The sequence below is a fragment of the Maritimibacter sp. genome (assembly GCF_016774595.1).
GTDB classification, from domain to species: Bacteria; Pseudomonadota; Alphaproteobacteria; order Rhodobacterales; family Rhodobacteraceae; genus Maritimibacter; species Maritimibacter alkaliphilus.
Genome location: NZ_JACBWT010000002.1, coordinates 439503 through 495285 on the forward strand (window position 1 = coordinate 439503; position 55783 = coordinate 495285).

57 protein-coding genes and 1 tRNA gene (1 of these 58 running past the window's edge) are annotated in these 55783 nt (G+C 64.3%); 45 read left to right on the top strand and 13 right to left on the bottom strand.

What is annotated here, in order from left to right:
- Positions 1-713: the 3' portion of an acyl-CoA dehydrogenase gene (locus HOY44_RS13410; protein WP_287435235.1), read on the top strand. Its footprint begins 481 nt before the window's first position; the window shows 713 of its 1194 coding nt (coding positions 482-1194); its start codon lies beyond the left edge, outside the window; the stop codon is at positions 711-713.
- On the top strand, positions 713-1861 hold the full coding sequence (locus HOY44_RS13415) for a CaiB/BaiF CoA transferase family protein (protein WP_287435237.1): 1149 nt from the start codon (positions 713-715) through the stop codon (positions 1859-1861). Before HOY44_RS13410 ends, HOY44_RS13415 begins: the two co-directional genes overlap by 1 nt.
- Before the next feature lie 241 nt (positions 1862-2102).
- Here the strand turns inward: HOY44_RS13415 and katG are convergent, their stop codons facing one another.
- Entirely contained in the window at positions 2103-4295 is a 2193-nt protein-coding gene (gene katG, locus HOY44_RS13420) for a catalase/peroxidase HPI (RefSeq protein ID WP_287435239.1), read from the bottom strand.
- A gap of 211 nt (positions 4296-4506) precedes the next feature.
- Here katG and HOY44_RS13425 point away from each other — a divergent pair, with 211 nt between their 5' ends.
- The 8 genes from HOY44_RS13425 to HOY44_RS13460 all read left to right on the top strand — a co-directional run bounded on the left by HOY44_RS13425 (position 4507) and on the right by HOY44_RS13460 (position 12251).
- Positions 4507-5418, top strand: a complete 912-nt coding sequence (locus tag HOY44_RS13425; protein WP_008331015.1) for a LysR substrate-binding domain-containing protein — start codon at positions 4507-4509, stop codon at positions 5416-5418.
- Positions 5419-5469: 51 nt separating this feature from the next.
- Positions 5470-6858 carry a phosphomannomutase gene (locus HOY44_RS13430; RefSeq protein WP_287435241.1) on the top strand — a complete coding sequence of 463 codons (1389 nt, stop codon included), beginning with the start codon at positions 5470-5472 and terminating at the stop codon, positions 6856-6858.
- A 93-nt stretch (positions 6859-6951) separates the two neighbouring features.
- Entirely contained in the window at positions 6952-7770 is an 819-nt protein-coding gene (gene phnC, locus HOY44_RS13435; protein ID WP_287435243.1) for a phosphonate ABC transporter ATP-binding protein, read from the top strand.
- 60 nt (positions 7771-7830) lie between these two features.
- Entirely contained in the window at positions 7831-8736 is a 906-nt protein-coding gene (phnD, locus tag HOY44_RS13440; RefSeq protein WP_287435245.1) for a phosphonate ABC transporter substrate-binding protein, read from the top strand.
- Positions 8737-8796: 60 nt separating this feature from the next.
- The gene (gene phnE / locus HOY44_RS13445) at positions 8797-9648 is read left to right on the top strand and encodes a phosphonate ABC transporter, permease protein PhnE (protein WP_287435247.1); all 852 of its coding nucleotides are present in this window, start codon (positions 8797-8799) and stop codon (positions 9646-9648) included.
- Complete coding sequence (gene phnE, locus HOY44_RS13450; RefSeq protein ID WP_287435249.1) at positions 9648-10994, top strand: phosphonate ABC transporter, permease protein PhnE; 1347 nt, start codon at positions 9648-9650, stop codon at positions 10992-10994. Before phnE (HOY44_RS13445) ends, phnE (HOY44_RS13450) begins: the two co-directional genes overlap by 1 nt.
- 1 nt (position 10995) lies before the next feature.
- Positions 10996-11634: an SDR family NAD(P)-dependent oxidoreductase gene (locus HOY44_RS13455; protein ID WP_287435251.1), complete on the top strand. Its 639-nt coding sequence runs from the start codon at positions 10996-10998 to the stop codon at positions 11632-11634.
- On the top strand, positions 11634-12251 hold the full coding sequence (locus HOY44_RS13460; RefSeq protein WP_287435253.1) for an LbetaH domain-containing protein: 618 nt from the start codon (positions 11634-11636) through the stop codon (positions 12249-12251). The genes HOY44_RS13455 and HOY44_RS13460 overlap by 1 nt, the downstream gene beginning before the upstream one ends.
- Here the strand turns inward: HOY44_RS13460 and phnF are convergent.
- Positions 12248-12961 (bottom strand): phosphonate metabolism transcriptional regulator PhnF, encoded by a 714-nt coding sequence (phnF, locus tag HOY44_RS13465; RefSeq protein ID WP_287435255.1) that lies wholly within the window; start codon positions 12959-12961, stop codon positions 12248-12250. The genes HOY44_RS13460 and phnF overlap by 4 nt on opposite strands.
- 92 nt (positions 12962-13053) lie before the next feature.
- On the opposite strand from phnF, the gene phnG reads away from it, so the two are divergent.
- The 8 genes from phnG to phnN are packed head-to-tail and all read left to right on the top strand — an operon-like array spanning position 13054 to position 18611.
- Positions 13054-13500: a phosphonate C-P lyase system protein PhnG gene (phnG, locus tag HOY44_RS13470; RefSeq protein ID WP_287435257.1), complete on the top strand. Its 447-nt coding sequence runs from the start codon at positions 13054-13056 to the stop codon at positions 13498-13500.
- On the top strand, positions 13500-14069 hold the full coding sequence (gene phnH / locus HOY44_RS13475) for a phosphonate C-P lyase system protein PhnH (protein WP_287435259.1): 570 nt from the start codon (positions 13500-13502) through the stop codon (positions 14067-14069). The genes phnG and phnH overlap by 1 nt, the downstream gene beginning before the upstream one ends.
- Positions 14069-15157: a carbon-phosphorus lyase complex subunit gene (locus tag HOY44_RS13480; RefSeq protein WP_287435261.1), complete on the top strand. Its 1089-nt coding sequence runs from the start codon at positions 14069-14071 to the stop codon at positions 15155-15157. Before phnH ends, HOY44_RS13480 begins: the two co-directional genes overlap by 1 nt.
- Positions 15154-15756, top strand: coding sequence for an HAD family hydrolase (locus tag HOY44_RS13485; protein ID WP_287435263.1), 603 nt, complete (start codon positions 15154-15156; stop codon positions 15754-15756). Before HOY44_RS13480 ends, HOY44_RS13485 begins: the two co-directional genes overlap by 4 nt.
- Positions 15753-16613 (top strand): alpha-D-ribose 1-methylphosphonate 5-phosphate C-P-lyase PhnJ, encoded by an 861-nt coding sequence (locus tag HOY44_RS13490; protein ID WP_287435265.1) that lies wholly within the window; start codon positions 15753-15755, stop codon positions 16611-16613. The genes HOY44_RS13485 and HOY44_RS13490 overlap by 4 nt, the downstream gene beginning before the upstream one ends.
- Positions 16613-17383: a phosphonate C-P lyase system protein PhnK gene (gene phnK / locus HOY44_RS13495; RefSeq protein WP_287435267.1), complete on the top strand. Its 771-nt coding sequence runs from the start codon at positions 16613-16615 to the stop codon at positions 17381-17383. The genes HOY44_RS13490 and phnK overlap by 1 nt, the downstream gene beginning before the upstream one ends.
- Before the next feature lie 2 nt (positions 17384-17385).
- Positions 17386-18069, top strand: a complete 684-nt coding sequence (phnL, locus tag HOY44_RS13500; RefSeq protein ID WP_287435269.1) for a phosphonate C-P lyase system protein PhnL — start codon at positions 17386-17388, stop codon at positions 18067-18069.
- On the top strand, positions 18066-18611 hold the full coding sequence (phnN, locus tag HOY44_RS13505) for a phosphonate metabolism protein/1,5-bisphosphokinase (PRPP-forming) PhnN (protein ID WP_287435271.1): 546 nt from the start codon (positions 18066-18068) through the stop codon (positions 18609-18611). Before phnL ends, phnN begins: the two co-directional genes overlap by 4 nt.
- Here the strand turns inward: phnN and HOY44_RS13510 are convergent.
- The gene (locus HOY44_RS13510) at positions 18593-19282 is read right to left on the bottom strand and encodes a DUF1045 domain-containing protein (RefSeq protein WP_287435273.1); all 690 of its coding nucleotides are present in this window, start codon (positions 19280-19282) and stop codon (positions 18593-18595) included. The genes phnN and HOY44_RS13510 overlap by 19 nt on opposite strands.
- A 77-nt stretch (positions 19283-19359) precedes the next feature.
- Between HOY44_RS13510 and HOY44_RS13515 the strand changes: the two genes are divergently transcribed.
- The 8 genes from HOY44_RS13515 to HOY44_RS13550 all read left to right on the top strand — a co-directional run bounded on the left by HOY44_RS13515 (position 19360) and on the right by HOY44_RS13550 (position 28182).
- A complete protein-coding gene (locus HOY44_RS13515) occupies positions 19360-20499 on the top strand; it encodes an alpha-D-ribose 1-methylphosphonate 5-triphosphate diphosphatase (protein ID WP_287435275.1) in 1140 nt (379 codons plus the stop codon).
- A 218-nt stretch (positions 20500-20717) separates the two neighbouring features.
- Positions 20718-21881 (top strand): polysaccharide biosynthesis/export family protein, encoded by a 1164-nt coding sequence (locus HOY44_RS13520; RefSeq protein ID WP_287435277.1) that lies wholly within the window; start codon positions 20718-20720, stop codon positions 21879-21881.
- A 272-nt stretch (positions 21882-22153) separates the two neighbouring features.
- Positions 22154-23275 carry an NAD(P)H-dependent glycerol-3-phosphate dehydrogenase gene (locus HOY44_RS13525; protein ID WP_287435280.1) on the top strand — a complete coding sequence of 374 codons (1122 nt, stop codon included), beginning with the start codon at positions 22154-22156 and terminating at the stop codon, positions 23273-23275.
- Positions 23272-24072, top strand: a complete 801-nt coding sequence (locus HOY44_RS13530) for an HAD-IIB family hydrolase (RefSeq protein WP_287435282.1) — start codon at positions 23272-23274, stop codon at positions 24070-24072. Before HOY44_RS13525 ends, HOY44_RS13530 begins: the two co-directional genes overlap by 4 nt.
- A gap of 1 nt (position 24073) precedes the next feature.
- A complete protein-coding gene (gene ggpS / locus HOY44_RS13535; RefSeq protein WP_287435284.1) occupies positions 24074-25576 on the top strand; it encodes a glucosylglycerol-phosphate synthase in 1503 nt (500 codons plus the stop codon).
- Positions 25577-25641: 65 nt separating this feature from the next.
- The gene (locus HOY44_RS13540; RefSeq protein WP_287435286.1) at positions 25642-26445 is read left to right on the top strand and encodes a purine-nucleoside phosphorylase; all 804 of its coding nucleotides are present in this window, start codon (positions 25642-25644) and stop codon (positions 26443-26445) included.
- A gap of 63 nt (positions 26446-26508) precedes the next feature.
- Entirely contained in the window at positions 26509-27417 is a 909-nt protein-coding gene (locus tag HOY44_RS13545; protein WP_040884677.1) for a sulfite exporter TauE/SafE family protein, read from the top strand.
- A 3-nt stretch (positions 27418-27420) separates the two neighbouring features.
- On the top strand, positions 27421-28182 hold the full coding sequence (locus HOY44_RS13550) for a TIGR02186 family protein (protein ID WP_287435288.1): 762 nt from the start codon (positions 27421-27423) through the stop codon (positions 28180-28182).
- A 2-nt stretch (positions 28183-28184) separates the two neighbouring features.
- Here the strand turns inward: HOY44_RS13550 and HOY44_RS13555 are convergent, their stop codons facing one another.
- On the bottom strand, positions 28185-28580 hold the full coding sequence (locus HOY44_RS13555) for a VOC family protein (protein WP_287435290.1): 396 nt from the start codon (positions 28578-28580) through the stop codon (positions 28185-28187).
- 102 nt (positions 28581-28682) lie between these two features.
- Between HOY44_RS13555 and ychF the strand changes: the two genes are divergently transcribed.
- The gene (gene ychF, locus HOY44_RS13560) at positions 28683-29780 is read left to right on the top strand and encodes a redox-regulated ATPase YchF (RefSeq protein WP_287435301.1); all 1098 of its coding nucleotides are present in this window, start codon (positions 28683-28685) and stop codon (positions 29778-29780) included.
- A gap of 32 nt (positions 29781-29812) precedes the next feature.
- Here the strand turns inward: ychF and HOY44_RS13565 are convergent, their stop codons facing one another.
- From HOY44_RS13565 to HOY44_RS13575, 3 genes are all read right to left on the bottom strand, one after another.
- Positions 29813-31132, bottom strand: a complete 1320-nt coding sequence (locus tag HOY44_RS13565) for a polysaccharide biosynthesis/export family protein (protein ID WP_008330940.1) — start codon at positions 31130-31132, stop codon at positions 29813-29815.
- Positions 31133-31219: 87 nt separating this feature from the next.
- Entirely contained in the window at positions 31220-32017 is a 798-nt protein-coding gene (locus HOY44_RS13570) for a metallophosphoesterase (protein WP_287435304.1), read from the bottom strand.
- A 189-nt stretch (positions 32018-32206) separates the two neighbouring features.
- Positions 32207-32296: transfer RNA gene (locus HOY44_RS13575), tRNA-Ser, on the bottom strand.
- Between the two features lie 499 nt (positions 32297-32795).
- Here HOY44_RS13575 and HOY44_RS13580 point away from each other — a divergent pair.
- The 10 genes from HOY44_RS13580 to HOY44_RS13625 all read left to right on the top strand — a co-directional run bounded on the left by HOY44_RS13580 (position 32796) and on the right by HOY44_RS13625 (position 44542).
- Positions 32796-33641, top strand: coding sequence for an ABC transporter permease (locus tag HOY44_RS13580; protein ID WP_287435306.1), 846 nt, complete (start codon positions 32796-32798; stop codon positions 33639-33641).
- A gap of 2 nt (positions 33642-33643) precedes the next feature.
- The gene (locus tag HOY44_RS13585) at positions 33644-34465 is read left to right on the top strand and encodes an ABC transporter ATP-binding protein (protein ID WP_138423686.1); all 822 of its coding nucleotides are present in this window, start codon (positions 33644-33646) and stop codon (positions 34463-34465) included.
- 91 nt (positions 34466-34556) lie between these two features.
- Positions 34557-36275 carry a DUF1800 domain-containing protein gene (locus tag HOY44_RS13590; protein WP_287435309.1) on the top strand — a complete coding sequence of 573 codons (1719 nt, stop codon included), beginning with the start codon at positions 34557-34559 and terminating at the stop codon, positions 36273-36275.
- 21 nt (positions 36276-36296) lie between these two features.
- Complete coding sequence (locus tag HOY44_RS13595) at positions 36297-37538, top strand: DUF1501 domain-containing protein (RefSeq protein WP_138423684.1); 1242 nt, start codon at positions 36297-36299, stop codon at positions 37536-37538.
- 56 nt (positions 37539-37594) lie between these two features.
- On the top strand, positions 37595-38641 hold the full coding sequence (locus HOY44_RS13600) for an ABC transporter substrate-binding protein (RefSeq protein ID WP_287435311.1): 1047 nt from the start codon (positions 37595-37597) through the stop codon (positions 38639-38641).
- A 395-nt stretch (positions 38642-39036) separates the two neighbouring features.
- Complete coding sequence (locus HOY44_RS13605) at positions 39037-40032, top strand: LysR family transcriptional regulator (protein WP_008330801.1); 996 nt, start codon at positions 39037-39039, stop codon at positions 40030-40032.
- A gap of 505 nt (positions 40033-40537) precedes the next feature.
- On the top strand, positions 40538-41137 hold the full coding sequence (locus HOY44_RS13610; protein ID WP_138423681.1) for a hypothetical protein: 600 nt from the start codon (positions 40538-40540) through the stop codon (positions 41135-41137).
- A 347-nt stretch (positions 41138-41484) separates the two neighbouring features.
- Entirely contained in the window at positions 41485-43212 is a 1728-nt protein-coding gene (locus HOY44_RS13615) for a pyrroloquinoline quinone-dependent dehydrogenase (protein WP_171043010.1), read from the top strand.
- 81 nt (positions 43213-43293) lie between these two features.
- Complete coding sequence (locus tag HOY44_RS13620; RefSeq protein WP_287435315.1) at positions 43294-43803, top strand: c-type cytochrome; 510 nt, start codon at positions 43294-43296, stop codon at positions 43801-43803.
- A gap of 7 nt (positions 43804-43810) precedes the next feature.
- Positions 43811-44542 (top strand): hypothetical protein, encoded by a 732-nt coding sequence (locus tag HOY44_RS13625; RefSeq protein ID WP_287435317.1) that lies wholly within the window; start codon positions 43811-43813, stop codon positions 44540-44542.
- Positions 44543-44544: 2 nt separating this feature from the next.
- Here HOY44_RS13625 and HOY44_RS13630 read toward each other — a convergent pair whose 3' ends face one another.
- On the bottom strand, positions 44545-45294 hold the full coding sequence (locus HOY44_RS13630) for a pentapeptide repeat-containing protein (protein WP_287435319.1): 750 nt from the start codon (positions 45292-45294) through the stop codon (positions 44545-44547).
- Positions 45295-45328: 34 nt separating this feature from the next.
- Here HOY44_RS13630 and HOY44_RS13635 point away from each other — a divergent pair, with 34 nt between their 5' ends.
- From HOY44_RS13635 to HOY44_RS13650, 4 genes are read left to right on the top strand one after another with little or no spacing between them, the layout of a single operon-like run.
- Positions 45329-45880 (top strand): thermonuclease family protein, encoded by a 552-nt coding sequence (locus HOY44_RS13635; protein WP_161600687.1) that lies wholly within the window; start codon positions 45329-45331, stop codon positions 45878-45880.
- Positions 45881-45888: 8 nt separating this feature from the next.
- Positions 45889-46644 carry a MotA/TolQ/ExbB proton channel family protein gene (locus HOY44_RS13640; RefSeq protein WP_008330794.1) on the top strand — a complete coding sequence of 252 codons (756 nt, stop codon included), beginning with the start codon at positions 45889-45891 and terminating at the stop codon, positions 46642-46644.
- Positions 46634-47332 carry a hypothetical protein gene (locus tag HOY44_RS13645; protein WP_008330793.1) on the top strand — a complete coding sequence of 233 codons (699 nt, stop codon included), beginning with the start codon at positions 46634-46636 and terminating at the stop codon, positions 47330-47332. Before HOY44_RS13640 ends, HOY44_RS13645 begins: the two co-directional genes overlap by 11 nt.
- A 2-nt stretch (positions 47333-47334) precedes the next feature.
- The gene (locus HOY44_RS13650) at positions 47335-47925 is read left to right on the top strand and encodes a hypothetical protein (protein WP_287435324.1); all 591 of its coding nucleotides are present in this window, start codon (positions 47335-47337) and stop codon (positions 47923-47925) included.
- Positions 47926-47975: 50 nt separating this feature from the next.
- On the opposite strand, the gene HOY44_RS13655 is transcribed toward HOY44_RS13650, so the two are convergent.
- The 5 genes from HOY44_RS13655 to HOY44_RS13675 all read right to left on the bottom strand — a co-directional run bounded on the left by HOY44_RS13655 (position 47976) and on the right by HOY44_RS13675 (position 52145).
- Entirely contained in the window at positions 47976-48782 is an 807-nt protein-coding gene (locus tag HOY44_RS13655) for a hypothetical protein (protein ID WP_287435326.1), read from the bottom strand.
- A 120-nt stretch (positions 48783-48902) separates the two neighbouring features.
- The gene (locus HOY44_RS13660; protein WP_287435328.1) at positions 48903-49652 is read right to left on the bottom strand and encodes an ATP-binding cassette domain-containing protein; all 750 of its coding nucleotides are present in this window, start codon (positions 49650-49652) and stop codon (positions 48903-48905) included.
- Positions 49649-50365 carry an ABC transporter ATP-binding protein gene (locus tag HOY44_RS13665; RefSeq protein ID WP_287435330.1) on the bottom strand — a complete coding sequence of 239 codons (717 nt, stop codon included), beginning with the start codon at positions 50363-50365 and terminating at the stop codon, positions 49649-49651. Before HOY44_RS13665 ends, HOY44_RS13660 begins: the two co-directional genes overlap by 4 nt.
- The gene (locus HOY44_RS13670; RefSeq protein ID WP_008330788.1) at positions 50344-51027 is read right to left on the bottom strand and encodes an ABC transporter permease; all 684 of its coding nucleotides are present in this window, start codon (positions 51025-51027) and stop codon (positions 50344-50346) included. The genes HOY44_RS13665 and HOY44_RS13670 overlap by 22 nt, the downstream gene beginning before the upstream one ends.
- Positions 51028-51134: 107 nt before the next feature.
- Positions 51135-52145: an ABC transporter substrate-binding protein gene (locus HOY44_RS13675; protein ID WP_287435332.1), complete on the bottom strand. Its 1011-nt coding sequence runs from the start codon at positions 52143-52145 to the stop codon at positions 51135-51137.
- 149 nt (positions 52146-52294) lie between these two features.
- On the opposite strand from HOY44_RS13675, the gene HOY44_RS13680 reads away from it, so the two are divergent.
- The 4 genes from HOY44_RS13680 to HOY44_RS13695 are packed head-to-tail and all read left to right on the top strand — an operon-like array spanning position 52295 to position 55656.
- Complete coding sequence (locus HOY44_RS13680) at positions 52295-52717, top strand: cupredoxin domain-containing protein (RefSeq protein WP_287435334.1); 423 nt, start codon at positions 52295-52297, stop codon at positions 52715-52717.
- Positions 52717-53682: a PQQ-dependent catabolism-associated beta-propeller protein gene (locus HOY44_RS13685; RefSeq protein ID WP_008330785.1), complete on the top strand. Its 966-nt coding sequence runs from the start codon at positions 52717-52719 to the stop codon at positions 53680-53682. The genes HOY44_RS13680 and HOY44_RS13685 overlap by 1 nt, the downstream gene beginning before the upstream one ends.
- A complete protein-coding gene (locus HOY44_RS13690; RefSeq protein ID WP_287435337.1) occupies positions 53679-54842 on the top strand; it encodes a type 1 periplasmic-binding domain-containing protein in 1164 nt (387 codons plus the stop codon). The genes HOY44_RS13685 and HOY44_RS13690 overlap by 4 nt, the downstream gene beginning before the upstream one ends.
- Positions 54835-55656, top strand: coding sequence for a lanthanide ABC transporter permease protein PedC (locus HOY44_RS13695; protein ID WP_138423670.1), 822 nt, complete (start codon positions 54835-54837; stop codon positions 55654-55656). The genes HOY44_RS13690 and HOY44_RS13695 overlap by 8 nt, the downstream gene beginning before the upstream one ends.
- Positions 55657-55783 lie beyond the last annotated feature (127 nt).

Sequence of the window (55783 nt, forward strand, 5' to 3'; positions counted from 1 at the left end):
ACGGCGGCTATGTGTTGAACGGGTCCAAAATGTGGATCTCGAACTCCCCGATTGCGGACGTGTTCGTGGTCTGGGCCAAGTCCGAGGCGCATGACGGCAAGGTGCGCGGTTTCGTGCTGGAGAAGGGCATGAAGGGGCTGTCGGCGCCCAAGATCGAAGGCAAGCTATCCTTGCGCGCGTCCATCACCGGCGAGATCGTCATGGAAGATGTCGAAGTGGGCGAGGATGCGCTGCTGCCCAACGTGTCGGGCATGTCCGGGCCGTTCGGTTGCCTGAACCGCGCACGTTACGGCATCTCCTGGGGCGCGATGGGGGCTGCCGAGGATTGCTGGTTCCGGGCGCATACCTACGGTATGGAGCGCAAGCAGTTCGACCGGCCGCTTGCCGCGACGCAGCTTTACCAGAAGAAGCTCGCCGACATGCAGACCGAGATTGCGCTGGGCCTGCAAGGCGCGCTGCGCGTCGGGCGGCTGATGGACGCGGGCAAGTTCGCGCCCGAGATGATCTCCATCGTCAAGCGCAACAACTGCGGCAAGGCTTTGGATATCGCCCGGCAAGCCCGCGACATGCATGGCGGCAACGGCATCTCGTCGGAATACCACGTGATGCGCCATGCCCAGAACCTCGAGACAGTGAACACCTACGAGGGCACGCATGATGTTCACGCGCTCATTCTGGGTCGTGCGCAGACGGGCCTTCAGGCGTTCTTCTGATGACCGCACCGTATGCGGGGCTGAAGGTCGTCGAACTGGCGCGGGTGCTGGCCGGTCCGTGGATTGGCCAGACGCTTGCCGATCTGGGGGCCGAGGTCATCAAGGTCGAAAGCCCCGACGGCGACGACACCCGCAAATGGGGGCCGCCCTTCATCGAACGGCCCCTGCCGGATGGCGGGACCGAGCGGGTGGCGGCTTATTTCCACTCCGCGAACCGGGGCAAAACCTCGGTCGTCTGCGATTTTCGCGACGCAGAAGATCTGGCGCGGCTGAAGGCGTTGATCGCGGAAGCCGACGTTCTGATCGAGAACTTCAAGGTCGGGGGCCTTGCGAAATACGGGCTGGATTACGCAAGCTGCGCCGCGCTGAACCCCCGGCTGGTCTATGCCTCGGTGTCGGGTTTCGGTCAGGACGGGCCGCGCGCGCATCAGCCGGGCTATGACTTCATGGCGCAAGGTCTGACCGGGATCATGGACCTGACGGGCGATCCCGACGGCGAGCCGCAGAAGATCGGGGTGGCGTGGATCGACATCCTGACCGGCCTGCACGGCGTGATCGGGGTGCAAGCGGCTTTGGCGGCGCGGGAGCGGACCGGGCGCGGGCAGCAGGTCGACGTGTCATTGATGGAGACGGGGGTCGGCGTGCTGGCCAATCAGGCGATGAACTACCTCGTGTCCGGTGCGGCGCCCACGCGGATGGGAAATGCCCATCCGAATTTGGTGCCCTATCAGGTGTTCCCGGTGGCCGATGGCCACGTCATCATCGCGACGGGGAACGACCGTCAGTTCCGGGCCTTGTGCGCGGCACTTGGGCTCGATCGGTTCCTGACCGACGAGCGGTTCGCCAACAACGCAGGCCGGGTGGCGCATCGCGGCGAGCTTTGCGACGCGATTGCCGCCGAGACGGCGGAGGTCGAGAAGGCGGCTTTGATCGAGCGGCTGACGGCCTTGGGCATTCCGGTGGGGCCGATCAACACGGTGGCCGAGGCGATCGACGATCCGCAGATGGCGGCGCGTGGGATGGTGATCCGGCCCGAGGGGATACCGGGTATTCGCACACCCATCCGGTTGTCCGACGCCGAGACGGTGTCCGGGCGCGCCTCGCCGGGTCTGGGGCAAGGGAAGTGGGCGTTTGGGGAACGGTCCTGACGCGGTGCTCCGGGTGCTGCGAAACGCGTGGCGTTAACGAATTGAGCGGTTCTGTGAGTTCAGGATATTGTAAAATAATGATATTTACGGAACCAGGATACTAGAATCCTAGTATTCCGGTATCCTGTTGGCTCGAACTCCAAGCGCACCCGCGATCCTTTCCAGCCAAGCCCGAGCCGAACCCCCAGACAAGAAAAGGGCGGCCCCCGAAAGGCCGCCCCCGAAAGTCGCTATGGTCAGGTCACTTCACGTCGAAGCGATCCGCGTCCATCACCTTGACCCAGGCCTTCACGAAGTCCGCCGCGAATTTCTCTTTCGCGTCCGACTGGCCGTAAACTTCGGCGATTGCACGCAGCTGCGAGTTCGAGCCGAACACCAGATCGCAGCGCGTCCCGGTCCACTTCGCTTCGCCCGTCTTGCGATCCCGCGCCTCGAATGTCGTTTCGGCGTCGTCCATGGCCGACCACTTGCACCCCATGTCGAGGAGATTGACGAAGAAGTCGTTGGTCAGCGTCTCCGGTTTGTCGGTCAGCACGCCATGCGCCGATCCGCCGTGGTTCGCGCCCAGCACCCGCAGGCCGCCCACGAGCACCGTCATTTCGGGTGCGGTCAGGGTCAGAAGCTGGGCCTTGTCGACCATCATCGCCTCGGCCGGCACCGCGAATTCGACCTGCTGGTAGTTGCGGAAACCATCGGCGAGGGGTTCGAGCGGCTCGAAGTTCTCGACATCCGTCTGCTCTTCCGAGGCATCCATCCGGCCCGGCGTGAAGGGCACCGAGATGTCCAGACCGGCATCCTTGGCCGCCTTCTCGATCCCTGCCGAACCGCCGAGCACGATCAGGTCGGCGAGCGAGATTTTCTTGCCGCCCGAGGCCGCGCCGTTGAAGTCGGCCATGATGCCTTCATAGACACCCAGCACGCGGGCCAGTTCTGCCGGTTCGTTCGCGTCCCAGTCCTTCTGCGGGGCAAGACGGATGCGGCCGCCGTTGGCCCCGCCACGCTTGTCGGACCCCCGGAAGGTCGAGGCCGAGGCCCAGGCGGTTTTCACCATGTCCGACACGGACAGGCCCGACGACAGGATCTTGGCTTTCAGGGCGTCGATGTCCGCGCTGTCGACCAGCGGGTGATCGCACGCCGGGATCGGGTCTTGCCAGATCAGATCCTCGGCCGGGACTTCCTCGCCCAGATAGCGCGTCTTCGGCCCCATGTCGCGGTGGGTCAGCTTGAACCACGCGCGGGCGAAGGCGTCCGCGAACTGGTCGGGGTTTTCATAGAACCGACGCGAGATCTTCTCGTATTCCGGGTCCATGCGCAGCGACAGGTCGGTCACCAGCATCGTCGGCTTGTGCTTCTTGTTCGGGTCGAACGGGTCGGGGATGATCTCCGGCGCGTCCTTGGCCACGAATTGCTTGGCGCCCGCCGGGCTTTCGGTCAGCTCGTATTCGTACTCGAACAGGTTCTCGAAGAAGTTGTTCGACCACTGCGTCGGAGTTTTGGTCCAGGTGACTTCCGGGCCACCCGTGATCGCATCGGCACCCATGCCGCTGCCGTGGGTCGAGGTCCAGCCGAAGCCCTGCTCGGCCAGCCCCGCGCCCTCGGGCTCGGCGCCCACGAGGGCGGCGTCGCCCGCGCCGTGGGTCTTGCCGAAGGTGTGGCCGCCCGCGATCAGTGCGACGGTTTCCTCGTCGTTCATCGCCATGCGGGCGAAGGTCACGCGGATGTCGTGTGCGGCTTTCACCGGGTCCGGCTCGCCCTCGGGCCCTTCGGGGTTCACGTAGATCAGGCCCATGTGCGTGGCACCCAGCGGGTTGTCGAGGTCACGCTCGCCGTGGAAGCGCTGGTCCGTGCCGAGCCATTCTTCTTCGGCGCCCCAGTTCACGTCCTCTTCCGGTTCCCACGTATCCGCGCGGCCACCGGCGAAACCAAAGGTCTTGAAGCCCATCGATTCCAGCGCGACGTTCCCCGCCAGAACCATCAGGTCGGCCCAGGAAATCGCGTTGCCGTATTTCTGTTTGATCGGCCACATCAGGCGACGAGCCTTGTCGAGGTTGGCGTTGTCCGGCCACGAATTCAGCGGCGCGAACCGCTGCTGCCCGGTGCCCGCGCCGCCGCGACCGTCACCGATCCGGTAGGTGCCGGCAGCGTGCCATGCCATGCGAACCATCAGGCCGCCGTAGTGGCCGAAATCGGCGGGCCACCAGTCCTGACTGTCGGTCATCAGCGCGGTGAGGTCCGCTTTCAGCGCCTTGAGGTCGAGCTTGGAGAACGCCTCGGCATAGTCGAAATCCTCGCCCATCGGGTCGGACAGGTCCGAATTCTGGTGCAGGATCTTGAGGTTCAGCTGGTTGGGCCACCAGTTGCGGTTCGTGCGGGTCCCTTGCGTGACCGCTGCGCCACCGGCGAAGGGGCATTTCGATGCAGCATTGCCGTCCATGAGGTACTCTCCCTTTTGAGTCAGTCTGTTATGCGCTCTCGAAGGACAGGGCATACGACCGCTTTTGCGGGGCCAACGGTCAGGTCGACCCCGCCAAAGTCCTTGATCCGACCTTGGCGGCGCATGGAATGTCCTCCTCCTAGAATCAATCTAACATTCGCGTTCGATATCTAAAAGTTGCGTTTTCTGATGGTTGTCATAATTAAGGGTTATGGCAAACCTGACGATCAAGCAGCTCCGCTATTTCGACGCCCTCGCGCAACACGGCCACTTCGGGCGTGCCGCCGATGCCTGCGCCATCTCGCAGCCGGCCCTTTCGATGCGGATCAAGGAGCTCGAAGAAGAACTCGGGACACCTCTGGTCGAACGTGGGCCGCGCCAGTTGCGGCTGACCCCGTTCGGCGAAGATTTCGTGGCGAAAGCGCGGGAGGTGCTGCGCGGTGTGGATGAACTGGGCGATCTGGCGCGCGCGGCGAAGGGGCGGCTCGCCGGGCGGCTCAGGATCGGGGTGATCCCGACCATCGCACCCTATCTGCTGCCCGCCATCATCGGTCGGCTGTCGTTGGAGCACGACGACCTCGACATTCATGTGCGGGAGTCGCTGACGTCGAAGCTTATCACCGAGTTGCACGAGGGGCGGCTGGACACGGCCATTCTCGCGCTTCCCATATCGGAACCCGCGTTCACCGAAGTCGCGCTATTCGAAGAGGACTTCGTGCTCGTGCGTCCACCCGAAGATGCCGACAAACCCGTTCCCGACCGTGAGGGCCTGCGCGAGATGCGGCTGCTCCTTCTGGAAGAGGGGCATTGCTTTCGCGATCAGGCGCTGTCGTTCTGCAACATCCAGTCCGCTTTGCCGCGCGAGACGCTGGACGGGTCGTCGCTTTCGACGCTGGTGCAGATGGTCGGGTCGGGCATCGGTGTCACGCTCATCCCCGAAATGGCCGTCCCGGTCGAGACGCGGGCGACGGACGTCTCGGTCGCCCGGTTTCCCGAACCGCAGCCGACGCGCACGATCGGGATGATCTGGCGTCGGACAAGTCCGCTGGCGGGCCAGTTGCGCGAGGTGGCCGAGGTCGTTCGCGCCGCCGCGATGGCGGGCCGCCCCGCGAATGCGGCTTGACCCACGGGCACCGGGCCGGGACAAACGGGAAAACAGGCGAAGGGCAGGGACATGGCACCGAAATTCGGAACGAGCGGGCTGAGGGGCCTCGTCACGGAACTGACGCCGGAACTGGTCGCGGATTACACTCGCGCGTTCCTCGCCGCCTGTCCGCATAACGGCACGATCTGTCTGGGATGGGATCTGCGGCCTTCGTCCCCCGACATCGCGGATGCCGTGGCCGATGGGGCGTTGGGCGAGGGAGTGAACGTGGTTCGCCTTGGCCCGGTGCCGACACCCGCACTGGCGCTGGTGTCGATGGCCGGGCAGGCGGGGGCCGTGATGGTGACGGGCAGTCACATTCCGGCGGACCGCAACGGGCTGAAATTCTATCTGCCGACGGGTGAGATTTCGAAGGACGACGAAGGGCGCATCACAGCGGCCCTCGGGCGCGCCCCGCGTGGCGGCCATGCCGAGGAAGAGCCGCGCTACGACGCGCCGGACCTTTACGTTGCGCGGTATGTGCGGGCCTTCGGGGCCGATGCGCTGGCAGGCATGAAAATCGGGGTCTACGAACATTCCTCGGTGGCGCGTGACGCGATGATCCGTGTCATGGCCGAACTGGGGGCCGAGGTCGTGCCGCTCGCCCGTTCGGACACCTTCATTCCGGTCGACACCGAAGCGGTGGACGCCGAGACGCGCGAAATGTTCGCGGGCTGGTGCGCTGAACACGGCCTGTCGGCGCTGGTGTCCACCGATGGCGATGCCGACCGCCCGATGGTGACGGACGAGACGGGGCGGATCGTGCCGGGCGACGTGCTTGGCCCGCTCACGGCGCAGGTGCTGGGCGCGCAGGTGATCTGCACGCCAGTCTCATCGAATACCATGGTGTCCGAACTGGGCTTCGACCGGGTGGACCTGACGCGCATCGGATCGCCCTTCGTGATCGCGGCGATGGAGGCGGCTCTGGACGCCGACCCCGCCGCCAAGGTCGCCGGGTACGAGGCGAACGGAGGCTTCCTGCTCGGGTTCGAGGCGCAGGGGCCAGCGGGCACGCTTGCCCCGCTCATGACCCGCGACAGCCTGTTGCCGATGATCGCGCCGCTCGCGCGGGCAAAGGCCGAGGGGCTGGACCTGTCAGGCCTCGCCTCGACCCTTCCACCGCGGTTCACCGCCGCCGACCGCCTGCAAGGCGTCGAGCCAGAGGAGGCGCGGGCGTTCATCGCGGGGCTCGAGGGCGACCGGGCCGCGCGCGCGGCGTTCTTTGGTGAGGGCCTCACCGAGACCGCGACCGACACCACGGACGGGCTGCGCGTGAGCTTTGCCGAGGGGGCCGTGGTGCATCTGCGCCCCTCCGGCAATGCGCCCGAATTCAGGTGCTATGCCGAGGCGAGCGATCCCGAAACCGCCGCGACTTTGGTCACCCTGCACATAGAAAAGCTGCGCCGCGCCCTGACCTGAGCCAATCGGGCGGCGTTACAAAAGCTTTACGCCAGCGACACATTCCGGTGACGGACTCGCCCCATACGGACCCCCGTGACAGACGGGGGCTCCATGCTGGTTGTCGAAAACCTGACCAAACGCTTTGGCCGCAACACGGCGGTCGATTCCATGAATTTCAGCGTCGATCGGCCCATGATGCTGGGCATCATCGGGCGCTCGGGGGCGGGCAAGTCCACGTTCCTGCGGATGATGAACCGGATGACGGACGCGACCCAAGGCAGCCTGACCTTCGACGGTCGCGACGTGCTGACCCTGCGCGGCCGCGACCGCCGCAATTGGCAGGCCGACTGCGCGATGATTTTTCAGCAGTTCAACCTCGTCCCGCGCATGGACGTGGTGTCGAACGTGCTGCACGGCACGCTCAATCGCCGCTCGACCTTCGCCACGATGTTCAACCTGTTCCCGCGTGAGGACATCCATCACGCCATCGACATTCTCGAACGCATGGGCATTGCCGAACATGCCGCCAAACGCGCCGAGGCGCTGTCGGGCGGGCAACAACAGCGGGTCGCCATTGCGCGGGCGCTGATGCAGGACCCCAAGGTGATCCTAGCGGACGAACCCATCGCCTCGCTCGACCCGATGAACGCTCAGATCGTGATGGAGACGCTCCGGCGCATTCACGAAGAAGACGGGCGGATGGTCATCGCCAACCTCCACACGCTCGACACCGCGCGGCGCTATTGCGACCGGGTGATCGGGATGCGTGACGGGCGGATCGTGTTCGACGGCACGCCCGCGCAACTGACCACCGGCGTGGCCCGCGACATCTACGGCGCGGACGACAGCTTTTCCGAAGACGCCACCTCGACCGAAATCCGCGACCCTGCGCGCCCGGCGCTCACCGCCCGCGCCACCGCGACCGCCTGACGACCCTTTCATCGACCGGGGCAGGACGCCCCACAATCAACCTGAAACGGAGAGAGACAGATGAAACGCATCCTCGTAGCTGCCCTTGCCACCACCGCGCTGGTGCCCCCGGCCATGGCCCAAGGCATCGAAGAGTTCAACATCGGTATTCTGGGCGGGGAAAACGCTCAGGACCGCCTGAACAACCACGAGTGCCTTAAGACTTATGCTGAAGACGCGCTGGGCGTTCCGGTCAAGCTGTTCGCCCCCGCCGACTACAACGGCGTGATCCAGGGCCTGCTCGGCGGCACGATCCACATGGCGTGGCTGGGCGCGTCCGCCTATGCCGCCACCTACCTGCAAGACCCCGAAGCGGTCGAGCCGGTGCTGGTCAAGATCAACCTCGACGGCTCCTACGGCTACCATTCCATCGGCTTCGCCCGCGTGGACAGCGGCATCACCTCGCTTGAGGACATGCAGCAAAAGGTGTTCGGTTTCGGTGACCCGAACTCGACCTCCGGCTACCTGATCCCGTCCATCGAAATCCCAATGGCAGGCGACGCGATCACGATGGAGCCGGGCGCGTATTTCGGCGACGTCGTGTTCACCGGCGGGCATGAGCAGACCATCGTCGCGGTCAACAACGGCGACATCGACGGTGGCGTGACCTGGGCCGACGGTCAGGGCGAATGGGCCGACGGCTACAACTCCGGCGCGCTGCGCAAAGCGGTGGACGCGGGCCTCGTCGACATGAACGACCTTGTGGAAATCTGGCGCTCCAAGCCGATCCCCGAAGGCCCGATCGTGCTCGCCTCGGCGCTGCCGCAGGACGTGAAGGACAAGATGACCGCGCTGGTCGACGGCATGTACGACGCCGACCCCGAGTGCACCTACAACATCTCGGCCGGTGAATCGCTGGGCTTCGACCCGATCACCCATGACGCCTATCTCTCGATCATCGAGGCCCGCAAGGCCAAGAGCGAGTAAACCAGACCACCATCGACCCCGCCGCACCCCGGCGGGGTCTTTGTATTCGAAAGGCCCGCCATGACCGACATCCCCTTCGATGCACGCGCGCACTACGTCGAGATGACCCGGCGCAAACGGATGTATGGCGGCATCATGCTGGCCGTTTTCGTGGCGCTCATGGTGTCCGGCTTCATGCTGGCCGATGCCCGGAACGCGGGCGGGTTCTGGGCCGGGCTGCCGAATATCTTCGGCTTTCCTGCCGATGTGATCGCGGACACGGCCCCCAAGGTGGACCAGTTGCCCGGCCACCTCGTGACATACTTCCCGGCGCTCATCGAAACGCTCAACATCGCGGCGGCTTCGACCATCATCGGTGCGGCGCTGGGGTTCATCCTGTCGCTCCTGTCCACGCGCGGCATGGCCCGCTGGCCGCGTCTGATCCCGGGGTTTCGCCGGATCATGGACGTGATGCGTGCGGTGCCTGAAATCGTCATCGCGCTGATCCTGATCTTCGTGCTGGGTGGCGGCCCGGTGCCCGCGATGATCGCCATCGCGTTCCACACCTCCGGCGCGTTGGGCAAGCTGTTCTCGGAAGTAAACGAGAACGCCGACCTCAAACCTATCGAGGGGCTGGCGTCGGTCGGCGCGACATGGGGTCAGCGCATGTGGCTGGGCGTCGTGCCGCAGGTCGCGCCTAACTATTTCAGCTACGCGCTGCTTCGGTTCGAGATCAACATCCGCGCCTCGGCCATCCTCGGTTTCGTGGGCGCGGGCGGCATCGGGTACGAGCTCAAGAACGCGATGTCATGGGGGCAGGGCCGGTTCGACGAGGCGGCGGCGATCTTCATCCTGCTGTTCCTGACCATCGTCGTGTTCGATCAGATTTCCAGCCACGTCCGCAACCGGCTGGCACATGAGGGGGCGCACTGATGACCGATGCGACCGCATATGCACAGGCGGACCGCCTGTTCGGGCGCAAGAGGCTCTTTTCGTGGGGGCTGCCGGCGGTTGTCCTGACCTATCTGGTCTACGTCGCCTTCGCGTTCCATATCCTGACGCCCGACATGTTCGGCATCCCTTCGAACATCCCCGACCGCGACCGGCTCAAGTTCGACGTCGCGAACGGGCGCACGCTTGTCGCGGATATGGTGAGCTACAAGACCCACGTGACCCGTGACAACCGCTCCGGCGACCTCAGCGTCGCCATCGAGGGCGAGCGCAAGGGGGCCTACCCGGACGGCATCGTGCCGGGCTGGGTGAACGCGCAGGGCGAGACCACGGTGATCGACCTTGGCGCCGGGCATGTCGTCACCTTCTTGCCGGGTAACGCGATGACCTTCGAGGTGCCCGGATACGGCACCGTTCGCGGCCAGATCGAAGGGCGCGCGGTCGTCACCAACATCCCCGAAGACGACGTGCCGGACTGGATCAACCTGTCCAGCACGCGCATGGCGATCACGACGGACGAGGGGCGGCTTTCGCTGACACGGAACAAGACCGAGGTGTTCAACTATTTTCCGGGATGGGAGCTCTTTTGGTTCACGCTCGACAGCCCCTATTCCGGCCACGGGGTCTTCGACATTCTATTTGGTGACCAGATCGACCCGGCGCGCACGAATGTCGCGGGCGCGTGGCATGATTTCTGGGAAAACCCGATGTGGCGGCATGTGGACGTGGCCTGGGCGCTGTTTGAAACCGTGCTTATGGCCTTTCTCGGCACCTTCGGCGCGGCCATCGTCGCGCTCCCCGTCGCGTTCCTCGCCGCCAAGAACTTCTCGCCGCTCATGCCCGTGCGTTTCGCGCTGCGCCGCGTCTTCGACTTCCTGCGCGGGGTGGACGCGCTGATCTGGACGATCCTGCTCAGCCGCGCCTTCGGCCCCGGCCCGATGACCGGCGCACTCGCGATCCTGTTCACCGACACCGGCAGCTTCGGCAAGATGTTCTCGGAGGCGCTGGAGAACGTGGATCAGAAACAGATCGACGGCGTGGCGTCGACCGGGGCCACGACCGTGCAGCGCTACCGCTTCGGGGTCATCCCGCAGGTGACGCCCGTGCTGTTGTCGCAGGTGCTCTATTTCCTCGAGTCGAACACCCGATCCGCCACCATCATCGGCGCGATCACGGGCGGTGGGATCGGGCTATTGCTCACGCAGGCCATGATTACCCAGAAGGACTGGGAAGAGGTCACCTATTATATCATCCTGATCGTGATCGTCGTGATGCTGATGGACAGCTTGTCCGGTTGGCTCCGACGGAAACTGATCAAGGGAGAGTGACATGCGAATTCTGGTGACAGGGGCAAACCGTGGCATTGGCGCGGCGCTGGTGGCGGCTGCGCGGCTTGAGGGGCATGACGTGGTGACGCACAGCCGGACGGGCGCGGGCACGGATATCGCCTGCGATCTGTCCGACGTGTCCGCCATCGCCGGGGCCTTCGGCGGTTTGGGCCGGATCGACGTGCTGGTGAACAATGCAGGCATCATCGGGCCGAACCGGCAGTCGACGCTCGACATGGATTTCGAAGGGTTCGCCGAGACGCTGACGATCAACACGCTCGCCCCGCTCGCGGTCGCGCAGGCCGTGCTGCCCGCGTTGCGGGCCAGCGGTCAGGGCAAGATCGTCACGGTGTCGAGCCAGATGGCGTGGATGGGCTATGCCAAGTCCGACCGCATCGCCTATCGCGCGTCCAAGGCGGCGGTGAACAAGGTGATGCAGGGGCTTGCGACCGATCTTGCCGCCGACCGTATCCCCGTCGCGCTGGTCGATCCGGGCTGGGTACAGACCGACATGGGCGGGCCCGAGGCGGATGTGACGCCCGACGAGGTGGCGACGGGCATTCTGGGTCTGATCGAACGGTTGTCGATGGCCGATACCGGCAAGTTCTTCAAGTTCACTGGCGAGGAAAGACCATTCTGATGGCACGGCTGGGCGAGGCACCGTTCATTCACCCGGATTGTCAGATCAATGAGGCGACCTTTGGCGCCTATGTCGAAATCGGGCAGGGGAGCCGTATCCACAACGCGCGGTTCGGGGACTATTCCTATTGCGACCGTTACGCCGACATCGCGAATGCCGAGATCGGCAAGTTCGCGAACATCGCCGCGTTTGCACGGATCGGGCCGACCGATCACCCGATGGATCAGCCGTCCTTGCACCACTTCCTCTACCGCTCGCCCGACTATTTCGACGATGCCGAAGCCGATGCCGGGTTCTTCGAGAAGCGTGCGGCGCGCCTCGCCCATATCGGGCATGACACATGGATCGGCCACGGGGCGGTGATCCGGCCCGAGGTCAGGATCGGGCACGGCGCCGTCGTGGCGAGCATGGCGGTGGTGACGCATGACGTGGACCCCTACCAGATCGTCGCGGGCATCCCGGCGAAACCGCTGCGCGCCCGGTTCGCCCGTCCCATCGCCGAGCGGCTGATGGCGCTCGGGTGGTGGGACTGGGAGCACGCGGTCCTGCGCGCGCGGCTGGACGATTTCCGAGCCATGCCGACCGAGGCGTTCTTGGAGAAATACGAGGGCGCCTAGCCCTCGGCCGTCACGGTCAGCGTGACCTTGTCGCCCGCGAACCATGTGGTGCCGAACTCGATGGGCAATCCACCTTCGGTCCGGTTGACACCCACCGATTTCAGCACAGCGTCGCCCGCACCGACCTTGAGGTGGAGCGCTTGCGTCGGCGACGCATGATCCACCGAAATGCGCGTCTCAGACCGCACGTAGTCGGCGATGCCGTTTCGCTTGAGCGCCTCGGTGACGGACGAGACCTCTTCCAACGTCTTGGCCAGACCGGGAACCGGGGCTGCGGGAAAGACCGAGATGAAATGCGCGATGGGCTGGCCCTCGGCGAATGACAGGCCCTCGTAGACGATGACCGGCGCGCCGGGGTCGATTTCGAGCGCCTTGGCCTCGGCCAGATCCGCGCCGCGCTCTTCGACCCTGAGCACGGTCTTTTGCGGCAGACGGCCCGAAGCGCGGATGTTCTGGTGAAAGCGCACGCGCTTGCCGATGGGATACTCGGTCGGCTCGGTCTCGACAAAGACGCCGGAACCGCGGCGCGACCGGACCACGCCGCGCCCGGCCATATCCGCAATGGCGTGGCGCACCGTGTGGCGGTTGACGCCGAACCGCGCGGCCAAGGCGGCCTCGGTCGGGAGCTTGTCGCCGGGGCGGTAATGCCCCTTGAGGATTTCATCCTCGAGTGTCGCGGCGATGGATTTCCAGACCGGGGTGCGCGCCATCCGTCACAGAACTTTCACAAGACAATGCCGACGAGTCAGCCTATGATTTGTCTAGTTGTATAGTAACGTAGACAAATCGGCAAGGTGTCTAGATGACGGAAAAGACGGACACGGCGCGGCAGGCCCGGATGGGGCTGGTGGCCAAGGCCCGGCCCGCGCGGCTGGCGGCGTTGATGGACGGGGTGGAGGCCCCCGGCTTCGACTGGCTGCGCGCGCCCGAGGTCGGCGGCGTCATGGTCCGGGGCCGGATGGGCGGCACCGGCGCGCCGTTCAATCTGGGCGAGATGACCGTGACCCGCTGTGCGCTGCGGCTGGCGACGGGCGAGGTCGGGCATGGCTATGTGCAGGGGCGCGACAAGGCCCATGCGGAACGCGCCGCTCTGGTCGATGCGCTGATGCAGACCGACCGCGCGGAAGCATTGCAGGCGCAGGTGCTCGACCCGCTGGCCGAGGTGGCCGTGACCGAAAAGGCCACGCGCGCGGCCAAGGCGGCGGCCACCAAGGTCGATTTCTTCACGATGGTCAGGGGAGAGGACTGATGCTCAACGATGCCCTTTCCGGCGATTTCGCCGATGCGCCCCGTGAGGCGGCGCGCGCCTTTCGCGCCGTGCTGGACGCGATGGCCCGGCCCGGCAAGATCGTGGACATCGTCGGCGGCGCCGCGCCCGCGCCGATCTCGCCCGCCGCCGCCACTTTGATGCTGACGCTTTGCGACGGCGAGACGCCGCTCTACCTCGCCCCTAGCTATGACGGGGCGGCGATCAGCCAGTGGATCGCGTTCCACATCGGCGCGCCTATCGTGGAGCGGGGGCAGGCGATGTTCGCGCTGGGCAGTTGGGCGGCGCTCGCCCCTCAGACCGACTTTGCCATCGGGACGCCGGAGTACCCGGACCGTAGCGCGACCCTGATCGTCGAGGTCGACGCGCTCACGACCGAAAGCGCGCGCCTGACCGGGCCGGGGATCGAGAGCGAGGCGCATCTGAGCCTGCCCGAGACCGGCTTTTTCGCCCGCAACGCCGCGCTATTTCCGCTGGGCGTGGATTGCCTGTTCACCTGTGGCAGCAGTCTTGCCGCGCTGCCCCGCTCGACCCGCGTGGAGGATCGCTGATGTATGTCGCCGTCAAAGGTGGCGAGCGTGCCATCGACAACGCCCATGCGTGGCTGGCCGAGGAGCGGCGGGGCGACACCACCGTTGCCGAGCTTGGCACGGACCAGATCCGCGAACAGATGAGCCTCGCCGTGAACCGGGTGATGGCCGAGGGCTCGCTTTACGATCCCGACCTCGCAGCCCTCGCGATCAAACAGGCGCGAGGCGATCTGATCGAGGCGATTTTCCTGATCCGCGCCTATCGCACGACGCTGCCGCGCATCGGCCATTCCGAGCCGGTCGATACCGGCGCGATGGCCTGTGATCGTCGTATCTCGGCCACGTTCAAGGATGTGCCGGGCGGGCAGGTGCTGGGGCCGACGTTCGACTACACCCACCGTCTACTCGACTTCAAACTGGCCGCCGATGGCGAGGTGCCGGAGACGCCGCAGGCCGAGGCATCAAGCGCCGACATGCCGCGCGTGACCGACTATCTGAACCGGGACGGGCTGATCCAGTCGGAACCCGACAGCAATGAAACGCCCCCGGATATGACGCGGCTACCGATGGAATACCCGGCGAACCGTGCGCTGCGCCTACAGGCGCTGACGCGGGGCGACGAAGGGTTCGTGCTGTCGATGGCTTATTCCACCCAGCGCGGCTACGCCAAGAACCACCCGTTCGTGGGCGAGCTCCGCATCGGCGCAGTGGCGGTCGAGATGGACATTCCCGAGCTGGGGTTCGCCATCGAGATCGGAGAGATCACGCTGACCGAATGCGAGACCGTGAACCAGTTCACCGGGTCGAAGTCCGAGCCGCCGCAGTTCACGCGGGGCTACGGCCTCGTCTTCGGGCAGACCGAGCGCAAGGCGATCAGCATGGCGTTGGTGGACCGGGCGCTGCGGTGGGAAGAATTGGGCGAAGACAACCTCGGCGCCCCGGCGCAGGACGAGGAATTCGTCCTGTCCCATGCCGACAACATTCAGGCGACCGGGTTTCTCGAACACATCAAGCTCCCGCATTACGTTGATTTCCAGTCCGAGCTGGAATTGGTCCGGCGCATTCGGGCTGACGTGGAAACGGCAAGCATGAAGGAGGCGGCGGAATGAAACCGACGCATATGGTGTTCGATATCGGCGGCGTGCTGGTCCATTGGGATCCGGTTGCGGCTTTTGCCGAAGCCTGCGGCGGACGCGAGGCGGCGATGGGGTTCATGGAACGCGTCGGCTTTCGCGACAAGAACGCGCGGGCCGATGCGGGCGAGAGCTTTGCCGATCTGGCGGATGAGATCGAAGACACGCGGGATCGCGAGATTTTCGCGCAGTACCTCGACGCCTATCCTCTGACCGTTCAGCGCAAGATTAAGGGGAGCTGGACGCTTCTGGATGCGATGAAGGAAAACGGCACGCCGGTTCACGCCATCACCAACTGGTCGGCGGAAACATGGCCGCGCGGGCTGACCGCGCAGCCGCGTCTGGGCAAGGTGTTCGACACGCTCATCGTGTCGGGCGAGGAACGCATGGCAAAGCCGGACCCGGCGATCTTCGCGCTCTTCTGCAACCGCGCGGGCGTCGCGCCGGAGGCGTGTTTCTTCGTCGATGACAGCATCAAGAACGTCGAAGCGGCTCGTTCGATGGGGATGCAGGCGGCGCAGTTCATCTCGCCCAAAGTGCTGCGGCTCGACCTGATCGACAGGGGGCTCCTATGAGCGACTACAACTTCGCCTATCTGGACGAACAGACCAAACGCATGATCCGGCGCGCGATCCTCAAGGGTGTCGCGATCCCCGGCTATCAGGTGCCCTTCGCCAGCCGCGAAATGCCGATGCCCTACGGCTGGGGCACGGGCGGGGTGCAGGTCTCGGCTGCCTGCCTGACGCCTGAGGACAAGCTGAAGGTGATCGATCAGGGCGCGGACGACACGACCAATGCCGTCTCGATCCGCAAGTTTTTCGAGCGCACGGCAGGCGTCGAGACGACCGAGCGCACGAATGAGGCGACGGTGATCCAGACCCGCCACCGCATTCCCGAAGAGCCTCTGACCGAGGATCAGATCCTCGTCTATCAAGTGCCGATCCCCGAGCCGCTCAGGTTCCTCGAACCGCGCGAGACCGAGACGCGCAAGATGCACGCGCTCGAGGAATACGGGCTGATGCATGTGAAGCTTTACGAAGACATCTCGCGCCACGGCCATATCGCGACCAGCTATGCCTATCCGGTGAAGGTCGAGGGGCGCTACGTGATGGACCCCTCCCCGATCCCCAAGTTCGACAATCCGAAGATGGAAATGGCCGGGCTGCAACTCTTCGGTGCCGGGCGTGAGCAGCGCATCTATGCGATCCCGCCCTATACGCGCGTCGTGAGCCTCGACTTTGAGGATCATCCGTTCGAGGCGTCCAAGGCCGATCACCCCTGCGACCTGTGCGGGGCCGAAGGCAGCTATCTGGACGAGGTCATCATCGACGATGCGGGCGGGCGGATGTTCGTCTGTTCCGACACCGATTTCTGCGCGGGCCGGCAGGACGCCGGGCATCGCGGACGCTTGAACGCCGAGGAGGCCGCCTGATGACCCCGCTTCTGTCCGTGCGCGACATTCACAAGAGCTATGGCGCGCGTATCGGTTGCACCGACGTAAGCTTCGATCTGTTCCCCGGTGAGGTCATGGGGATCGTGGGCGAATCCGGGTCGGGTAAATCGACGCTTATGAACTGCCTTGCGGGGCATCTGCCGCCGGACCGGGGCGAGGTGATTTTCGACACCCGCACGGGCGGCCCGCGCGACACGCTTACCATGTCGGAGCCGGAACGGCGGATGCTCAGCCGGACCGATTGGGCCTTCGTTCACCAGAACCCGCGCGACGGGCTGCGCATGTCGGTCTCGGCGGGCGGTAACGTGGGCGAGCGGCTGATGGCCGTGGGCGCGCGGCACTACGGCGACATTCGCGACAGCGCGACCGACTGGCTGGGCCGGGTCGAGATCGCGGCGGACCGGATCGACGACCGCCCGCGTGCGTTTTCCGGCGGGATGCAGCAGCGGCTCCAGATCGCGCGCAACCTCGTCACCGGCCCACGTCTGGTGTTCATGGACGAACCCACCGGCGGGCTGGACGTGAGCGTTCAGGCGCGGCTGCTCGATCTGCTCCGAGGTCTGGTGCGCGAGATGGGGCTTTCGGCCATCATCGTGACCCATGACCTTGCCGTGGTGCGGCTACTGGCCGACCGGCTGATGGTGATGAAATCCGGCAGCGTGGTCGAGGCGGGGCTGACCGATCAGGTGCTCGATGATCCGCAGCACGGCTATACCCAACTCCTCGTATCCTCGGTCTTGCAGGTGTGAAGATGATCCGTATCGAAAACGTCTCGAAATCCTTCACGCTGCACAATCAGGGCGGTGCGGTGATCCCGGTCATGGCGAACGCCAGCTTTGTCGTAGAGCCGGGGGAGTGTGTGGCGCTGACTGGTAATTCGGGTGCGGGCAAGTCCACGCTGATGCGGATGATCTACGGAAACTACCTTGCGGCCTCCGGGTCGATCATCGTGGGTGACACCGATGTGGCCACCGCCCAGACGCGCGAGATCATCGCGCTGCGTCGCCATACGCTTGGGTATGTGTCGCAGTTCCTGCGCGTGGTGCCGCGTGTGCCGACGGTCGACGTGGTGGCGGAGCCGATGCTGGCGGTCGGCGTGACGCGCGACGCGGCGCGGGCGCGGGCCGAAGAGCTGCTTGCGCAGCTCAACATTCCCGAAACGCTCTGGGGTCTGTCGCCCACGACCTTTTCAGGCGGCGAACAGCAGCGGGTGAACATCGCGCGGGGCTTCGCGCATCGCTATCCGGCGATGCTGCTCGATGAACCCACCGCCTCGCTCGACGCGACGAACCGTGAAACGGTCCTGAGCCTGATCGAAGATGCCAAGGCGCGGGGGGCGGCCATCGTCGGCATATTCCACGACGCGCCCGGGCGGGACCGCGTGGCGGATCGCGAGGTCGACGTGTCGGCGTTCACGCCAAGGCGCGCGGCATGAGCGTGATCGGCCCCTTCGCGGTCGTCGGCCCCTCGGGTGTCGGCAAGGACACGGTGATGGAGGCGGTGCAGGCGGCCGACCCTTCGGTCGTGCTGGTGCGCCGGGTCATTACACGGCCCGCCGAGGCCGGTGGCGAGGCGTTCGAGGGTGTGGACCGTGCGGCGTTCGCGGCGATGAAAGCGGCGGGTGACTTCGCGCTGGATTGGGAGGCGCATGGTCTGGCCTACGGCATCCCGGTGTCGATCCATGACGACCTTGGCGCCGGGCGGCCCGTTCTCTTCAACGGCTCGCGCGCAATGCTCGCAGAGGCGGCCAAGGTGTTCCCCGGTCTGCGGGTGCTGTCGATCACGGCAACCGACGATGTGCTGGCGGCCCGGCTGCGCGCGCGGGGGCGTGAGAGCGAGGATCAGATCGCCCAGCGGCTCGCACGGGCGAAACTGCCGCTCCCCGCCGGGCTGCGCGTGACCGAGATCGACAATTCGGGCGCTTTGGACCGCGCCGTCGAGGCCGTGCGCGCTGCGCTTCAACCAGTGAGGGTGTAGCGTTGGATCAACTGGAAGCGCCCCGTCTCGTCCTCTCCGAAAAGGCACAGATCGCGCAGCGCGAACGGGCGTGGCAGGAGCGGCGTGAGATGCGGGTCGAGCGCGGCCATCGTGCGTGCGGCCTCGTCCGGGTCCAGCTTGCCGGTCAGCGTCAGATGGAACCGAAACTCGTCCATCACGTAAGGGTAGCCCCAGCGCATCAGCAACTCGTCCTGTCTCGGGGTCAGACCGGCCGCGCGCCGTCGCTGGATTTCCGATGCGGGTGCCGGGGCGCGGTGATGGTCGAGCGCCTCGACAACCTCCCCCACCAGATGGGCGAGGGCGGACGTGTCGCCCTCCGGCACCAGCGCCACGAAGCCGCCCAGCCGTTTCAGGGCAAGCCCCTCCATCCGGACCGGCGTGAGACGCCGGGCCAGCGCCGACAGATCGTCCTGAAGCGCCTCGGGGCTGGAACCGTCCGCCAACCGGAAGGGCGCCTTGATCGTGCCGTGAAACCCGTATTTGCGCGGCGTGCGCGTGATCTCTTCGACCGGGCGGGGCAGGCCCGCGACGTCGGGGTGGGGCTTCTCTATGCCGGACAGCGGGCACCAGCCCAACCATTCGGCAGCGAAGCGTGCGAACGGCCCCCGATCCGGGGCGTAATAGACGGCGTATCTTTGAAACTGTTCCATGCTCGGCCTGTAAGCTTAGACTGTCACATTGCGGTGACAAAGCCCTGCCACAACCCCCGAATTCCGCGGAGGCTTCCATGACCGACCTGATTTTCACCAATGCCCAAATCGTGCTCGCCGATGAGGTGATACGCGGCAGCGTGACGATCCGCGACGGGCGGATCGCGTCGGTCGATTATGGCGCGACGGCGGTGCCGGGCGCCATCGACGTGGCGGGCGATCTGCTGATCCCCGGTCTGATCGAGTTGCACACCGACAATCTGGAACGGCATCTGGAACCGCGCCCGAACGTGGACTGGCCCCATGCCGCCGCGATCCTCGCCCATGACGGCGAACTGGCCAGCGTGGGCATCACCACCGTGTTCGATGCGCTGCGCGTGGGGTCGATCCACACGGGTAAGGGCCGTTATGAGAAATACGCGCGCAAGGTGGCGAGCGAGATTTTCGCGATGCGCCAGATGGGCGCGCTGCGGATCAGCCATTTCGTGCACCTTCGGGCGGAAATCTGCTCGGAAACGCTGGTCGAGGAGATGGAGGAATTCGGCCCCGACGACCGTGTCGGGATCGTGAGCCTGATGGATCACACGCCGGGGCAGCGGCAATTCCGCGATATTTCCAAGCTCAAGCAATATGTGGCCAAGAAGCGCAGCATGACTGATGACGAGTTCGACGCGCATGTATCGCATCTGAAATCGCTTCAGGCCAACAACGCGGATCGGCACGAAGTGGAAGCCGTCGCCCATGCCCGGCGATACGGCGCGGTTTTGGCGAGCCATGACGACACGACGGCGCAACACGTCGCGGTGTCGGCCGCGCACGGCATGGGGCTGGCGGAGTTTCCCACGACCTTCGAAGCCGCCGAAGCCTGCCATGCCAATGGCATTCAGGTGATGATGGGCGCGCCCAACCTGATCCGGGGCGGGTCGCATTCGGGCAACGTGGCGGCGCATGAACTGGCCGAAGCGGGTCTGCTCGATATCGTGTCGTCCGATTACGTGCCCTCCGCGCTCATGACCTCGGCCTTCCTGCTGGCCGACCTCTGGGACGACCTGCCGCGCGCCATCGCGACGGTCACGGCCAATCCGGCCCGCGCGGCGAACCTGACCGACCGGGGCCGGATCGCCGCGGGTCTGCACGGCGACCTCGTTCGGGTCGGGCGGGTGCAAGGCACGCCGGTCGTGCGCGGGGTCTGGTCGCACGGCAGGCAGGTTGGCTGACAGGCCGCCGGGCGCCTGTTGCACCCGGGAAACCCCTCGGCGAGAGAGTGCCGTGGGGCAATTGCCAACCCGGTTTTTTCCTGCCACATAACCCCGGTGATATCCGGGGGGATGGTCATGCACACGCGCTGCACCATAACGAAAACAACCTTGCTCCGCCGTGCGACCACGGGCGTGAGCCGCGATTCGAACCACGGATCGCGCAACCGGAACACCGTATGACTTTTTCCCGCTTTCTTCCGCTCGTCCTGTCGGTTCTTCTGAGCGCCTGTTCGATCCTTCCGAACCAGGGGCCGACCACGCAGGCCTTTGAAATGGAAGAAAACCGGATGCCGACGGCGGTCTCCGAAGGGTTCATCGTCGCCGACCTGACCCCGCGTGTCGTGCAATTGCTCGAAGGGCGTGGCGTGCAGAGCTTCGGGAGCCTTGGCGGTGCTTATCGCGGGGCCGGGCAGTACCGGATCGGCGTCGGCGATGCCGTCAGCGTTTCGATCTGGGAGGCGAACGGCGGCGGTCTGTTCGCGACAGGCGCGCCCGGCACCACCGGGTCGCGTGCCACGGGTATTCCGGCGCAGGTGGTCGAGCGTGACGGCGCGATCACCATCCCCTATGCCGGCCGCGTGACCGTTGCCGGTCTGATGCTGTCCGAGGCCGAGACCAAGATCGTCGAGGCGCTTCAGGGCAAGGCGATCGAGCCGCAGGCCATCGTGTCGGTGAACCAGAACGTCTCGAACACCGTGACCGTGACCGGCGAGGTCGTGAACGGCCGCCGCATTCCGCTGACGCAGGCCGGGGATCGTATTCTCGACGTGATCGCGGCGGCGGGCGGCGCGCGGGCACCCACGGACGAGACCAAGGTGACGCTCACACGCGGCGGGCGCACCCTGTCGATCGCGATGGGCAAGCTCATCAACGACCCGTCCGAGAACATCTATGCCCGCCCCGGCGACACGATCACCGTGGTGCGCGAGATCCAGACGTTCACCGCCCTTGGTGCCACGGGCCGCAACACACTGGTCGATTTCTCGACCGACGGGATCACGCTGGAAAAGGCGGTTGCGAAGGCGGGCGGTCTCATCAACGTGCTTTCGGACCCCCGTGGGGTGTTCCTGCTGCGTCGCGAACATGCCTCGCTCGCCCGAAAACTCGACCCGGGCTTTCCGATCAAGAACCCGAACGGCTACGTCAACGTCGTTTATCGGGCGAACCTGCGCGACCCGAACACCCTGTTCCTGGCCCAGCGGTTCGATGTGCTCGAGGACGATATCCTGTACGTCTCCGGCGCGCCCTCGACCGAGCTTCAGAAGTTCCTGACGCTGGTCGGCCTCGGCTCCGGCGCGATCAACGATGTGACGGCGGGCGTCGCGCGCTTCACTCCGTAACCGCACAAAAATTGTGCAATGCGCCCGCGCCATCGTCAGGCACGGGTGAACTTTTTCGTCCCTTCGCGGAACCCGATGCTGCACGGCAGCGTTGCCTTGCGGAGGGGCGGGAACCGGCTACCCTCATGTTCATAACGCTGCGCGCCCCCGTGATCCGGGCGGATGAGGGGTTGATTGCGTGGCATTCGGTGAGCCAGTCCCGGGCTCCCTGGGCCGATCCGCCCCACGGTCGGCCGAGCAACGACAATCCGAAGGGTCTCAGGCCCGAGCAGATGAAAGACAGCGACAGACAGCCGTCATCCGAGCCCTTTTCCCGCGTCGCCGTGATCGGCGCCGGATCATGGGGCACAGCCCTTGCCACCGTTCTCGCCCGCTCCGGGCGTGACGTTTCGCTCTGGTCGCGCCGCGCCGAACTGGCCGAAGCGATCAACCTGCGGGGCGAGAACCACGACTACCTCCCCGACATTGACCTGCCCCCCGGCATCCGTGCGACGGGTGTGATCGGCGATGCCCTGGCCGGGGCGGAAGCCGTGCTGATCGTCACCCCGTCCTCGACCCTGCGGGACATCTGCACCGCGATGGCCCCGCATATTCCGCCGGGCATCCCCATCGCACTCGCCTGCAAGGGGATCGAGCGCGGCACCGGTCTTTTGCTCTCCGAAGTGGTGTCGGAAATGTTGCCGGGCCATCCCGTTGGTGCCGTATCCGGCCCGACCTTCGCGCGCGAAACCGCGCTCGATCATCCCACCGCCGCGACCGTGGCGTTTCCGTTCAGCTATGCCGACCGTCTCGACCCGCATGCCAGCCCTGCCGCACGTCTCGCCGTGTCGCTGTCGGGCGGCGGTTTCCGGCCCTATGTCTCGGACGACCTTGTCGGCGTCGAGGTCGGGGGTGCGGTGAAGAACGTCATCGCCATCGCTTGCGGCATGATGTCGGGGGCGGGGTTCGCCGAGAACACACGCGCCGCGCTCATCACCCGCGGGATCGACGAGATGAAGCAATTGGCCGAGGCGCTGGGCGGTCGGCGTGAGACGGTCACGGGACTGGCCGGGGCAGGGGATCTGACCCTCACCTGCTCCTCCACCACGTCGCGCAACATGTCGCTCGGCACGCAACTGGGGCAGGGGATCGCCCGCCCCGACTGCTTCGACGGCAAGCCGGTCGTCGTCGAGGGCGAGGTGAACGCCGTGTCCGTCATCGATCTTGCCCGTCGGATCGGTGTGCCGATGCCGATCTGCGAAACGGTGAATGCCGTGCTGCACGAAGGCGCGGATCTGGAAGACAGCTTTTCGGCCCTGTGGCGCAGGCCCATCGAGGCCGAACCCCGTGCGCTCGACATCCTTCTCGACCATCCCAGCCCGTCCGCCCGACTGGACTTTGGAGTGCCCCGATGAACCTTGCCGCCATGACCACCCCGGTCACGTCGCTCGCCGCGCGGACCTTTACGCTCGCCACCGATCTGGACGGCACCTTCCTCGGTGGGGCCGAGGCGGATCGCCGACGGCTTTATGACTGGATCGAGACGAACCGCGAGACCGTCGGCCTGATATTCGTCACCGGGCGCGATCCCAAGTTCATCGCCGAGATGTGTGCGAGCGGTGCTTTGCCGTGGCCGGAATACGTGGTCGGTGACGTGGGCACCACCATCGCCAGAGTGAAAGACGGAACCGTCACGCCCATCGCCGCGCTCGAAGAAGATATCGCGACCCGCTGGCGCGACATGGGCGACACCGTGCGCGCCAAGCTGCATGGTGCGCCGGGCCTGACGCTTCAACCGACCGAATTTCGCTATCGGGTGAGCTACGACCTTGCCCCCGAAACCTTCGACGAGGCCGCCAAGACGCGGGTCGAGGCGATGGGTCTGGACTGGCTGATCTCCGACGATCGCTATTTCGACGTGTTGCCCAAGGGTGTCTCGAAAGGGCCCTCGATCCGGCGGCTGGTCGAACACCTCGGGATGGAGGAAAGCCGGGTTCTGGTCGCGGGCGACACGCTCAACGATCTGTCCATGCTCGAATGCGGGCTGCCCGCCGTGGCCGTCGGCAATTCCGAGCCCGAACTCGTGTCCCGCATCGCGCATCTGCCGCATGTCCATTACGCCACCGCTCATGGCGCGGCGGGCATCATGGAAGCCATCGCCGCCTTCGACCTGCACCCCAAGGTGCCTTATGAAAAACCGCTAGGAGCCTGAGATGTCCTCGAACCTCGTCATCGTCTACCACCGCCAGCCCTATACGGAGGTCGAGGTCGACGGGAAAATCGAATACCACGAGAACAAGAGCCCGAACGGGATCGTGCCGACGCTGAAAAGCTTCTTCGGCCGCTTCGACAAGGGGTCTTGGGTCGCGTGGAAAGAGGCCGAAGACCCGAACAACCCCGACTTCGAACGCCGAATCGAGATCGAGGACGATTTCGGCACCTATGGCGTGACGCGCCTGCCGCTGACCCGAGAGCAGGTCAAAAGCTTCTACGAGGTGTCGTCGAAAGAGGCGTTCTGGCCGATCCTTCACGGCTTCAAGGAACGCTACAATTACGATCCCGTGGACTGGCCCACGTTTCGCGAGGTGAACTGGGCCTTTGCCGAGGCCGCCGCGGCGGAAGCCGCGGACGGTGCCGTGGTCTGGGTTCACGACTACAACCTGTGGCTGGTGCCGGGCTATCTACGCCAGCTTCGCCCGGACGTGAAGATCAGCTTTTTCCACCACACGCCGTTTCCCTCGGCGGATATGTTCAACGTGCTGCCGTGGCGCAAGGAAATCCTCGAAAGCCTTCTGGCCTGCGACGTGGTCGGCTTCCACATCCCGCGCTACGTGGCGAACTTCGTGTCCGCCGCGCGGTCGATGTTCGAGGTGGACGTGACGCGGAGGCAGAAGGTCGAGGACGACTTCGCCTCGGAATTCTCGGCCCTCACCGAAGTGTCGGTGCCTTCGGAACTCGAATTCCGTGGTCACAAGATCCGGGTCCAAGCCTCGCCGGTCGGGGTGGACGCCGATTACATCGAAGAGGTGTCCCAACGGCCCGAAACCGACAGTATGGCCGCTGAAATCCGCGCGGAACTGGGCGAGCGTCGTCTGCTTCTGTCGGTCGGGCGCACCGACTACACAAAGGGCGGGATCGACCAGTTGGAAAGCTTCGAGCGTATTCTGGAGGCCAACCCCGACATGCTGGGCAAGGTGAAGCTCATGCATGTGTCGGTGCCCGCGAACCAGAACATGACCGTCTATGAGAACATTCAGGCCGATCTGGAGCAGATGGCGGGGCGGATCAACGGGCGGTTCGGCACGCTCGACTGGCAGCCCATCGCGCTTATCTCGCGAGCGATCCCGTTCACCGATCTGGTGGCCTATTACCGGGCCGCCGATGTCGCGTGGATCACGCCGCTTGCCGACGGCATGAATCTTGTCGCCAAGGAATTCGCCGCCGCGCGGGTCGATGGTGACGGCGTGCTGGTGCTTTCGGAATTCGCCGGCGCGGCGGTCGAGATGCGTTCGGCCCTGCTGACCAACCCGTTCTCCGCCCGCTCGATGGACAGCGCGATCGAACAGGCGCTGGCGATGGAGGAGGTGGAGCGCAAAGACCGGATGAAGGCCCTACGCGAGACAGTCCACAAATACGACATCCGGTTCTGGGCCGATCACCAGATGCAGGCGCTCGGCGGTGACGCGGCCAAGGCGGCGCGCGCCAGCGCCGCCTGACGCGCGGGCGGGCTGGACCCTTACCGTGTCTCGCGACTAGGGTGACGAAAACGACGAGGTGACCCATGTCCGACGCCGCCACGCTGGCCGATTTCATCCAAAGCAAAGCCGGGGACGCGCCCGTCGAAATGGGGCTGATCCTCGGCTCGGGCCTCGGCCACCTTGCCGATGCGGTCGAGGGAACCGCGATCCCCTATTCCGATCTTCAGGGCTTCCCCAAGCCGGGCGTGTCGGGACACAACCCCAAGCTCGTGGTCGGGGATCTGCTGGGCACCCGCGTGGCCATCTTTGGTGCGCGCGCGCATTACTACGAACATGGCAACCCGGCCGAGATGCGCCTGCCGCTCGAAGTGCTGAAGGCGCTGGGCGCAAAGACGCTGTTGCTGACGAATGCCGCCGGATCGACACGGCTCGACGTGCCGCCGGGCGAGTTGCTGATGCTGACCGACCACATCAACTTCGCGGGCGCCAACCCCCTGATCGGCGAGGCGACGGATGCGCGTTTCGTGCCGCTGGGCGACGCCTATTCGGAACCGATGCGCAAGGCGCTGCACGATGCCGCCGTGGCCGAAAACATCACGCTCGCCGAAGGCACCTATGCGTGGTTTTCCGGCCCTTCCTTCGAAACGCCCGCGGAAATTCGCGCGATCAAGATGCTGGGGGGCGACGCGGTGGGCATGTCCACCGTGCCGGAGGTCATCCTCGCCCGGTTCTTCGGGCTCGAAGTGGCGGCGATCTCGGCGATCACGAACATGGCCGAAGGCATGTCGGACGAGAAACTCTCCCACGCCCATACCAAGAAGATGGCCGTCGCGGGTGCCGAAAAGCTTGAACGTCTCATCCGCAGGTATCTTTCAGAAAAGGCCTAGAAATCACCACTGCGCCCGCCCGGTCATCTGGACAACCGCGGCAAGTTGGCGCAGGAGATGAATATGCAGATCTACCTCCCCATCGCCGAGGTTTCGGTCAACGCCTTCCTGCTCTTGGGGCTGGGTGGTTTGGTGGGGGTGCTCTCGGGCATGTTCGGGGTCGGCGGCGGCTTTCTGATGACGCCCCTGCTGTTCATGATCGGCATCCCGCCCGCCGTGGCGGTGGCGACGGGCACCAACCAGATCGTCGCGTCATCGGTATCGGGCGTTCTGGCGCACCTCAAACGAAAGACCGTCGATCTCAAGATGGGCTGCGTGCTGCTAAGCGGCGGCCTCGTCGGAGCCGCCGCCGGTGTTCAGCTTTTCGCCTATCTCAGATCCATCGGGCAGGTCGATCTGCTCGTCACGCTGTCCTACGTCGTTTTCCTCGGCATCATCGGCACGCTGATGCTGATCGAAAGCGTAGGCGCGCTCATGCGGTCGCGCCGGATGGCCGCGCCCAAGCGCAAGAAGCACAACTGGGTGCACAACCTGCCGATCAAGTCCAAATTCCGCACCTCGGGGCTTTATATCTCGGTGATCCCCCCGGTTCTCGTGGGCTTCGGGGTGGGCGTGCTGTCGGCCATCATGGGCGTCGGCGGCGGGTTCATCATGGTGCCCGCGATGATCTATATCCTCGGGATGCCCACCAAGGTCGTCGTCGGAACCTCGCTCTTCCAGATCATCTTTGTCGCGGCCTTCACCACCCTGATGCACGCATGGGAAAATCACACGGTCGATATCGGTCTGGCCGTGCTGCTGATCGTCGGCGGCGTGATCGGCGCGCAGGTTGGGGCGCGGATCGGGCTGAGGATCAAGGCCGAGCAGACGCGCATCCTGCTCGCCCTGCTGGTGGTCGGGGTCTGCCTGAACCTTGCGGTGGGCCTGCTGGTCGAACCCAAGGAACTCTATTCGATCGGGACGGAGGGCTGACCGATGCTGCGTCTGGTCCTGATCCTCACCCTGTTCCTCGCAGTCCCCGCGCGTGCCCAGCAAGAGCAGATCGTCGCGGGGATGAGCCAGAACCGCGTCGCCATCGACGCGACCTTCGTCGGTTCGGAAATCCTCGTCTTCGGTGCGGTGAAGCGCGAACGGCCCGCGCCCGACAGTGAACTCGGCGTCGTCGTCGTGATCGAAGGGCCGACGCAGGCGATCACGGTCCGGCGCAAGGACAGGCGGTTCGGTATCTGGATCAACACCGACGAAGTGCGCGTCAGCAACGTGCCTTCGTTCTATGCCGTCGCCACCTCCGGCGCGTTCGACGACGTGGTGAATGAAGAGGCCAACGCGCGCCGCCTCGTCTCGATCGACGAGGCGATCTGGATACTCGACCGGCCCGACATCGCGGACGAACAGGCATTCGTGGATGCCGTCATTCGCATCCGGGAAGAGGCCGACCTTTACACGCTGAAAGAAAGCTCCATCGACCTCAATCAGGAAACCCTGTTCTCGACCGCTGTGCAGCTTCCCTCGAACCTCGTCGAAGGGCTCTACACCGCGCGTATCTATCTGACCCGGAACGGCAATATCGTATCGGATCACATCTCATACGTGAGTGTGCAGAAGGTCGGGCTGGAACGCTGGCTTTACAACCTCGCCCACGACCAGCCGCTCTGGTACGGGTTGCTGTCGCTCGCCATCGCGATCATCGCGGGCTACGGCGCGTCGACGGCCTTCCGAATGTTCAGCCGGGGCTGAGGTCACTCGGCCGGATCGGCGGACACCATCCAGCGGATGCCGAACCTGTCGGAAAACGCGCCGAAGGCCGGGGCCCAGAAGGTCGCCTCCAGCGGCATCCTCACTTCGCCACCTTCGGACAGCGCGTTGAACACGCGCGTCGCCTCGTCCACCGTCGGGAAGCTGACGTGGATATTGCACCCGGCCATCGCCGAGAAATCCGTGCCCGACGGATCGTCGGAACCGTAGATCCAGCCGTCGCCGACCTTGAGTGCCGCGTGCATCACCGTCTTTGGGTCCACGCCGGGCATCTGGTCGCCCATCTCCATGATTTCGGGACCGGCGCCGAACACCTCGCCATAGAACGTGAACGCCTCGCGGGCCGTGTTCGAGAAGAAAAGATAAGGAATCGGCTGCATCGGAAACTCCATCAAGACTGCCCGCAGACCCTAGCACGCGCCCCGTTGCGGGCGAGGGGTTTTGCACATAGAAGGCGCGGGACAATTCCGAAGGAGACGAGCATGGGCTTTCGCATGGGGATCGTAGGGCTGCCGAACGTCGGCAAGTCGACCCTGTTCAACGCACTGACGCGCACCGCCGCGGCGCAGGCGGCGAACTTCCCGTTCTGCACGATCGAACCCAACGTGGGCGAGGTCGCCGTGCCCGATGCGCGTCTCGACAAACTGGCCGAAATCGCCAAGTCGAAAGAGATCATCCCGACGCGTATGACCTTCGTCGACATCGCGGGCCTCGTGAAAGGCGCGTCCAAAGGGGAAGGGCTGGGGAACCAGTTCCTCGCCAATATTCGTGAGGTCGATGCCATCGCCCACGTTCTGCGCTGTTTCGAGGACGGCGACGTGACCCATGTCGAAGGTCGCGTGAACCCGGTCGAAGATGCCCAGACCATCGAAACCGAATTGATGCTCGCCGACATGGAGTCGATCGAGAAGCGGCTTCAGAACATCGTGCGCAAGGTGCGCGGTGGCGACAAGGAGGCGGTCCAGCAGGAACGCCTGATGAAAGCCGCGATGGAGGCCCTGGAAGCCGGTCAACCGGCGCGCACCGTCGAGGTGGATGCCGAAGACGCGAAGGCGTGGAAGATGCTCCAGCTTCTGACCACCAAACCGATCCTCTATGTCTGCAACGTGGGCGAGGACGAGGCCGCCGAAGGCAACGAACATTCCGCAGCCGTCGCCAAGATGGCAGCGGAACAGGGGGCGGCGTCGGTCGTCATCTCGGCCAAGATCGAGGAAGAGATCAGTCAGCTCGACGCGGAAGAACAGGCCATGTTCCTCGACGAACTCGGGCTGGAACAGGCCGGACTGGATCGCCTCATCAAGGCGGGCTACGACCTTTTGCATCTTCAGACCTACTTCACCGTCGGTCCGAAAGAGGCGCGCGCCTGGACAATCAAAGAGGGCACCGCCGCACCGCAGGCCGCGGGCGTCATTCACGGTGACTTCGAGCGCGGGTTCATCCGGGCCGAAACCATCGCCTATGACGACTATATCGCGCTGGGTGGCGAAAACGGCGCCAAGGACGCAGGCAAGATGCGGGCCGAAGGGAAATCCTACGTCGTGAAGGACGGCGACGTCCTCCACTTCCTCTTCAACGCCTGACGTCGGACCCCGGCATCAGGCCGGGGTGCCCGTCATATCCCCAGAAGGCGGACGCTTGCGGCCACTTCGCCCATGACCCGACTCAGGGCGGTCAGGGGCTTTTCGGACACGAAGACCACATCGTTCGGCCGAAGCTCGAACCGGGTCGCAAGGACGAGGTTTGCGGCGTTGTAGGCATTGAGGTGCCAGGCCCGAATGCCCTTGCCGTCGCCGGTGCCACGCAGCACGTAGACCTCTCCGATATTGCCCGACGCGTTCGGCACCCCTTCGCCTTCGCTGAACAGCGCGTCGGCAAGGCTCGCCTTGCGTTCGAAGGGCAGGGTGAAGCGGCTCTGCTGCCCGACTTCACCGGCGATATAGACATAATCCCGCTCGACCGCGTCCAGCTGGATGCGTTGCGCATAGTTGGCCCGTGCTTCGTCCAGTTCGGCCCGACGAATGCCGATCTCGGTGTTCAGTTGCGAAATGGCGTTGGCCCGCGCCTGCTGACGCAGAGAATTGACGGTGATCTGTTGCTGGAAGAACGCCTGCGCCCGGTCGAGCTCGTATTCCGTATCGACGTAGATGGAGTCGCCATCCGTGAGGATGAGCCGCTGAATGCTCGGCGTCTTGAGATAGGTTTCGAGCGGGATCTGATACATCGTCCCGTCCCGGTAAAGCCGGATCGACGCGTAATCGAGATCCTCGGTGTCGATCCCGCCGGCGGCGGTAAGGGCCTCGGCCAGCCGCAGGGGCGATACGGTGATCGGCAGGATCGCCGCGGACTGGACCGCGCCCCCCACGGTCACCCGCTTGGAGTTGAACTCGGACACCTCAAGCGAGAAGTTGGGCACCATGTCCTGATCGACCATGGCGCTGAAAATTTCGCTTTCGGCCTCTTGCAACGTCATGCCGCCAAGGTTGATCCGCCCGATATCCGGGATCGAGATCGAACCGTCATCCTGGATCGTGTAGCCAAGGCGGCGGCTCTGCGCGGCGAGAAGCCCGGTCAACGCTTCGACCGTGTTGGCCGATTCCGGCGTGGCCAGCGTGATGATGTCGCCCGCGCCGAGCCGGTAAGGGCCGGGGTCGATCTGCGGCGGGATTCGCGTGCTCAGACCCGTAGGGCGCCGTTCTTCGGCGACCGGCGGTTCGGGCAGGGCGCCGAAGCCCGTCGTCGAGCCCGCCGTGCCCGTGGTGCGCGCGAAGATCGCGGGAAGCGTGCGCGGCTGATAGGTGCTCGCGTTCGCCGCGGCGATGCTGTTCGCCGTCATCGCGACGATTTCGACCTCGCCGACCGCCGTCCGTTCAGCGACAATCACGGGCGTCCCGATCGCACCGCATCCGGCAAGGGCCAGAAACAGACCCGTCATTAGAATTGACCGCACGACTGCCCCCCAGACAGGATTCTTTTCTCAGTAAGGTGATACCAGCCCTAGCGGTCCGATTGAAGCGACATACTAGGGATATCCACAGGAAACTCCCTGATAGGTCGCGACCACCGTTTCGGCGCGCCCGTCCGGATAGGCGATGACTCCCGACAGCCGACCCGTGGCATAGGCCCCTGTATCCACGGAGATAATGCCACCTGCGGCGCGAGCCTCGGGTATGATCGTATGGCCATGCGCGATCCAGAGACCGTCCTCGCGCATTGTGTCGGGAAAGTCACGGTGCCCCCATTTCAACGCGTGTCCCGACTGATCTTCCAGCGGCTTGGTGGGGTCGGCGGCGGCATGAACGATTCCCAAGTTGCCCGACGTCGTCCAAAGCGGCATCGCGCGCAGCCAGTTCATCATGTCCGGCCCGAGGGCCTCGGCCAGTGCCGCTGCGGCCTCGGTCACCGCGTCTCCGGTCGATTGCTCCGACAATCCACCGATCCCGTAGCTCGCAAGGGTCTGAAGCCCCCCGAACCGCAGCCACCGCCGCCCATGCCCGTCGGGGTCGGTGATGAAGTCGAGCATGGCCTCTTCATGGTTGCCCTGAAGACAGGTGAACCTGTCGCCGTCATCGCGCGGGCGAAGGAGGTCGAGGACCGCGCGGCTCTGCTCCCCCCGGTCGATATAGTCGCCGACGCACACGACGCGCGCCACCTCGTCACGCCCGTCGAGATGGTCGAGCATACGGGACAGCAGCGTGTCGCAGCCGTGAACGTCACCGATGATGCAAAGGGGCTCGGACGGGGCCAGCGGCGCGGCGAATGCGGGCGCGGCGTCTTCCGTATTCGACCGACCAAGGAGCTTGCCCAGAAACCCGACCATGTGCGCACCCCTCGAAACCCGGACAGCCCGCGGCCCATGCGCAGCGAAAGCGCCTGCCGTCCCGGTGATCTAGCATCCCGCTCCGCGATTGCAAAGAACGCGGCCACGGCGAGCGGCCAAGCGGTGTCGATGTCGGTGAGGGGCTTATGGGTCGGGGAGAAAGGTCCATGCGCTGGCAGGGACGGGAAATGGCGGAGACGAAGGGATTCGAACCCTCGAGACGGTTTCCCGCCTACTCCCTTAGCAGGGGAGCGCCTTCGACCACTCGGCCACGTCTCCGCCGACGCGTATAGCCAAGGGAACATAAGGGTTACAAGGCGTTTCTGTCCGCGCTCGGAAAAACCTTGCCGCCTTGGGCGAACGGCGCGGTGATGCCGGGCATCCGGTGAGTGGCGAGAGTGGGGGCGGGGGCTTTGAACGTGGACTTCGGCTGGAAGCGTGGCTTGGCGTGTGAGCTGATCGGGAGGTAAGCCGGGAATGCGGGGTGCTTCGCGCCGAACGTATCCCTCTCGCGCGTCCCATTCTGTGCCAATGCACGACGCTCTCGTGTGTTCTGGTCAAACATGCCCTAAAAAACGCTCAAACCGGTGTCTCAAAGCCAGCTCGTTGACGGACCCCTGGGAGCCACAACCTCCATCCGATCAAAGCCCTCCGCCGTGTGGTCGAAGCCCCGCCGAACGCGTCGAACTGGACTTTGACTCGCAATTGCGAAACATTCCCGCCCACATGCCAAGCCGAACAGAACCCTGAACCGGCTTGGGAAATGTGCCACGCGAGGATGGTCGATTTGAGCGACTCGAATACCGAAACGGCCCGTCCCATTCACGACAGTACGGCACGCGCGGCGAAGGCCCGCACCCGCAAGCGCGCTCTCCTGTGGTCGTCCTGGATCGGGATTACGCTGCTCCTGCTCGTGTCGATGGAAGTGCTGAATGCGGTCGCGGGCAAACTGGTGATGCCAAGCCCCGTGGACGTGGTGCGCGAAGGCGTCGGCATGACCCTCGACGGGACGATTCCGCGGGCGCTCGGGCAATCTCTGACGGTGCTCGTGCTGGGCTATCTGCTTGCGGCGGTCACGGGGATCGGGATCGGGATTTTCCTTGGCGGCCTGCCGTTCGCGGGGCGGGTGTTCGACCCGTTCGTGAATGCGATGAACTCGACACCCGGGGCGGCCTTCATCCCGCTCATCATCGTCTGGTTCGGCCTGTACACCGAGGCCAAGATCGTCGTCGTCTGGAATGCCGCGCTGTTTCCGATCCTCATCAACACGGCGGCGGGAATCGCGTCGGCGAACCGGGATCTGACCGAGATGGCGCAATCCTTCGGTGCGGGGCGGTGGTCGCTGTTCTGGCAAGTGATGGTGCCGGATGCCTTGCCTTCGATCTTGAGCGGACTTCGCATCGGGGCCGCGATCTCGACCGTCGGCACGGTCATCGCCGAACTGACCATGGCGCAGTCTGGTCTGGGCGGGCTGCTGGTGGCCGCCGGGAACCGGTTCCAGATGGACAAGTACTTCGCGGTCGTCTTCGTGCTCATGGCGCTCGGCACCGCGATCACCGCGTCGCTGCGATACGCCGAACGCCGGCTGGGGCGCTGGCGGGTTTCGATGTCCGAAGACCGCTGACCATGACCGCTCCGCTCATCTCGCTCCGCAATGTCGGCAAATGGTTCAAGGACGGCAGGGTCGTCGCGCTCGAGGACATCACGCTCGACATCGCGCCGGGAGAGTTCGTGAGCCTCGTCGGCCCCTCGGGTTGCGGCAAGACCACGCTCCTTCGGCTGATGAACGGGTTGCTCCAGCCCGATACCGGCACGGTTCTGGTGCGAGGGGAGGCGCCGACGCCGAATTCCGACCTCGCCATGGTGTTCCAGTCCGCGCGCCTGCTGCCGTGGCGCAGCGTGCTTGGCAATATCGAGTTCGTTCTGGCGCTACGGGGCTTGTCCCGCACGGCGCGGCGGGAGCGCTCGCTGGGGCTTCTCGGTGCCGTGGGTCTGCGTGACTTCGCCGATGCTTTTCCGCACGAACTGTCCGGCGGCATGCAGCAACGGGTCGGTCTGGCCCGCGCGCTTGCCGTCGAGCCAGACGTGCTTTTGATGGACGAACCCTTCGCGGCGCTCGATGCCATGACGCGCGAGACGCTGCGCGCCGAGCTTTTGAAACTCTGGGCGCGGCGCGGCACCGCGATCGTCTTTGTCACTCATGACATCGACGAGGCGATCTTTCTGTCACAACGGATCGTCCTGCTCAGACCGCGACCGGGGGCGATCGACACGACGCTGACGGTCGACTTGCCCGAGCCGCGCTGGGAAACCGATCCGCGGGCGGACCCGCGTTTCGCGGCGCTTCGGGCCGATCTTTGGAACCGGATTCACGCCATGTCGCGTGACGGGGCGGAGCTCGAGGAGCTCGCCTATGCCTTCGATCCGGGTACGACCAAAGGCATATAGGAAAACCAAATTGTTACCATAGGGTGCTGAAAGGCGCCTGACGCGTTTAGCTGACAGCACCGCCGATTCCGTTGGCGGTGGGAGGAAAACAATGGCAACGCTCGCTTCCGGATCGCTCGATCCGATCAACGGCGACGTCTGGACCCGTGAATTCGCCGGACACCTGCTGGAACGTGCCGGCTTTGGCGGCACGCCGGACGAGATCGCGCATCTGGCGGCCATGACCCCCGAAGATGCTGTCGATTTCATGCTCGCAGGCGGCGATACCTCGTCCCTTCCGCCGTTCGAGCACTCCGGGGTCTGGGACGCGACGCTCAAGGATTTTCCGCCCAGCCGCCCGGCGGCCACCGAACTGGCCGAACGCACCGGCGAAGCGATGGGGGTGCGCGTCAAACCTTCCGGCGCGCGACCGCTTCAGCCGGTGACCGACCGGTTCTTCTACTGGCTGCGCGCGACCGTGCTTGAGACCCGGCGCCTGGGCTTTTGGTGGATGGACCGGATGGTGCGCAGCCCGCATCCGCTTCTGGAAAAGATGACGCTCTTCTGGCACGGCCACTTCGCCACGAGCGAGGAAAAGCTGCGCGATTACCGCAAGATCCAACTTCAACTCGACACCCTGCGAGACGGCAGTCTCGGCAATTTCCGCGACCTTCTTACCGCCGTGTCCAAAGACCCGGCGATGCTCGTGTTCCTCGACGCCTCGCACAACGTGAAAGGTGCGCCCAACGAGAATTTCGGGCGCGAGGTCATGGAGCTTTTCACGATGGGTGTGGGCAACTACACCGAGGCCGACATTCGCGAGGCCGCCCGCGCATTCACCGGCTGGGGCAACGACGACCTGACGTTCGTGATCGACCCGGACAAGCACGACGACGGCGAAAAGCGGTTTCTGGGCCAGACCGGCAATTTCGACGGCGACGACATTCTCAGGATCATTCTGGATCAGGACCAGACCGCGCTGTACATCGCGAGCAAGATTTACAGGTTCTTCGTGCGCGACGATCTTTCCCCCGCGATGGCGGCGGACCTTGGCGCGCTTCTGCGCAAGCATGATTACGCGTTGAAACCGTTCCTGCGCACCCTGTTCCTGTCGCAGGATTTCTACAGTCCGGCCTCGGTCGCGACCCATATCAAGTCGCCCACCGAGTTGCTCATCTCGACCTATCGCAAACTGGGCCTCGACGCGCTGCCCGGCGTGCCCGACCCCTACACGGTCGGCAAGACGCTGGGGCAGATCCTGCTCTATCCGCCGACCGTGGCCGGCTGGGGCGAGGGGCGCGCATGGATCACGCCGGGGCTTCTGTTCGAGCGAGGCAACTTCGCGCAATCGGTGCTGTTCCCCGACATGATAAATTTCGTCGACCCGAACCTGAATCCGGGCGGCGAAGTGCGGCGCGTGAACAACAACATCAACGCGGGCATGGAGATCACGGCGGCCACGCTGGAGGAGGGGGCTTCGGACAGCATGGCCCAAGGCATTCAGGAAGCGTTCAACACCCGTTACGCGAGCCTTCAGGGCTGGCAGCAGGCGATGCGGCGGGTCAAGCCGATCCCCCGGTCTCCGGCCCAGTTCAGCCTGTCCGAGATGGTGCGCGACGCCGACGCCAAGACCACGTCCGACGCGGTCGATGCGTTGTCCGACCGTTTCCTGCGCGTGCCGCTGGACGACCCGGCCCGCGCCGCGATCGTCGATCTTCTGAACGAGGAACTGGGAACCGAAATGCTCGCCGAGGCGGACAGTTATCTCGAATACCCGCTCCGCCTTGCCGCTCATGGCATCATGAGCGCCCCGCAATACCAACTGGCCTGACGCACCCGAAGGGAGGCTTACATGGCGAAACAGACGAAACTGACCCGCGCCGACAAGGACCGGCTGAAGGCGTCCGGCTACGACAGCCTCGTGCTCGAAGGGGCAGGGGGCATCTCGACCTCGCCGGTGTGGTCCAAGGTGGCCGATGCCGACAGCACGGACCGCATCCTCGTGATCGTCGAACTCTCCGGCGGGAACGATGGGCTGAACACCGTGATCCCCTATGCCGACGACGCGTATTACAACGCGCGCCCGAACCTTGGCATCCGTCAGAAGAACCTGATCGAGATCGACGACCACTTCGGGTTTCAAAAGACGATGACCGGGTTCGAGAGGCTCTATAAGGACGGCAAGATGGGGATCGTGCATGGCGTGGGCTATGACCAACCCTCGTTCTCGCATTTTTCCTCGATGGCCTATTGGCAGACCGGCGCCCCGAACAGCGGCGAGGCGCATGGCTGGCTCGGGCGCATGGCCGACGCCATCGACCCGCTGGGCCACAACCCGAACTTTCTCATCAATGTCGACGACCACCAGTCGCTTGCCGTGAACGCCGAACACCATGTGCCGCTGGTTTTCGACGACCCGAACAAGTTCACCCGCCAGATGTTCGAGGCCGAGGCCGACGTCATGGCCGCCGTGGACCGCAGGGGAAACGGGAACGGCAACGGCGCGCTCGATTTCCTCAAGGAGATCGCGGCAAGCGCCTCCACCTCGGAACAGCTCGTGCGCGATGCGTGGAGTTCCTATTCCACCCCCGTCGATTACGGCCTCGCCCCCTGGGGGCTGGAAAAGGTGGCGGCCCTCATCGCCGCCGATTTCCCGACGCGCGTCTATTACGTGCCTTACCGCAACAACGCCTTCGACACGCATGTCTACCAGAAAGACCCGCACGCGCGGCTGTGGTCCTACACCTCGGATCACATCGCCGCCTTCATGCAGGACATGGAGCGGCTGGGGCGCGGCGACGACATCGTGCTGATGGCGTTCAGCGAATTCGGGCGGCGCGTCCCGGAAAACACCAGCCTCGGCACCGATCACGGCACCGCAGGCCCGGCCTTCATGATCGGCAATCCCATCGCGGGCGGCCATTATGGCGGCGTGCCGAGCCTGAGCGACCTCGACGACGGGAACCTGAAATACACGACGGATTTCCGCCGCATCTACTCCACGCTCATCAGCGGATGGATGGGCCATGACGGGGCATCCACGATCCTGAACGACGACTTCGCCCCGATCCCGATCTTTCGCCCGGCGGCCTGATCCCGCCGGGCCGAAAAAACGACCGGCCGCTTGGCCGACAACACGAGGACTTCAACATGACACGTATTGCAGACCTAAGACTCCCCGCGCTTTCCCTCGCCGCCCTCGCGGCCCTCTCGACCCCCGCGCTCGCGCAGGACGACATGCTCGAACTCAGTGTCGCGCTCGGTGTCGTGGATGCGAACTTCAACCCGACCACGGCCTCGATCTTCAGTCTGGCCGACGACCTCGGCTATTTCGAACGGCACGGGGTGGATGTCACCTACGTCAAACTCGACGGCACGCCACAGGCCGCCGCCGCGCTTTATTCCGGGTCCGTGGACCTTGCCGACATTTCGCTGGAAACGGCCCTGCGTCTCAGGGCCGACAACGACGTCAAGGTGCGCGGCGTGGTCGCAAGCTCCATTGGCACGTCCTTCCTGATCGCCGGGCTGACCGAATTGGAAACGGTCGAAGACCTCGAAGGGCGCAGCTTCGCCATCGCGGATTTCGGCAGTCTCGACCATGCGCTCGGTCAGGCGGTTCTGACGGAATACGGCGTGTCGCCCGACAACATCGAATACGTCGCGATCGGTGCGCCGGACGTGCGAATTCAGGCGCTCGCCGCCGGGAAGGTCGATGCGACGACGGTGTCGTTCGGAACCTACTCATCCGTGGGCGAGGTCGACAGCATCCACATCATCGTCCCGCCCGACGAGTTCTCGCGCCGCTCGCCGGCGCTGACGAAGTTCGTGGCCGGGCTGGAAAGCACGCTTGAAGAGAAACGCGACGCGATCCAGCGGTTCACCGACGCCCTCATCGAGGTTTCGCGCGACATGCAGGCCGACCCGGAACGCTGGATCGACATCGCCGCCGAAGCGCGCCCGGACCTGACCCGCGAGAGCCTTGAACAAACCGCCGAACTGAACGCGTCGCGTTGGTGCATCAACGGCTGCATGGCGCCCGCCGAGTTGGAGAAAACCCTGAACTTCATCTACGCCAAGCCGGATTTCGAAGGTGTCGCGGTGATCGACTTCGCCGATGTGAGCGATCTGAGCTTCACCCAGCAGTCGATGGAAAACCTCGGTGCCGCCGAAGGGTTCGGATTGGACCTTCGCAATTGACGCTTTGGTAGACCGTCAAAAAAGCGCGAAGGTGCTGACATACGCTTAAGTCCGAAAAGCCCGTTGCTTCGGGTTTTCGTATCGCAACGCCGCTTTTCCGGTCACGCGGGAAGCGGCGTTGTTCATTTCAAGCGCGCCCCGCAACAGGGGAGTCGCCGAACCGATCCTTGCCTGCGCAAACACACCCCCCGAAGATTTACCGCAATTGCCGGACGACAAGGGATTGCATTGGTCCCATTTCTCATCTTTTGTATGCGAAATGGGGGTGTAGCGTGTACGTAGCGGCCGACGATCTGGTGGCCGATCACGAAAAAAACATTTCAGACGCGCCAAACTCCCTGTTAACTATTGCAAAAATCAATACGCCGAATTGCTCCTGCCTAACGAGGACCGACGTGGACATCACCCTGCGCCAACTTGAAATCCTGCACGCGATCGTGGTGAGCGGCTCTATCAGCAAAGCCAAACGCTCGCTTGGTTTGTCGCAGCCGACGATTTCGCAGCAACTTGCCAAGTTCGAGGAGCTTCTTGGCGCGCAGTTGATCTATCGTCAGCGCGGGCATGACGGCCAGCTTACCCAAGCGGGCGAACACTGGTTCAAGGTCGCGCAAAGCATTCTGGGAACGCTGGATCAGGCGACGGTCGACCACCAGTCGCGCACGGGCAAGAGCGGTCTGGAATTGCGTTTCGGAACAACGCCTTCGCTCAGAGGGCGGTTCATGGAAAAGGCGGCGACCCTGTCGCGGGAAATCACCGATTTCTCGCGGGTGGATTTCGTCTGGGCGCTCGGCTCCGCCGAACTGGTCGAGATGATCGCCACCCACAAACTGAACTGCGCCATCGTGAGCGAGGCGAGCGTCGGCGAATACAAGATGTCGATGCATCTGGTTCACCTGTTTCGCGACAAGATCGTGCTGGTCGTGCCCGCCGGGGTGGACGACGACGAGCTCGCGCGGACCCTGAGTGGAGATTCGTCGAACGAGGATGAGCTCGGTCCGCTTCGCAACTACGTCGATGTCGGCACCGCCGTGCCTTGGAAAGCCCGTAGCGAGCATTGGTACAGAACCTGTATGCGCAGGGCGGTCCCGTATTTTTCGTGCACGACGCACCAGGGCGCGGTGGACATCGTGGCGGCGGGCCTCGCCACCTGTCACGCCCCCCTGTCGCTGCTGCCCAACCTTCCGGTTTCGGTCCGGCAGCGGATCAAGTTCTACGATCTGGGCGAGCACGTCCGCGACGCGGTGCTCGTGATGCCACGGCATCTGCTGACCCTGCGTCCCTTCGCCGAGTTCCAGCGCCGGTTGAGCGAATGGGTCAAGACCGAGTATTCCGACGAGCTTCTGGAACAGGAAATGCGGACATTGCCGCATTTCAGAACCGCTGCCGAGTAATCGTCGCTGACGGGGGCGAGCCCAGACCGGGAAACCGCCGACGGGTGGGGAGGCTTGTGTATTCGTGGCCCCCGCCGGGCGTATTCGGCATCCGCACGACGGCACATATTAATAGCCAATTCATTGGATTGGCATACGCTATATCCCCCCGGCGCCGCCGTCCGGTGAGGCCGCGCAAGGCACGTGAACCCGCGCCAAATCTAATCGGTCTGGCGGTCAGAACAGCGAAAAACTTGAGGTATTGCCGCAAGTTAACCAGATTTGTCCTCTTTCCGGTGCGTCCCCATTTCAGCGCGAGGAATTGGGCGCCGCAACGCACCGACAGCCGTGAGCTGGGCCATCGGATTTTGCACGCCCCGACTGGCGCCCCCCGCCAAGCCGCCCTAGTCTTGACTTGGTAAAAATGACGCTGATACTATGTTCAGTGACGTATAAACGCTTGTAATCATTGACTAAAATGGAACGGAAGGCCGGGACGGAACGGCGCGACCGCAAGGGAGGAAAAATGGCAGACACAACTATGCAGGGGACTGCGCAATCGGGCGCTGGAGTGTGGATATTCCGGGTTCTGCTCATCGCAGGGGCCGCTTTCATGGTTTACTCGTGGTACACCCCGTGGTGGGGCGCCAGCATCGCGGTTCTTCCGGGCGACGACCACATGCTGATGCGTCCGTGGGGCATCGAGGTGATCGGTCAGGTCCGCGCCAATGCCAACCCCGACCTCTGGGCGATGCCGGGCATCTTCGTGCCGTTCATGTGGGCCTACTTCACGGTGTGCCTGCTGGCACTTGCCGCAAGCCTGTTCATCAAGCGCCGCCTTTCGCTGGGTCGCTTCAAACTCCCGCTCGCGACGCTTCTGATCCTGCTCGTCGGTCTGTCCTACGTGGTCGCCGTCGTCCTTGCCTACGTAATCGGCGATTGGCGCGCGGGCATGGCTGACAGCAACTTCATCGGCGAATCCACGATCCGCCACGCCATGACGGGCAACAAGGTCAAGATGACCGGCTACCTGAAGGACGGCTACTACTACGCACTGGCCGCCGGCGGGGTGCTGGTCGTGCTCGGTCTTATCCGCGGCCTGTTCGTGCGCCAGCCGAAGGCCTAGGGCCGAAAGGCCTCTGAACTTCTTCGACCCCGCGCCGGTCAAAGCGCACGGGTCGATGTGAGAAAAGCGTGATGCCCGGGTCCGGCCCGGGCATTTCTTTTTATTCACGTCATGCACCTGCGGACGGCCGGGTTTTCGCGGGGACAGATGGCCGAATTCCTGAAGCCCCAGGCAATCCCCGTGGTGCATTTTTATGCATCTGCCTCGTCAGTTTGCGCCGTTGCGCCAGTAGCTTATGCAAAAAGCAATGTCCCATATTGAAAAACTCATCACCTGAAAGTGACAGCATGGGCATACCTAGGGATTCAACCCTGTAAGGGAGGACAAATATGACAACGAGATCTAGATTGGCTACGTTGACGGCGCTCACCGCTGTCAGCCTTGCAGGCGCAGGTTTTGCGCAGGTGACGCCGGAACGGCTGGTGGCCGCCGGGTCGGAGGAAGAAGCCGCCAACTGGCTCATGGTCCACCGGACCTATGATTCCAACCGCTTTTCCCCGCTGAACGAGATCAACGCCAGCAATGCCGCCGACCTGAGTCTGGCTTTCGCCGTTCCGATCGGCGGGCTCGAGCCGTCGGGCTTCGGCGCGGGCTACATGGAAGCGACGCCGCTGGTCGACAACGGCTTCATGTACGTCTCCGATCCGTGGGGTTCGCCCTACAAGATCGACGTGACGTCGGGAACGAAGGGCCAGATTCTCTGGGTCTGCGACACCGGCATCGAAAAAGACCCGACCGCGGGCGTGCTTCTCGCCAACCGCGGCCTCGCGCTGCACGGCGACAACGTCATCACGGCGCTGAACGATGGCCGTGTCGTGGCCTGTAACACCGAAACTGGTGAGGTCGCATGGGACGTTCAGGCCGCCACCGAGCCGGGCGAAGGCTTCACCAGCGCGCCGCTGGCCGTGGGCGACAAGATTCTTGTCGGTCAGTCCTACGGTGACTGGGCCACCCGTGGTTGGCTTGCCGCACTCGACGCCGAGACCGGCGAAGAAGTCTGGCGCTTCTTCACGGTGCCGGAGCCAGGTCAGCCGGGTTCCGAGACGTGGCTCTGCGAGGAAAGCGGAAACCCCGATTGCTGGAAAACCGGCGGGGCGGCGCTTTGGGTGACGGGTTCCTATGACCCTGAAACCAACACGACCTACTGGGGCACGGGCAACCCTGTGCCGATGTTCGACCCCGAATTCCGTCCGGGCGACAACCTCTACTCCAACTCGACCATCGCGCTCGACGCGGATACCGGCGAGCTGAAGTGGCACTTCCAGTACACGCCGGGCGACTACATGGACTATGACGAAGTCGGCATTCAGCTGCTGATGGACGTCACCGTCGATGGGGAAGAGCGCAAGGTCCTGTCGCACTTCGGCCGGAACGGCATCTTCTACACGCTCGACCGGAACAGCGGTGCCTACATTCAGTCGGCTCAGTATGTGACCGAGCTGAACTGGACCGAAGGGATCGACCCCAAGACCGGTATGCCGGTTGAGTACGACCCCTCGAAGTCGCTTCAGACCTATGCCGCCGGCGTCATCAGCCGTGGCAGCGATCCGATCGACCACTGCCCGCACATCACCGGTGGCGTGAACTACTACCCGACGGCCTATAACCCCGAAACCGGCATCGCCTATGGTGCAGGTCAGGAAGGCTGCTCGGAGATCGCGACGCAGGAAATGGCGGCAGAAGACGTCATGCCGGGTGTCATCTTCCTCGGCGGGACTTATGCCGGCAGCAGCGAGCAGACCGGTTCGATCACGGCGATGGACGTGACGACCAGCGAGCAGGTTGCCAAGCAGAACATGCCCTACCCGAACCACAGCGGTGTGCTGGTCACGCCTGAAGTGGTCTACTCGGGCTCGCTCGACGGCACCATGGGCGCCTACGATGCGACGACGCTGGAGCCGCTCTGGTCGGTCAACGTCGGCACCTCGTTCCGCGCACCGCCGATGACCTACGCGGTCGATGGCAAGCAGTATGTTGCCATTCTCGGCGGCCCGGTGGGCGGCAACGCCAACGGGCATGAAGAGCTGGAAAGCATGCAGCAGTCCAACATGCTCTGGGTCTTCGCGGTCAACTGATCCTGAGGTCCTCCGTGCCGGGCAGCTTCGGCTGCCCGGCATTTTCGTCTAAACGCTTTCCCCGAACTCACAGGAGCCGAAATGCACGTCACCCGCGCCGCGGCCGCCATGCTCTTGCCTTTCATGCTGGCCATGCCCGCGACGACCGTGGCGCAGGCCGCGGATCCGGTTGGCGATCCGGCACGTGGCAAGACGGTGTTCCGTTCGGTGGGGGATTGCATGAGGTGCCACGGGTGGGCGGCGGACGGCAGGTCCGGTGTTCACCTTCGCGCACCGCCCGGCTCCAACCTTCGCGAAACCGCCCTCGATGCCGAGGGTCTGGCCGAGGTCATCCGATGCGGGCTTCCGGGCACGCCGATGCCCTACCACAGCCGACAGGCCTATGACGGGGACGGCTGCTACGGCATGTCTCTCGACGACTTCGACGCGGACGACAAACCCAAGCGGGGCAAGACGTTCGGCGACGACGATATCCAGAATGTCGTGGCCTACCTGCAATCCGAAGTGATCGGGCTGGGCAAGCCGACGTTCGAGGAATGCACCGCGTTTTTCGAGAATCCGGCCGCCGCGGCCTGCAACAGCCTGAGGTAGCGCGGACATGAAAAGCACGTCCCTGATCGCCCTTCTTTGCCTTGGACTTTCGGCCCAGATGTCCGTGGCGCAGGTTCAGGTCGAACCCGAGTTCTCGATCTGGGATGTCGAACTCGGCGAACCCATTTCACTGGCACCGGACAATCAGGTCGCCGAGATCGCCTGTGGCACGAACGGCGGACCGCCGGGGCGCCCGCTGAAGTCGTTTGACGACTTCATGGACTGCAATCCCGAGGAGTCCGGGCTTCGCGAAGTCAGTTTCACCTATGACGACGAACAGGATTACATCGCTCTGGCGCTGAATTCCGAGTTCAAGTTTCTCCACGGCGGCACTTCCGTCTTCGCCCATCCGGTGATCGTGTCGGTGCTCGTCGATCCCGATGGCATCGTGCAGGGCCGGCGTATTTTCACGGACAACCGTGTCAGCGACTACGACCGGCGCAACGCCGTCACCTTGATCCGCAATTTCAAGGCCCGTTTCAGCGACTGGTCGCTGACGTGCAGGGATCTCGACATGAAAGACGGCGAGCAACCCGTCGGCAAGCAATTCATCCATGAACTTTGCACGGGCGAATCCCCCGAGGGCGACACCCTTGTCGAACTCGAGGCGACGTTGCTACGCAAAAAGGGTCAGGAAGGGCTCAACCCCGAGACGCGCGAGGTCAACACCGGCTATTTCGAAAGCCAGACCCGGTATGAAGAGGTCAAGGCTCCGTACGAACCCGGAGCGTCGCGATGAGCTCAGTCCTGCTGTTGGCCATTCACCATGAAGTTCCCGTTCATGGTGGCTTGGTCGAAATCGACGCCGCTGGCCGCCGCCGTGGTAAAGCGGTTGCCCGTCAATTTGGCGCCGGTGACGCTGGCCCGGCGCAGGTCGGCGCCGTAGAAGTCGGTATGCGCGATCGTCGCGTCGGCGAAGCTGGCGCGCCCCGCCTTAACCTTCACGAAGCCGGAAAAGCTGATCGTGGCCCCGTCGAACAGGCCACGGGCCATATGCGCGCCGCTCAGGTTCGTCCGGTTCATCGTCGTTCCGCTGAAATCGGCATTGTTGGCGACCGCATCCATCAAGAGCGCACGGTCCAGCATCGCACCCGGCAGCTTCGCCGAGGTCAGCCGCGCGGTCTGCATCCGCGCCTCGGTCAGGTTCGCGTCGGTCAGGTCCGCACCGGACAGTTGCGCGGCATAGAAGAACGCGCGGGAAAAATCGCCGCCGCCCAATTGCGCCTGCGTCAGATCGGCGACGTTGAAGTTGGTGCCGACGGCCGTGACGTCCTCCAGAATCGCCCCGCGCAGGGTCGCCCGGTGAAAGGTCGCGTCGGTCAGGTCCGCGCCCGTCAGATCGACCCCCGTCAGGTCGGCTTTCTTGAAATTCGCTTCCCGAAGGTCGCATCCGCGACATTCCTTGATCGTTCCGGCAATCAGATCGGCCACCTGATCTGCGGCGGCCGGTCCGGCGGCCATGGCAAGAATTGTCACGAGGGCGAAGCGCATTCCCGGTCTCACTTGTTTTCGAAAGGTCATATCCATGCCTTCTGATACAGGCCAAGCCGCACGGTTTTTCAAATACCGGGCATTGGCCGTTTCTATTTTCCTTGTCGCCGGGGCCGCCATGATCCACCCCGCGCAGGCCCAGTCGACGGACACGGGCATCAGCGGCATACCCGAAGTGATCGACGCGGACGTGCTGAAATTCGGCCAGCAACGCGTGATCCTGTGGGGCGTCGACGCGCCCGAGCGTCCGCAGCGATGCTATATCAACGGCACGGTCTGGGGCTGCCATGACGCCGCCAAACGGCATCTGCAACTTCTGGCCGGACGCGGCGAAGTCTCCTGCACCTACCGGGGCGAACCCGACCGTCTGGGGCGTCAGTTCGGCGTCTGCACCAGCGGCGGCGACGACCTGAACGCGGAAATGGTGAAGGCGGGCTTTGCGCTCGCCTTTGAAGAACAATCTGACGAGTATGTGGTGGACATGGTCGATGCGATCACCGCGGGCGTGGGGTTGTGGCAGGTCGGCGTGGAGTTCGAAGAGCCTTGGCTCTTTCGCCGCCGTGAAACGCCCGGTGGTTTGAGGTAGGAGGGAAGATGGCACAACTCGCCGATGTGATTGCTGCGCCGGGCCGCGACGGGGCCTTTGACGCGGTCTTGAAATGGGTCTTGCTGATGGCCCTCATTACCCTCGGGGCCGTGGTCTCGTATGAGTACGGGCTTCTGACCTACCTTTTCAGCGCCGACGAATCCCGGATCACCGTGCTGATTGCGGTGCTTTATGTGGGCTTCACGTTCCACTGCCTGTGGATTCTCGTGGAGCTTGGCCGGGAATACCGACGGGCCCTTGCCATCAAGGCGCAGTTGGATGCCACGGGCCAGATGCCCTCGCTGCCCCTTGGCAACGGGCTGGTGGACAGTTTCGTGCGCGACCTGATCCGCTCGCGCGAGAACCCCGGCGAGATCGAGGGGAACGCGCATCTGTTGATGATGAGCCTTGGCGCGGCCTTCAGACGCCGTACCAAGATCGGCACCTATGGCGCGGACCTTCTCTACAAGCTCGGGATGCTGGGCACGATGGTCGGCTTCGTGATGATGCTGAACTCGATGGGCGACCTGTCGAACTTCGACGTCGATACGCTGCGCGGCGCGCTTCAGAAGATGATCGCCGGTATGGCCGTCTCGCTTCTAACGACGATCGCGGGGTTGATCGGCGGCATCCTTCTGCGTCTCGAATACAACATCGCCGACGCGCTGGTGACCGACATCAGCCAGACCGCCGTCTCGTTCACCGAGGTCTCACTCCTGCCATTGCTGGCTCACAGGGAGCGCGAAAACGGCGATGCTGTTTGAAGAGGAACAGGAACCGGAGTTCGAGATCTTCTCGGCCCTGCTTTTCAATTCCCTGAAGGCCATCACCTTCATGTTCTTCATCAGTTTCGCGATGATCAACAAGCCGGCGGATGAGGGCAAGGTGGACCCCAAGGCCGAAATGCTCATCACGGTCTCCTGGCCCGACAACAACCCCGACGACGTGGACACCTACGTCATGGACCCGGCCGGGAATATCGTCTGGTACACCCAGCGCGAGGCGGGGCTCATGCACCTCGACCGGGACGACCGGGGCATGTTCAAGGACGTGGTTCTGTTCAACGACAAGGAAGTGACCAACCCGCTCAACCAGGAGATCATCAGCTTTCGCGGCCTTGAAGATGGCGAGTATGTCGTCAATATCGTCCACTACATCGCCAACGGCACGGCGCCGCTTCCGGTCTCGGTGAAGGTCGAAAAGCTGAACCCCACGGTCAAGGTCATCTTCTATCAGACGCTCAACCTGACCGGCACGGGGAACGAACAGACCGCCGTGCGCTTTACGTTGAAGGGCGAAGAGGTGGTGAACGTGAACAACGTGCCCAAGAGCCTTGTCGAGCTGACGCGCGGTGCGGGTGCCAAGGGCGGCGCCGCGACGGGCGGGCGCCGGCCGGGGGCGATCGACGCGGGCACCGGACAGTTCATCCCCGGTTCGGAGACAGGGCAATGAACATGACTTACGTCATTTTGGGCCTGACCGCCTCCTATGCGCTGGTGGTGTCGCTGCTCGCCTATCTCGTGTTGCTCACGAACATCCATCTGGTCCTGAAGATCATGGCGACGGTCGCGACCGTGGCGACGATCCCGCTGACCTTCTGGGGCGTGGGTGAATTGCGGGGGCTTCCCTCGGACGGCAACCTTCCGGGCAGTTTCCGGATGCTCTGGGCGCAGATGATCGAACCCAACGCGTTGCAGGGCGAAGACGGTCACGTCTACCTTTGGCTTCAGGCGCTGGATTCCGACAATTTCCCGGTCGGCCCGCCGCGCGCCTACCAGCTTCCCTATTCCGACGACCTCGTGACCAAGGTGAACGAAGCCATGGGTCGGATTGCCGAGGGCGAAGAGATGCAGGGCACGATCGACGCGAACGAGGTTCTGCCCGAGACGACCTCTGAAGCTCTGGCCGAAGAGATCGAGGCCGAGATCAGCGAAACCCGTCCGGGCGGTGCCACGACGGCGGGAGAGCGGATTTCGAACTTCGACCCGTCGATGCTGACCTTCGACACCGAGGCCGCACCCGTGACCCCGGCCAAACCGCAATAGCGCCGGCAAGCAACCGCGACGCCCGGCTGGCCAGCCTTGACCGCGACGACCTAGCGGGCGGTCGCGTTCACGCCGCCGCGGCGCGACCGATCTTGCCGGGCGGTGAGCAACGGCAGAACCAGACTGGCAAGCCCGAACAGAAGGGTTCCGCCCAGCAACGCGCCGATCAGCCAGCGTGACCAGCGCAGCGCCTCGACATCGGCACCGAACCAGCCGTCGCGACCCCATATGAGCACCCGTCCCCGTGTGCTCGCGTCCGACCCGATGCGGATGGTGCGTTCGAGATCGCTGGTCATGCCCGCTTCGCCGAACCAGACCTTCACCTGATGCACTTGCCCCGGCTCCATGTCGCCCAGCACGAGCGCGGTCAGTCCGGTCGACGTGGTCGTGATCGCGACCTTTTCGCCGTCGACCTCGGCAAGAAGGGCGCCGGGCACCGTCAGCGCCACGTCCCGCGCCGCCTCGGTCGTCGATACCTGACCCGTCACCGTGCCCCGGAACGCACCGAGTTCGAGGATCGCGGACAGCTCCGGAATGTCGCGCATCATCTCCTGCACGACGACGACATTCATCAGGCGCGGCAGGACGATTTCCTTGACCTTCTTCATGGACTCCTGATCGAGCGTCATCCGCATGGCGATGTCGCCGTCCATGCGCCTAACCAGCTTGCCGGCCATGTAACCCGCCACCCGGGCCGGTTCGATCCCGAAGCCTTCGGGGATCGGAAACTCCTGCAACACGAGATGCGCCTCCAGCGGTGGCGCGGCGATGCGTTTCGCGCTTCCCGACAGAACGAGAAGGCCAAGGCCCGCCGCCACGACAAGGCAGCAAGACAACAGAACGTTCCACAGCCGCATAATGCCTCCTAGTCCGATCGTCTCATGTTACGGGGCAAGCGCATTGGGTTTTGCGATGCCCGCGATTGAAAACCAGCGCGCCCATGGTCGGATGCGCGGACCATGTTCCCCGCCCCCGGCTCATGTGCTGGCCTTTTGCGGCCCGGTCAGAACGGCGTAGGCATCCGTCAGGTCCGGCGTATTCGTCGTCTCCCGCAGCCCGTCGGGCGTGCTGTCGGCCACGATCCGTCCGGCGTTCAGGACGATCACGCGATCCGCCCCTTCGATCTCGTCGACGAGGTGCGTGGCCCACAGAATCGCGACGCCGGCCTCGGTCGCGATGTCGCGCATGTCCTGCACCAGCGCGCGGCGCGAGGGCGCATCGAGTCCGGCGGTCGGTTCATCCATGACAAGCAGGCGGGGGCCATTCAGAAGGGCGCGCGCAATCTCGACCTTGCGCTGCTGGCCGCCCGACAACTGCCGGACCTTGCGCGCCTGAAGGTCGGACAGTCCGAACCGTTCGACCTGTTCGCCGATACACGCCTTCAGCCGCCGACCGGACAATCCGAACAGGCGACCGTGGAAGGCGAGGTTTTCTTTGATCGTCATGTCCAGATCGACGGAGCGCGCCTGAAACACCACGCCAAGCTGGCTAAGGATGGCCGCCGAGCCTCCGGCATGACTTTTGCCGAAAACCGTGACCGTGCCCGCGTCCGGTGCGAACAGGCCCGAAATGATCTGGAACATGGTCGATTTCCCGGCGCCGTTCGGGCCGAGCAGCCCGACGAATTCGCCGGGCCGGATGTCGAAGGTCACGTCCTGCAACGCGTCGATCCTGCCATAGGATTTCGACACGTCGCGCAGGGTGAGGACTGGTTCCGTCGTGGTCATGCCCGCATCCCTGCATCCAGCTCGCGCGCGATCTTGGCGACGAGGTCATCCTGACGGTCCGCGCGCGGCACGTCCAACATCGTGTCATCGACCAGTTTCGCCGGTCGCCCGCGAAGGGTAATCACGCGATCCGCAAGGGCCGCGGCGTCATACGGGTCGTGGGTCACCAAAATGACCGTCGGCCCGAAGCGGTCCACGACACCGGCGAGCAGCGCCCAAAGCTCCATCGCCAGTTTCCGGTCGATCGAGACGAAAGGCTCGTCCAGCAGCAAGAGCCGCGAGGATACGGCCAAGGCTCGTGCAAGGGCCACGCGGCGCTGCATCCCGCCGGACAGTTCCGCCGGGCGCAGGTCGGCCGCCGCTTCCAGCCCCACGGCGGCAAGCAGCTTGCGGCCCTCGTCGGGTGGCAGGTCCGGTTTCACCGCCAGCAGGTTCCCCAACGCCGTTTCCCAAGGCAGAAGGCGCGGGTCCTGAAAGACGAAACCGGGCACCTCGGCGGCGGATGGCGAGACCCCGTCCACCAGAATGCGCCCCTCATACGCCGTGTCGATGCCCGCGATCATCCTGAGCACGGTGGATTTGCCGACCCCGGACGGGCCGATCAGCGCCACAACCTGACCTGCCGGCACCTCGATGCGAAGCCCCTCGAACAGCGTGTTCTGTCCGAAGCTCTTTTCCGCGATATCCGCTTTCAGTTCCGCGCCGGACGCCATCCGAGTACCCTGTGTTCCAACGGGCGCATGACGCCATATTCAATCAAGATCACCACCGCCATGAAGGCGAGCGTGTAGGCCAGTATGCCTTTCATGTCGAAGTGTTGAAAGAAGATGCCGATGCGGAATCCGACGCCCCCATCGCTTCCCAGCACCTCGAAGACGAGCACGATTTTCCAGATCAGCGAAAGCCCCGTGCGCGCGGCGGTCAGCACGTAGGGCATGAGTTGCGGGATGATGAACTTGTTCACCCGGCGCCAGAACCCGACCCTGTAGACCTTGGCCAGTTCGGCCAGCCCGTGATCCAGCGCGCGCACGCCCTCGCGCATGTTCACCGCCACCAGAGGCGTCTTGTTGATGACCACGGCGAGGATCAGGGCGAACTCGGTCAGTCCGAGCCAGATGTAACAGGTGATCGCCACGACGATGGCGGGGATGTTCAGCCCGATCAGAATCCAGTTGCCGAACAATCCGTCGGCCCATGCGAACCGACCCAGCGCACCGCCGATCACAACCCCCATCGTCATCGCCGCGAAGAACGCCAGAACGGCGCGCCCGAGCGTCTTGGTGACATCTGCGATCAGCGACCCGTGCGCGGCCAGATCGTAGAGCTCGCCGAAGACGACCACGGGGGTCGGGAACAGCCGGTGGGCGACGAGCATCGCCGCCACTTGCCAAAGCAGGAGGAGGAGGGGCAGCGATGCCCATTCCGCCCACCGACGTGTCGATCTGGGCTTGCGCCCGGCCTCAGCCATGTCCGCCTGTTGTCCTAGTGGCTATAGCCGGACCAGAACGTGCCCGGGTCCATCTCCGTGCTTTCGCCGACAAGGTCGGGGCCTCCGTGCTCGGCCATGATGGCGAAGGACGCGGCCGCGGCCGCAATGGTTTCGTCGTCGTAGCTGCGCAGGATGCCGGCGCGGTAGTCGTCGCGCAGCGCCGTGAACAGCGCGTCGTCATCCGTGGCGCGCATTTTTTCGCGCAGACCTTCCCAGACTTCGTCATCTTCCAGCAGGATCGCCTTGGCGGCGAATGAGGCGTCGAGGAACGCTTTGATCGCGCGGCGCTTCTTGGCGGCGGTCTCGTCCCTGAACACCCAAGCCAGCAGCGGCGGACGGTTCTCGATCCCCATTTCGGTCATCATGGTATCGACCGAAATCAGCTCTTCGGCACCGCCGGCTTTCGCCCGTGCGTTGAAGTGCCAGAAGTTGAGCGAGGCGTCGATCTGCCCCTCGGTCAGCAATTCGTTGATAAGGGGCGGGGCGCCGAAGCGAGCCGTCACCTTGTCGGCCAGTGTCTCGCCGGTTTCGGCCATGTAATAGGCCTGAAGGATGACCCAGCTTTTGTCGACCGGGCCGCCCGCGATCCCGATGGTCTTGCCGGGCAGATCGGTGATGGATGCGATCGGGCCGTCGGGCGACACCATCAGCCCGCCGACCGCGTAGGAATGCGGCACCGCCGTGAATTTCTCGCCCGAAGCGCGCAGCGACGCGACCCAGACGAAATCCGACAGCACGATGTCGACATCGCCGGACATCAGGGCCACATGGCTCGCCTGTTTGCCCGACACGTCCTTGAGCACCAGTTCGAAGCCGTTCTCTTCGTCCAGCCCCATATCCTTGATGACCTGCATTTCCCAGCTGGCCGTGCCATTGAGCAGGACGCCGACATGGACCTGTTCAAGCTCCTTCGTGGGCGGTTGGAATGCCGTCGCCGAACCCGCGAACAGGGTCGCCCCCAGAAGGGCGCTACCCAGTGCGCCAAACAGATTCCGTCTTTTCATCCCTGCTTCTCCTCCCATTCTTGTGACAAGGTCACGATCAGCCTAGCATCTGAAGTGTTTGGTAAATCCAATCCACACTATTTTGATAACCTATGCCAACTTAATGCATCGTGGGTGGAAATAGTTGACAAAAACGGGAGGAATCAAAAATGAGATTGGGTCGGGTCGGTGCGGCATTCGCCGCTCTTTTCATGTCTGCAACGCCGCTTTTGGCCGAAGGCAACCTTGCAAGCCAGCCCGAGCGCCTGCCGGATATGGAGATCGACAGCGCGGAACTGACGCTTTCGGTCAATCAATTCGAACTGGAAACCGGCAAGTATTACCGCTGGCGCATCGTCCATGACGGCGGCGAGGAATTTCAGATCGTCGCGCCGGACCTGTTTCGCAATTCCTGGGTCAGCCAGGTCGTGATCGAAGACCTCGAAGTCAAGCCACTTGGCCTGCACTCGGTCGAATTCGACGACGAAGGCACCATCGACATCTGGTTCGTTCCGATCCGCCCCGGCGATTTCGATTTCTGGATCGAAGGGTATGAGAACCGCGGTCTCGCCGGCACATTCGTGGTGCGCTGATGCGATCAGTCTTCCTCGCCCTCGCAATCGCACTCGTCCCGACGATCGCGTCCGCGTTTGAAACCGGGCGCATCTTCGTCAGCAACGAAAAAAGTCACGACATCTATGTCTTTGACCCTGAATTCAACCTCATCAAGAAGATCGAGACCTCGCGCCGCCCGCGCGACATGAAGTTCAACGCCGACCGCACGCTGTTGTATGTGGCCTGCGGCGATGACGACATCATCGACGTGATCGATGTCGAGACGCTGGAAGTCGTCGATGGCATCCCCACCGGGCCAAGCCCCGAAGTGTTCGCCTTTTCGCCGGACGAGACGCAGATCTATGTCTCGAACGAAGAGGACTCGATGCTCGAGATCATCGACCTCGAGGCGCGCATCACCGTGCATGACGTTCCCACCGGGGCCGAGCCCGAAGGCGTGATCGTCTCGCCCGATGGCGAAACGGTCTATGTCACGTCGGAAGTGGCCGACATGATCCACGTCGTCGACAAGGAAAACGGGGTCGTCACCAACAACATCGTCGTCGGCACCCGCCCGCGCCGTTTCGTCGTGACGCCGGATACGGACGAGTTGTGGGTGTCCGCTGAATTGTCGAGCGAGATCTACATCATCGACCGCACCACCGAAGAGATCAAAGAGGTGCTGGAGTTTCTGCCGCCGGGCTTCCGGCCCGAGGATGTGACGCCCGTGGGCATGGCGCTGACGCAGGATGGCAAGATCGGCCTTATCAGCCTTGGCCGCGCCAACCACATCGCGATCATCGACGCGGTGTCGAAGGAGCTGCTGTCTTATGTGCTCGTGGGGCGTCGCGCCTGGTCGGTCGCACTCACGCGGGACGAGCAGACGGCGGTGGTCGCCAATGGCCTGTCCGACGACATCACGCTGGTCGACATGGAAAGCTATCGCCCCATCCGGTCGATCCCCGTGGGCCGTGTCCCGCATACCGTGGTGATTGACGATTGAAACGGGTCATCGTCGCACTCTTGGCACTGTGCCTTGCCCAAACAGCCGGGGCGGCCGATCTTCGGATCGGCCTGCTCCGTCTCGAAAACGATCCGCGCTATGACGAGGATTTCGCCTATGCCCGCATAGAATTGCGGCCCTTGGGCGATGTGAGCGCCGCGGTTCGGATGGCGATTTCGGACATGGAAATGCTGACCGACGCCCGTGGGTTCACCCCGGTCCTGTCGGAAGCCGCCGTCGGCGACGGCGAGCTTCAGGAGGCGGCCCGCGCGATGGTGGACGAGGGGGTCACGCATCTCGTCGTCGATCTGCCCGCCGCCGAGGTCGACGCTCTCGCAGCCGCGCTGGCGGACACGCCGGTCACGATCCTCAACACCACCGCGCCGGACGACTGGTTGCGGCGCAAGTGTCACGCCAATCTGCTTCACGCCGCCGCCAGCGACCGCATGATCTCGGACGCGCTGGTTCAACATGCCGTCGCCCGCAAGTGGACTTCGTTCCTTGTCCTGCGTGGAAAGACCGAACGCGATACCGCCCGCGCGGATGCCTTCATCGCCGCCGCCGAACGGTTCCGGCTGCGCGTGGTCGACGACCGCGAATTCGACCTTTCGACCAACCCCGAAATGCGCGAGCAGAACAACATCGCGCTCATCACCGGGGGCACGCGCGACTATGACGCCGTGTTCATCGCCGACGAAATCGGCGAGTTCGCCCGATACGTGCCGTATCAGACCGCTCTGCCGCGTCCCGTGATCGGCGCCACCGGCCTTGTCGCGCTGGAATGGCATTGGGCGTTCGAGAGGTATGGCGCGCCGCAGGTGAACTCCCGCTTCGAATCCATGTCCGAGGATGGCCGTCGCATGGGCTGGCAGGACTGGTCCGCCTGGATCGCGACGCGGGCGGTCCTCACGGCCTTCGCCAAGGCGCGTGGCGACGGGCTGGAGGACGTGAACGAGCTTCTCCGGTCCGACAAGCTTCGCCTCGACGGGTCGAAAGGCGCGCAGATGAGTTTCCGGTCGTGGAACGGTCAGTTGCGGATGCCGGTCCTGCTTTCCACGCAGAACGCCATCATCGGGGTCGCCCCACTGGAAGGGTTCGAGCACCAGACCAATTCGCTTGACGCCCTTGGTTTCGATGAAGGTGAGTTTGCCTGTGACTGACACCCACCAGCCCGTTCGACCGAATTACCTGCTGGGCATTTATGCCGTCACCGAACGCGAAGTCCTGAAGTTCTTCAGGCAGCGCGAGCGGTTGCTGTCGGCCATCGTCAGGCCGTCGCTCTGGTTGTTCATCTTCGCCTCCGGCCTGCAAAACCTGCTCGGAATTTCGATCATCGAGCCCTATGTGACCTACACGCCATATCAGGAATACATCCTGCCGGGCCTCGCGGGCATCATCGTTCTGTTCCAATGCATGCAATCGGCCCTGTCTCTGGTCTACGACCGTGAGGCAGGGGTCATGCGGGTCATGCTGGTGGCCCCGTTGCCCCGGCATTTCCTGCTGTTCGCCAAGATCCTCGGGGCGACTTTCCTCGCCACGCTCCAGATTTACGTGTTTCTCGGGCTGGCGGCGCTGTTTGGCTATTACATGACCCTGCCGGGCATGATCTTCATCCTCCCGGCGATCTTCGCGGCGGGGATCATGTTGGGCTCAATCGGGCTTCTCATCACCGTCTACACGCGGCAGATCGAGAATTTCGCGGGCATGATGAATTTCGTGATCTTCCCGATGTTCTTCATGTCCTCCGCGCTCTATCCGCTCTGGAAGCTGCGTGAATCCGGGGCCGACCTTTTGTACTGGCTCGCATTGTTCAATCCCTTCACCCATGCGGTCGAGCTGATCCGCTTCGCAGCCTACGGTCAGTTCAACGAGGTGTCCGCCGCCGTCGTCATCGGCTGCGCGTCGGTCGCCTTCGTCCTTGCCGCGCGCGGCTACAATCCGAACACCGGCACGATCACCCGCATCAAGCGGTAGTCACGGCGCGCCCGTCGCGCCGTGTCCCGCGGCATCCTTCTCCGACCCCCGCCGCCCCATAGAATCACCCGACCCGTTCCCGTCCGACTTCGCCCGCATTCTGACGCCGAATGACTGTCCAAACGTA

Excerpts from the sequence above, each read along its gene's own strand:
- HOY44_RS13455 (WP_287435251.1), top strand. The coding sequence starts at position 10,996 with ATGCGAATTCTGGTGACAGGGGCAAACCGTGGCATTGGCGCGGCGCTG.
- HOY44_RS13625 (WP_287435317.1), top strand. The coding sequence starts at position 43,811 with ATGAAAAGCACGTCCCTGATCGCCCTTCTTTGCCTTGGACTTTCGGCC.
- HOY44_RS13630 (WP_287435319.1), bottom strand. The coding sequence starts at position 45,294 with ATGCGCTTCGCCCTCGTGACAATTCTTGCCATGGCCGCCGGACCGGCC.
- phnL (WP_287435269.1), top strand. The coding sequence starts at position 17,386 with ATGATCCGTATCGAAAACGTCTCGAAATCCTTCACGCTGCACAATCAG.
- HOY44_RS13530 (WP_287435282.1), top strand. The coding sequence starts at position 23,272 with ATGAACCTTGCCGCCATGACCACCCCGGTCACGTCGCTCGCCGCGCGG.
- HOY44_RS13580 (WP_287435306.1), top strand. The coding sequence starts at position 32,796 with ATGGTCGATTTGAGCGACTCGAATACCGAAACGGCCCGTCCCATTCAC.
- phnF (WP_287435255.1), bottom strand. The coding sequence starts at position 12,961 with ATGGCGCGCACCCCGGTCTGGAAATCCATCGCCGCGACACTCGAGGAT.
- phnC (WP_287435243.1), top strand. The coding sequence starts at position 6,952 with ATGCTGGTTGTCGAAAACCTGACCAAACGCTTTGGCCGCAACACGGCG.
- phnE (WP_287435247.1), top strand. The coding sequence starts at position 8,797 with ATGACCGACATCCCCTTCGATGCACGCGCGCACTACGTCGAGATGACC.
- HOY44_RS13590 (WP_287435309.1), top strand. The coding sequence starts at position 34,557 with ATGGCAACGCTCGCTTCCGGATCGCTCGATCCGATCAACGGCGACGTC.
- HOY44_RS13430 (WP_287435241.1), top strand. The coding sequence starts at position 5,470 with ATGGCACCGAAATTCGGAACGAGCGGGCTGAGGGGCCTCGTCACGGAA.
- phnE (WP_287435249.1), top strand. The coding sequence starts at position 9,648 with ATGACCGATGCGACCGCATATGCACAGGCGGACCGCCTGTTCGGGCGC.
- HOY44_RS13565 (WP_008330940.1), bottom strand. The coding sequence starts at position 31,132 with ATGACGGGTCTGTTTCTGGCCCTTGCCGGATGCGGTGCGATCGGGACG.
- HOY44_RS13620 (WP_287435315.1), top strand. The coding sequence starts at position 43,294 with ATGCACGTCACCCGCGCCGCGGCCGCCATGCTCTTGCCTTTCATGCTG.
- HOY44_RS13480 (WP_287435261.1), top strand. The coding sequence starts at position 14,069 with ATGTATGTCGCCGTCAAAGGTGGCGAGCGTGCCATCGACAACGCCCAT.
- HOY44_RS13595 (WP_138423684.1), top strand. The coding sequence starts at position 36,297 with ATGGCGAAACAGACGAAACTGACCCGCGCCGACAAGGACCGGCTGAAG.
- HOY44_RS13645 (WP_008330793.1), top strand. The coding sequence starts at position 46,634 with ATGCTGTTTGAAGAGGAACAGGAACCGGAGTTCGAGATCTTCTCGGCC.
- phnH (WP_287435259.1), top strand. The coding sequence starts at position 13,500 with ATGCTCAACGATGCCCTTTCCGGCGATTTCGCCGATGCGCCCCGTGAG.
- HOY44_RS13545 (WP_040884677.1), top strand. The coding sequence starts at position 26,509 with ATGCAGATCTACCTCCCCATCGCCGAGGTTTCGGTCAACGCCTTCCTG.
- phnG (WP_287435257.1), top strand. The coding sequence starts at position 13,054 with ATGACGGAAAAGACGGACACGGCGCGGCAGGCCCGGATGGGGCTGGTG.
- HOY44_RS13515 (WP_287435275.1), top strand. The coding sequence starts at position 19,360 with ATGACCGACCTGATTTTCACCAATGCCCAAATCGTGCTCGCCGATGAG.
- HOY44_RS13570 (WP_287435304.1), bottom strand. The coding sequence starts at position 32,017 with ATGGTCGGGTTTCTGGGCAAGCTCCTTGGTCGGTCGAATACGGAAGAC.
- HOY44_RS13635 (WP_161600687.1), top strand. The coding sequence starts at position 45,329 with ATGCCTTCTGATACAGGCCAAGCCGCACGGTTTTTCAAATACCGGGCA.
- HOY44_RS13585 (WP_138423686.1), top strand. The coding sequence starts at position 33,644 with ATGACCGCTCCGCTCATCTCGCTCCGCAATGTCGGCAAATGGTTCAAG.
- HOY44_RS13540 (WP_287435286.1), top strand. The coding sequence starts at position 25,642 with ATGTCCGACGCCGCCACGCTGGCCGATTTCATCCAAAGCAAAGCCGGG.
- HOY44_RS13680 (WP_287435334.1), top strand. The coding sequence starts at position 52,295 with ATGAGATTGGGTCGGGTCGGTGCGGCATTCGCCGCTCTTTTCATGTCT.
- HOY44_RS13640 (WP_008330794.1), top strand. The coding sequence starts at position 45,889 with ATGGCACAACTCGCCGATGTGATTGCTGCGCCGGGCCGCGACGGGGCC.
- HOY44_RS13525 (WP_287435280.1), top strand. The coding sequence starts at position 22,154 with ATGAAAGACAGCGACAGACAGCCGTCATCCGAGCCCTTTTCCCGCGTC.
- HOY44_RS13610 (WP_138423681.1), top strand. The coding sequence starts at position 40,538 with ATGGCAGACACAACTATGCAGGGGACTGCGCAATCGGGCGCTGGAGTG.
- HOY44_RS13510 (WP_287435273.1), bottom strand. The coding sequence starts at position 19,282 with ATGGAACAGTTTCAAAGATACGCCGTCTATTACGCCCCGGATCGGGGG.
- HOY44_RS13600 (WP_287435311.1), top strand. The coding sequence starts at position 37,595 with ATGACACGTATTGCAGACCTAAGACTCCCCGCGCTTTCCCTCGCCGCC.
- HOY44_RS13665 (WP_287435330.1), bottom strand. The coding sequence starts at position 50,365 with ATGGCGTCCGGCGCGGAACTGAAAGCGGATATCGCGGAAAAGAGCTTC.
- ychF (WP_287435301.1), top strand. The coding sequence starts at position 28,683 with ATGGGCTTTCGCATGGGGATCGTAGGGCTGCCGAACGTCGGCAAGTCG.
- HOY44_RS13485 (WP_287435263.1), top strand. The coding sequence starts at position 15,154 with ATGAAACCGACGCATATGGTGTTCGATATCGGCGGCGTGCTGGTCCAT.
- HOY44_RS13490 (WP_287435265.1), top strand. The coding sequence starts at position 15,753 with ATGAGCGACTACAACTTCGCCTATCTGGACGAACAGACCAAACGCATG.
- phnK (WP_287435267.1), top strand. The coding sequence starts at position 16,613 with ATGACCCCGCTTCTGTCCGTGCGCGACATTCACAAGAGCTATGGCGCG.
- HOY44_RS13415 (WP_287435237.1), top strand. The coding sequence starts at position 713 with ATGACCGCACCGTATGCGGGGCTGAAGGTCGTCGAACTGGCGCGGGTG.
- HOY44_RS13685 (WP_008330785.1), top strand. The coding sequence starts at position 52,717 with ATGCGATCAGTCTTCCTCGCCCTCGCAATCGCACTCGTCCCGACGATC.
- HOY44_RS13675 (WP_287435332.1), bottom strand. The coding sequence starts at position 52,145 with ATGAAAAGACGGAATCTGTTTGGCGCACTGGGTAGCGCCCTTCTGGGG.
- HOY44_RS13555 (WP_287435290.1), bottom strand. The coding sequence starts at position 28,580 with ATGCAGCCGATTCCTTATCTTTTCTTCTCGAACACGGCCCGCGAGGCG.
- ggpS (WP_287435284.1), top strand. The coding sequence starts at position 24,074 with ATGTCCTCGAACCTCGTCATCGTCTACCACCGCCAGCCCTATACGGAG.
- katG (WP_287435239.1), bottom strand. The coding sequence starts at position 4,295 with ATGGACGGCAATGCTGCATCGAAATGCCCCTTCGCCGGTGGCGCAGCG.
- HOY44_RS13670 (WP_008330788.1), bottom strand. The coding sequence starts at position 51,027 with ATGCTCGTCGCCCACCGGCTGTTCCCGACCCCCGTGGTCGTCTTCGGC.
- HOY44_RS13425 (WP_008331015.1), top strand. The coding sequence starts at position 4,507 with ATGGCAAACCTGACGATCAAGCAGCTCCGCTATTTCGACGCCCTCGCG.
- phnD (WP_287435245.1), top strand. The coding sequence starts at position 7,831 with ATGAAACGCATCCTCGTAGCTGCCCTTGCCACCACCGCGCTGGTGCCC.
- HOY44_RS13550 (WP_287435288.1), top strand. The coding sequence starts at position 27,421 with ATGCTGCGTCTGGTCCTGATCCTCACCCTGTTCCTCGCAGTCCCCGCG.
- HOY44_RS13460 (WP_287435253.1), top strand. The coding sequence starts at position 11,634 with ATGGCACGGCTGGGCGAGGCACCGTTCATTCACCCGGATTGTCAGATC.
- phnN (WP_287435271.1), top strand. The coding sequence starts at position 18,066 with ATGAGCGTGATCGGCCCCTTCGCGGTCGTCGGCCCCTCGGGTGTCGGC.
- HOY44_RS13655 (WP_287435326.1), bottom strand. The coding sequence starts at position 48,782 with ATGCGGCTGTGGAACGTTCTGTTGTCTTGCTGCCTTGTCGTGGCGGCG.
- HOY44_RS13660 (WP_287435328.1), bottom strand. The coding sequence starts at position 49,652 with ATGACCACGACGGAACCAGTCCTCACCCTGCGCGACGTGTCGAAATCC.
- HOY44_RS13520 (WP_287435277.1), top strand. The coding sequence starts at position 20,718 with ATGACTTTTTCCCGCTTTCTTCCGCTCGTCCTGTCGGTTCTTCTGAGC.
- HOY44_RS13650 (WP_287435324.1), top strand. The coding sequence starts at position 47,335 with ATGACTTACGTCATTTTGGGCCTGACCGCCTCCTATGCGCTGGTGGTG.